The organism is Bradyrhizobium sp. CCBAU 53415, from assembly GCF_028128735.1.
Classification (GTDB): domain Bacteria; phylum Pseudomonadota; class Alphaproteobacteria; order Rhizobiales; family Xanthobacteraceae; genus Bradyrhizobium.
Genome location: NZ_LBJF01000024.1, coordinates 281,605 through 339,275, shown reverse-complemented (window position 1 = coordinate 339,275; position 57,671 = coordinate 281,605). Strand labels below are relative to the sequence as shown.

Here is a 57,671-nt window from a genome sequence, read left to right as displayed (position 1 = left end):
TGTTCAAGAGCCTGTTGTTCTTCGGCGCCGGCGCGGTGCTCGGAGCAACCGGCGAGCGTGACATGGAGAAGCTCGGCGGGTTGATCCATCGCATGCCGAAGACGGCGTTCGCGGTGCTGGTCGGCTGCGTCGCGATCTCGGCATTGCCGCCATTCAACGGCTTTGTTTCGGAATGGCTGACCTTCCAGGCGATCCTGCTCTCACCGCAGCTGCCCTCCTGGGGCCTCAAGCTGGTCATTCCGGCGGTCGGCGGTTTGCTGGCGCTCGCGGCCGCCTTTGCCGCGGCCTGCTTCGTCAAGCTCTATGGCATCAGCTTCCTCGGCCGGCCGCGTTCGGATGTCGCGGCGTCAGCACATGAGACCGACCGCTTCTCGCTGACCGCGATGTTCGTGCTTGCCGCCCTTTGCCTCGTTGCCGGCATCCTGCCCGGGTTGTTCATCGATGCGCTGGCGCCGGTGAGCAAGGATATGGTCGGCAACATTATGCCGCATCAGGTCGGATTGCAGTGGCTCACCATCGTGCCGATCGCCGAAAGCCGCAGCTCCTATAACGGCCTTCTGGTGTTCCTGTTTGCGGCACTCTGCGGCACGACGGCGGCGACAGCCATTCACCGTTTCGCCTCCGACCGCTTACGTCGCGCGCCGGCCTGGGATTGCGGCTATCCCGATCCGAATCCGGCGATCCAGTACTCCGCCTCCAGCTTCTCGCAGCCGATCCGCCGCGTGTTCGGCAGCGTCATCTTTGCCGCGCGCGAGATCGGCGAGATGCCGCCGCCGTCCTCGCCGGCTCCTGCGCGGCTCCAGGTCGAACTGCACGATCTGATCTGGGATGTGCTGTACGCACCGATTGCGAAGGTCATCGGCTTTGCGACCGACCGCATCAATATCCTGCAGTTCCTCACCATCCGCCGCTATCTGACGCTCGTCTTCGTGGCGCTCGTCGTGCTGCTGCTGGTGGTGGCGCTATGAACGCGCTGCGCGATATCCTCTCCCAGGGCGCCCAGATGTCGCTGGTGCTGGGGCTCGCGCCGCTGCTGACGGGTTTCGTGCGCAAGGTGAAGGCTCGGCTGCTGCGCCGGCGTGGACCGCCGCTGCTCCAACCCTATCGTGACCTTATTCGTCTGATGCGCAAGGACGTCGTGCTCGCCGACAACGCATCCTGGCTGTTCCGCGTCATTCCCTATCTGATCTTCGCGGGCACCTGGGTCGCCGCCTCGCTGGTGCCGACTTTCGGCAATGGCCTGTTGTTCTCCTGGACCGCCGATCTCATCGCCATCACTGCGCTGCTCGGCAGCGCCCGTTTCTTCCAGGCGCTCGCCGGCATGGACGTCGGCACCGCGTTCGGCGGCATCGGCTCCAGCCGCGAGGTCATGATCGCCTCCCTCGCCGAGCCCGCGATGCTGATCACAGTGTTCTCGGTTGCGATGATCGCCGGCTCGACGCAGCTCTCGAGCGTGGCCGAGTTCATGGGCTCGGACGCGGTCGGTCTGCGTGTGTCCCTGGGCATGGCGTTCGTGGCACTGACCATCGTAGCGCTGGCGGAGAATGCCCGCATCCCCGTCGATAACCCCGCCACCCATCTCGAGCTCACCATGGTGCACGAGGCCATGGTGCTGGAATATTCGGGGCGGCATCTCGCGCTGATCGAACTGTCGTCGCAGCTCAAGCTCCTGCTCTATGTCTCGCTGATCGCCTGCGTGTTCCTGCCATGGGGCACGGCGACGGCGGACGCGGGCGTTGCGAGGCTCGTCTTTGGCGCGCTGCTCTATTTCGGCAAGCTGGCGGTGCTTGGCTTCTTGCTCGCCGTGTTCGAGACGTCGATCGCCAAGATGCGCGTGTTCCGGATTCCGGAGTTCTTGGGCGCGGCGCTGATGCTGGCATTGCTTGCCACCCTGTTGCGCTTCGTGTCGGGGAGCCTCTAAGAGATGAGCAGCCTGCAATTCGACATCGCCCATCTGCTCGCCGGCTCCCTCGTGCTGGCGAGCTTCATGATGCTCTATCAGGACCGGCTCTATGCGCTGCTCAATGTCTATGCGCTGCATGCCGGCGTGCTGGCGCTGTCGGTGGCCTGGCAGGCCTATGTGCAGCAGGCGCCGCATCTCTATGTCACGGCGCTGATCGCGCTGGTCTTCAAGGCCATCATCATCCCGGTGGCGCTGCACCGGATCATCAAGCGGCTCGGTATCCACCGCGAGATCGAGAATGCGATCGGCATCGGGTTGACCATGATGGCTGGCATCGGCCTCGTCGCGCTGTCGATGGTGGTGATGCTGCGGGTGACGCCGAGCGCCGATGCGCTCGCGCGCGAGGATCTTGCCTTCGCGCTGTCGGTGGTGCTGCTGGGGCTCCTGATCATGGTTACGCGACGCAACGCCGTGAGCCAGGTCGTCGGATTCATGTCGCTGGAGAACGGGCTGGTGCTGGCGGCAACCGGTGCCAAGGGCATGCCGCTGGTGGTCGAGATCAGCGTCGCCTTCTCGGTGCTGATCGCCTTCATCGTGATCGGCATCTTCCTGTTCCGTATCCGCGAGCGTTTTGACAGCGTGGACGTGCAGGAGCTTGATCGCTTTCGCGGAGAGCGGCGATGAGCATCGACGCCCTCAGCGCCATCCTCCTGATTCCGGCCCTCTCGGCGGCGCTGCTGGCAATTTTGCCCGGCTACCGACTGACGGCGAAGCTGAACGTAGCGGCGGCGCTCGCGACCTTCCTTACTTCGCTCTCGCTGTTCGTGGTCGAACCGGTATCGGGGCAGTATCTGCTGATGGACGACCTCAACAAGGTCTTCATCGTGTTGACCACCTTCGTCAGCTTCACCACATCGGTGTTCAGCGCGAGCTACATCCAGCACGAGACCGAGACCGGGCGCCTCGCGCCGGCGTTCCTGCGCTTCTATCACGCGATGTATCAGACGCTGATGTTCGCGATGAACCTCGCGCTCCTCGCCAACAATATCGGCCTGATGTGGGTCGCGGTCGAGGTGGCGACGCTGACCACCGTCCTGATGGTCGGGATCTACCGCACCCATGAGGCGCTGGAGGCGGCCTGGAAATATTTCATCCTCGGTAGCGTCGGCATCGCGCTCGCGCTGTTCGGCACCATCCTGGTCTATATGGCGGCGCGCCCCGTGGTGGGCGAGGGGCTCGACGGCATGGTATGGACGGTGCTGGTGAAGCACGCCGCACAGTTCGACCCGGCGTTGCTCAACGTCGCCTTCGCCTTCCTCCTGCTCGGCTACGGCACCAAGGTCGGCCTCGCACCGTTGCATGCCTGGCTGCCGGATGCGCATGCCGAGGGCCCGACGCCGATCTCGGCGGTGCTGTCCGGCCTGTTGCTCAATGTCGCGCTCTATGCGCTCCTGCGCTTCAAGATGATGCTCGCGGTCAACTCCGAGGCGATCGCGCCGGGTCCGTTGATGGTGACCATGGGTCTGATCTCTGTGATCTTCGCCGCGCTGATGCTGTACCGGCGCCGCGACATCAAGCGGATGTTCGCCTATTCCTCGATCGAGCATATGGGCATCATCGTCTTCGCCTTCGGCATGGGCGGACCGCTCGCGAATTTCGCAGGGCTGTTGCATATGACCATGCATTCGCTGACCAAGTCGGCGATCTTCTTCGCGGTCGGCCATATCGCGCAGGTCAAGGGCACACAGAAGATCGCCGATATCGGCGGGCTCACGGTGACCAACCCCGCGCTCGGCTGGGGCCTGATGCTCGGCGTCGTCGCCATCGTCGGGCTGCCGCCGCTCGGCATCTTCATGAGCGAGTTTCTGGTGGTGAGTTCGACTTTCGCCCGCGCGCCCTGGCTGACGGTGATCCTGGTGCTCGGCATCATCATCGCGCTCGGCGGGCTTTTCCTGCGGATCGGCGCGGTGATGTTCGGCGAGCCCAAGGGCAAGACCGCGCCTGCGGAAGCCTCCTACGTGCCGATGTTCACGCACCTCGGACTGGTTCTGATGGCCGGCATCTACCTGCCGCCGGTGCTGGTCACCGGCTTCCAGAACGTCGCGAAGCTGATGGGGTAGGCCATGGGCATCCTCGACAGCATCCCCCATGTCCATGCGGTGCCGTCGCACCGACCCTGGCCGCGCGCGGTCGTGACGGAGGCGGGCTGGCAGGCGGCGATCGATCGACTGGTCGAGGGAGGCCTCACACTGCTTGGCTTCTGGGGCGAGCCGACCGCGGTGCATATGGCGATGATCGATGGAGGCTCGGCCGAGATCGCGGTCGTGACCTACGAGTGTACGGCCGGCACATTTCCAAGCGTCGCCGGCCATCATCCGCCGGCGCTTCGGCTCGAGCGGACCATTCATGATCTGTTCGGGCTTGTTCCGACCGTCGCCGACGATCTGCGGCCATGGCTCGATCACGACGTCTGGGGCAAATCCTATCCGCTGTCGGGCCGCGACACATCGCGCGACGTGCGGCCGTACCAGTTCCTGCCGTCCGAGGGCGAGGCGTTGCACCAGGTGGCGGTCGGCCCTGTCCATGCCGGGATCATTGAGCCCGGTCATTTCCGCTTCACCGCCAATGGCGAGCATGTGGTGCGGCTGGAGCAGCGGCTCGGCTACACCCACAAGGGCATCGAGTCGTTGATGCAGGGCGCGAGCCTTGCGGCTGCGGCAAAGCTCGCCAACCGCACCTCCGGCGACAGCGCGGTCGCCTATGCCTTCGCCTTTGCGCGCGCCGTGGAAGCGGCGCTCGACATCGAGGCGCCGTCGCGCGCGACGTATTTGCGGGGGCTGATGGCGGAGCTGGAACGGCTCGCCAATCATCTGGGCGACATCGGGGCCATCTGCAACGACGCGTCGTTCGCGCTGATGCATGCCCAGACCGGCATCCTGCGCGAGCGCTGCTTGCGAGCCGCGAACGTCGCGTTCGGCCATCGCCTGATGATGGACGTCATCGTGCCCGGTGGCGTGACGCGTGACATCGCGCCGGACGGCGTAGCGGCACTGCGCACGCTGCTCGCCGAAATCGACAAGGTGTTTCCGCGCCTGATCGAGCTCTACGACAACACGGCCTCGCTTCAGGACCGCACCGTCACCACGGGCATCGTGAAAACGGAGTACGCGCGGCAGTTCGGCGCGGGCGGCTATGTCGGCCGTGCGTCGGGGCGCAATTTCGATGCGCGGCGCATGCTTGCTTACGCACCCTACGACCGGCTGTCGTTCGAAGTGCCGGTGCTCGAGGCGGGCGACGTCAACGCGAGGGTCTGGATCCGCATCCGCGAGGTCGAGCAGAGCGTCGCGCTGATCGCGCAGGTTCTGGACATGATGGCACCGGGCGAGATCATGAGCGCGCTCCCGGCCGCGTGTGGTGAATGCGAAGGCCTGGCTGTGACGGAAGCGTTTCGCGGGGACGTGCTGATCTGGCTCAGGCTTGGCGGGGAGTTGCGCGTCGAACGCTGCCACCTGCGCGACGCCTCGTGGTTCCAGTGGCCGCTGCTGGAGGCCGCGATCGAGGGCAACATCATCGCCGACTTCCCGCTCTGCAACAAGTCGTTCAACTGTTCCTATTCGGGCGCGGACCTCTAGGCCATGCGCAAGACCCTGCTCGAAAGCCTCACCCATGGTTCGCTGGCGGAGCCCGCGCCGGTGCCGGACGAGTCGGCGCTGGCGGAGCTTGCAGCGAAGGTCGACCGCGCCGCCCAGGCCAGGCTGGGGCGTTCTCTCGCCATTCGCGAGGTCGATGCCGGGTCCTGCAACGGCTGCGAGCTGGAGATCCACGCGCTGTCCAACGCCTTCTACGACATCGAACGTTTCGGCCTGCGCTTCGTCGCCTCGCCGCGCCACGCCGACGTGCTGCTGATCACGGGTCCGGTGACGAAGAACATGCGACAGGCGCTGGAGCGGACCTACAACGCGACGCCGGATCCGAAATGGGTCGTCGCGGTCGGCGGCTGCGCGATCGATGGCGGCATTTTCAGAGGCAGCTACGCCTGCGTCGGCGGCGTCTCCGAGGTCGTGCCGGTGGATCTGCACATCAAGGGCTGCCCGCCGTCTCCGACGGACTTGTTGAAGGGTCTGCTCGCGCTGCTGGAGAACGTCAGCGGCAAGGGGTGAGCTGCGCCGACGAGTTTGCGGCACGCGGCTCGAGGCACGCCCGGCGACAACGCCGGACAGAGCGCTTCTCAATCCACCAGGATCACCCTGATGTCGTTCACGTTGGTCAGTGTCGGGCCCGGCTGCAGCAAATCGCCCGTCGCCTCGAAGAACGTGGTCGCGTCGTTGTTGTCGAGATAGGCCTGCGGCTCGAGCCCCTCTGTCTTCATCTTTGCGAACGTTGCCGCGTCGATCAGCGCGCCCGCGGGGTCGGTCGGGTGACCGGCGCCGCCATCGGCGCCGTCGGTGTCGCCGGCGAGCGCCGCAATACCCGGCATGTCCTTCAAGAGGCCGGCGAGTGCCAGCGCGTATTCCTGGTTGGGACCGCCGCGCCCATTGCCGCGCACGGTCACCGTGAGCTCGCCGCCGGAGAGGATCGCGAGGCGCTTGCCCTGGGTGCGTGCTTGCAGCGCCAGCCTGGCGTGATCGGCGGCGACCTCGCGTGCCTCGCCTTCGAGATCGGCGCCGAGGTCGACGGTCTCGTAACCGGAGGCGCGCGCGAGCTTCACCGCGGCCTCGAGCGACTGCCTGGGCCGCGCGATCAGCTCGAAATGCGCGCGCGCGAAGGCCGGGTCACCCGGCTTGCAGCTCTCGTTGGCGGGATCGTCGAGCGCGCGGCGCACGGCATCGTCGATGTCGAGCCTGTACTTGGCCACGATCGCACGCGCATCCTTAAGCGTGGTCGGATCCGGCACGGTGGGGCCGGAGGCGATCGCGGAAGGATCGTCATGTGGCACGTCGGAAATCGCGAGCGTGACGATCTCGGCTGCGTTCCTGCCGGCGCGGGCCAGCCGCCCGCCCTTGATGCGCGACAGATGTTTCCTGACGACGTTCATCTCGCCGATGGGCGCGCCCGAGCGCAGCAGCGCCTTGTTGACCGCCTGCTTCTGCGCGAAGCTGATGCCGTCCACCGGCGCAATCCAGTTGGCCGAGCCGCCGCCGGTGAGCAGCACCAGCAGCAGATCGTCCGGACCGGCTTCGCCGGCGAGCGCGAGCGTGTCGGCGGCGCCCTGCAGGCCGGCTTCGTCGGGCACGGGATGACCGGCTTCGACCACGCGGATGCGGCGCGTCGGCATGCCGTAGCCGTGGCGCGTGGTGGCGATGCCGACAAGGCGTTCCGGTGCGAGCTGGAGCGTGTCCAGATAGTGCCGCTCGGCCGCCGCGGCCATGGCGCCTGCGCCCTTGCCGGCGGCGAGGCAGATCACGCGTCCCTTCGGCGCGGGGCGCAGATGCGGCGCCAGAATTGTGTTCGGATGGGCGGCGGCAACGGCGGCGTCGTAGAGCGCGCGGAGCAGGGGGCGGCGGTCGGTCATGGACAATGGCCTTGAGCGGACAGAGGTAGCGGCGACAAGCTCGCCGGTTATCTGCCTACCGCATCGCGCGCCAAAGCGTAAGCAGCCTTCATCATCATTCGATTGTGCAATCGCGTGATCATGATCGCCGCGCAGGCAAAGACCCCCCGCGCGATCAGCGCAGGGGGTCTTCTCGTCGTGTCTCTCAGTTGCTAGCCGCCGGCCTCCGCGTTGATCACGTCGCCGAACAGCTCCCAGCGCTCGCCCTTGAAGCGCTGCAGCTGCAGCGAGCTGATCGGGGCGAAATCGGTCGCCGACGTGTTGATCTTGATGCCGGGCAGCAGCACTTCGGTGCGGAAGTCCTTGAGGCTCGCGGCCTGCTTCATGACGTTCGCCCGCGTGAGGTCGTCACCGCAGTTCTTCAGTACCTGGACCAGCGTCTGCGCGACGCCGTAGCCGACGATCGTGCCGCCGTCGGTCTTGTCGCCTTCGGGGAAGTATTTCGCCATGAAATCAAGGAACCCTTTCATGCCGGGATCATTGGCCCATTGCGCGTCGGTGGTGTCCTTCAGATAGGCCGCCGAGATGATGCCTTGCGCGTTCTCGAAGCCTGCCGGCTTGATCACGCTTCCGACCGAGGCCGAGACGTTGTTGAGGAAATGGGTCGGTTTCCAGCCGATTTCCGCATTCTTCTTGATCGCCTGCGCCGCGAATTTCGGCGTGGTGATGTTGACGAAGATGTCGGCACCGGTCGCCTTCAGCTTGACGATGTGGTTGTCGATCGTCGGCTCGGACGTCTCGTAGCTTTCCTCGGCCACGATCATGCTCGCGGCTTTCGATCCGAGACCGTCCTTCAGGCCCTTGAGATAGTCCTTGCCGTAATCGTCGTTCTGGAACAGGACGGCGATCTTAGCGTTCGGCATCTCCTTCAGGATGTACTTTGCGTAGATCTGCGTTTCGCTCTGGTAGTTGGGTTGCCAGCCCATGGTCCAGGGGAAGTCCTTCGGATCGTTCCACTTGGTGGCGCCGGTGGCGACGAACAGCTGCGGCACCTTCTTCGAGTTCATGTATTTCTGGATCGCCGAGTTCGGCGGCGTGCCGAGCGAGTTGAAGATGAACAGCACCTCGTCGCTCTCGACCAGCTTGCGTGCCTGCTCCACCGTCTTCGGCGGTGAATAGGCGTCGTCGTAGGAGATGAAATTGATCTTGCGGCCGTTGATGCCGCCCTCGTCGTTGATCTTCTTGAAATAGGCGGCCTCGGTCCGCCCGATGATGCCGTAGGCGGAAGCCGGTCCGCTGTAGGGCATGATGTTGCCGATCTTGATCTCGGTATCGGTGGCGCCGGTATCGTATTTCTTCTGCGCAAGAGCGGCACTCGTCGAGGCCGCGAAAAATGCGAGCGCAACGGATGCGGCCGCGAGTTTGCTGGTGACAGCAGGCATTCCTATCTCCCTATTTTTCTTGATGTGCGCGTCCTTGTTCTTGTGTCGCTTTTCTTGCCGACGCGAACGGGATTGAACCCGATTTGGCCGGAACCTTCAAGGAAAAGCCCCTGCAACCGTGTCGCAGGGGCTGCTTCTTTAGTAGTCATGCGCGATGGTGGACCCTCATCCGCCGACGTCGCCACTGATGACGTCGCCGAACAGCTCCCAGGTTTGGCCCTTGAAGCGTTCCAGCCGCAGTTGCGAGAGCGGCGCGAAGTCCGTGGGACTGGTGTTGACCTTGACTCCCGGAAGCAGTCCGTGGGGCTCGAAATCTCTCATGCTCGCGGCCTGCTTCATCACGTTCGCCCGAGTCAGATCGTCGCCGCAAGCCTTCAGCACATGGACCAGTCCTTGTGCGACGATGTAGCCGTACATGACCGAGGCGTCCGCGCGGTTCGCTTCGGGATAGTATTTGTCCAGGAATTCGTTCCAGGCCTTCATGCTCGGATCGTTCTTCCATTGCGGATCAGTCGGGTCCTTGAAATATTGCGAGGAGATGATGCCCTGCGCGTTCTCGAAACCTGCGGGCTTGATCACGCTGCCGATCGATGCCGACACGTTATTGAGGAAGTGCAGTGGCTTCCAGCCGATCTCGGCATTCTTCTTGATCGCCTGGGCCGCGAACTTCGGTGTCGTGATGTTGAAGAACACGTCGGCGTCCGTCGACTTCATCTTGACGATATGGGAGTCGATCGTCGGTTCGGAAACTTCGTAGCTTTCCTCGATCACGATCATCGAGGAGCCCTTGGCGCCAAGCCCGTCCTTGAAGCCCTTGAGATAGTCCTTGCCGTAGTCGTCGTTCTGATAGAGCACGGCGATCTTGGCGTCCGGGTGGTTCTTCAGCATGTACTTGGCGTAGATTTGCGCTTCGCTCTGGTAGTTGGGCTGCCAGCCCATGGTCCAGGGGAATTCCTTCGGGTCGTTCCACTTGGTCGCACCGGTGGCGACGAATAACTGCGGCACTTTCTTCGAATTCATGTATTTCTGAATTGCCGAGTTGGGCGGCGTGCCGAGCGAGTTGAAGATCAGCAGCACCTCGTCGCTTTCCACGAGCTTGCGCGCCTGCTCCACCGTCTTCGGCGGCGAGTAGGCATCGTCATAGCTGATGAAGTTGATCTTGCGGCCGTTGATGCCGCCCTCCGCGTTGATCTTGCGGAAATAGGCCTCTTCCGTCTTGCCGATCACGCCGTAAGCGGATGCGGGACCGCTGTAGGGCATGATGTTGCCGATCTTGATTTCGGTGTCTGAGGCGCCGGTGTCGTATTTCTTCTGCGCTGACGCTGCGGTGGACAGAGCAGCAGTCAGCGCGAGGGCAGCCGCAAGGGCTCCCAAACGCGCGTGCATTGCAGGCATCCTGATCTCCCTAGGTCGGGTTGAATGTGTCGCTTGTTCTTGATTGGGAGCGCTCGTTTGCGTCGCTCCGGTCCACATTCAATACCCTTCCTGCGCAGCCAGCAAGGACAACGCCCAAACTGAAACTATTGTAGGGGGCGCAAATTGATCGATGCGGCGCGGAATATTCCGTCGAGCAGGATTGCCGGGTCGAGCACCGGTGCGGACCTTGAGTTGCGCTGCTTGCCCGGCGTGACTTCAAATTGCCCGGGCGAAGGGGCTTCAGTGGCCGATGTCGCTGGATATGATGTCGCCGAACAGCTCCCATTTCCGGCCCTTGAACCGCATCATCTGGAGCTGCTCGATCGGGGCGAAATCGTCCGGCGCCGTATTGATCTTGATGCCGGGCAGCAGCGTATCGGGTTCGAAGTTCTTCAGACTGGCGGCCTGCTTCATCACGTTCTCGCGGGTGAGATCGTCGTCGCACATCTGCAGCACCTTCACCATGGTCTGCGCGGCGGCGTAGCCGAACACGACGCCGGCGTCGAGCTTGTTGGCCTTGGGATCGTATTGGGCGAGGAAGTTGTAGAACCTCTTCATGCCGACATCGGCATTCCACTGTGGATCGGAGCCGTCCTTGGTGTAGCTCGCCGACAGGACGCCTTGCGAGATCTCGAACCCCGCCGGTTCGATCACGCCGCCGACCGAGGCGGAGACGTTGGAGATGATGTGGACAGGATGCCAGTTGATCTCCGCCGCTTTCTTGATCGCCTGGGCTGTGAACTTCGGCGTGGTGATGCTGATCAAGACGTCGGCGCCGGAGGCTTTCAATTTGACGATGTGCTCGTCGATCGCCGGCTCCGAGGTATCGTAGGCCTCCTCCAGCACGATCATCGGCGCCTTGGCGCCGAGGCCCTCCTTCAGCCCCTTCAGATAGTCCTTGCCGAAATCGTCGTTCTGGTAGAGCACGCCGATCTTTCCGTCCGGCTTCTCCTTCATGACGTACTTGGCGTAGATCCGCGCCTCGCTCGTGTAGCTCGGCTGCCAGCCCATGGTCCAGGGGTATTGCCTGGGATCGTTCCATTTCGACGCGCCGCTTGCCACGAACAATTGCGGCACCTTCTTCTCGTTCATGTATTTGCGGATGGCGCTATTGGTGGAGGTGCCGAGCGAGCCGAAGATCAGCAGCACCCCGTCGCTCTCGACCAGCTTGCGCGCCTGCTCAACCGTTTTCGGCGGCGAATAGGCGTCGTCGTAGGAGATGAATTTGATCTTGCGGCCGTTGATGCCGCCCTCGGCATTGACCTTGTTGAAATAGGCTTCCTCGGCCTTGCCGATCGAGGCATAGGCGGAGGCCGGACCGCTATAGGGCATGATGTTACCGATCTTGATCTCGGTATCGGAAGCGCCGCTGTCGTATTTCTTCTGCGCCAGCACCTCGCTACTCATTGCAGTGCACAAGGCGAGCGCGGCCCAGAGGGACGCAACCTGGAATCGAGCGGCGGCCATTGTTCTCCTGCCCCGACGTGGATCGGTCGCATTGAACAAGTTTGACGCGTGCCGTCAACAAAAAGCCCCCGCGTCTACCCGCGGGGGCTTCGTGCCGGGTTATTGCGTCAGCGCTTCACTCTGAGGCGACGTCGCCGCTGATGATTTCCCCGAACAGTTCCCACTTCTCGCCCTTGAAGCGCTGCATCTGGAGTTGGGCGATCGGGGCGAAGTCGGTGGCGCTGGTGTTGATCTTGACGCCGGGCAGCAGGGTATCCGGCGCAAAGTCCTTCAGGCTCGCGGCCTGCTTCATGAGGTTGGCGCGGGTGAGATCGTCGCCGCACATTTCCAGCGCCTTGGCCAGGGTCGACGCGGCGCCGTAGCCGTAGACCATGGCGGTGTCGGTCTTGTCGGCGCCGGGCATGTACTTGTCGACGAATTCGTTCCACTTCTTCATGCCGGGATCGTTGGCCCACTGCGGATCGGTGGAGTCCTTGGCATAGGCTGCCGACAACACGCCCTGCGCGTTCTCGAAGCCGGCCGGCTTCATCACGCTGCCGACCGAGATCGACACGTTGGTGAGGATCTGGAGCGGCTTCCAACTGAGCTCGGCGGTCTTCTTGATGGTCTGGGCCGCGAACTTCGGCGTGGTGTAGATCAAGAGCACGTCGGGATTGGCGGCCTTGATCTTGACGATGTGGCCGTCGATCGACGGCTCGGACACCTCATAGCTCTCTTCCATGATGATCATGGACGAGGCCTTGGCGCCGAGCCCGTCCTTGGTGCCCTTGAGGTAGTCTTTGCCGAAATCGTCGTTCTGGTAGAGGATCGCGATCTTGGCGTCCGGCTTTTCCTTCATCAGCCATTTTGCGTAGATGTGCGCTTCGCTCTGATAGGAGGGCTGCCAGCCGATGGTCCAGGGGAAGTTCTTCGGGTCGTTCCACTTCGTGGCGCCGGTGGCGACGAACAGCTGCGGGATCTTCTTGGCGTTGAGGTACTTCTGGATCGCCGTGTTCGAGGGCGTTCCCAGCGGATTGAACACGGCCAGCACTTCGTCGCTCTCGACCAGCTTGCGGACCTGCTCGACCGCCTTCGGGGGCGAGTAGGCGTCGTCGTAGGAGACGAAGTTGATCTTGCGGCCGTTGATGCCGCCCTTGTCGTTGATCATCTTGAAATAGGCTTCCTCGGTCTTGCCGATGAGGCCATAGGCCGACGCCGGACCGCTGTACGGCATGATGTTGCCGATCTTGATCTCGGTATCGGACGCGCCGGTGTCGTATTTCTTTTGGGCGAGTGCTGCGCCGGAGGTGAGAGTGATGGCCGCCGTTGCCGTGACCAGCGCGGCGGCTCGCAGTGTTCTTCCAAAGTGCAATTCGGTCTCCTTCCTTGATTCAACGGGTCTTCAGTTCTTCTTGAGCTTCCCGGCCAGTTGCTGGCCCAGGATTGCGACCTGCCTTGCGCCATGCGGCACGAGGTAGATGACCAGGAACAACAGCACGCCGAACACCGCGCCGGACAGGCCCTTGGAGATGCTCTCCGCCATGTTCGGCACGAAGATGATGAACGCCGCGCCGACGAACGAGCCGGGCAGCCAGCCGACGCCGCCGACCACCATGCCGAGGAACAGCGAGATCGCCAGCGTGATGGTGTAGCTGTCGGGTGCGACGAACTGCACGGCGATGGCGCCGAGCGAGCCGGCAACACCGGTGATGCCGGCGGACACCCCGAAGGCCAGCGTCTTGTACAGCGCCACGTTGACGCCCATCGAGGAGGCCGCGATCTCGTTGTCGCGGATCGCCATGAAGGCGCGGCCCGAGCGGGAGCGCAGCAGGTTCACCGAGAAGATGTAGATCGCGATCGTCACGACGAGCGTGAAGTAGTACAGCCACATGTCCTGCGACATCGGCAGGCCGAATGGCGCGTCGGGCTTGGTGACGACGAGGCCCTGGACGCCGCCGGTCCAGTGCTCGAGGAAATTCAGCTTCAAGAGCTGCGGCATCGCTGTGGCCAGCGCGAAGGTCGCGAGTGCGAGATAGACGCCCGACAGCCGCAGCGCCGGCTTGCCGAACAGATAACCGAATCCGAAGCAGACCGTAGCGGAAATCGGAATTGTCAGCGCATAGTTGACGTTGAAGTACTCCATCAGCACTGCGGTCGTGTAGGCGCCGACGGCGTAGAATGCGCTCTGGCCGAGCGAGAACTGGCCCGAGCCGCCGGTCAGGATGTTCAGCGCCAGCACCGCGAGCCCGTAGATCAGGAGCATCGTCATCTGGAAGATGACGAAGTTCTTGACGAAGACCGGTGCGATGAGCAGCGCAGCCAGCACCACCAGCGAGGTACCGGTGCCCAGCGTCATGGCTCGCTTCGGAACGGCCTCGACCGCCTCGTGGCCTTCGGCGACGACTTCTTCTGCAGCGCTCATGATCAAACTCGCTTGACGATGTGCCGGCCGAACAGGCCAGCGGGTTTGACGACCAGGACGGAGATGATCAGCGCGAGCGCGATCGGGAGCTTCAGCTCGTTGCCGACGCCGGGGATGTAGGTCCCGGCGAGGTTCTCGAAGATACCCATGAGGAAGCCGCCGACGACGGCGCCGAACGGGCTGGTCAATCCGCCGAGCACGGCGGCTGCAAAACCGTAGATCAGAACGCCGCCCATCATGTTGGGCTCCAGGAACACGACCGGCGCGATCAGCATGCCGGCGATGGCGCCGATCGCCGAGGCCATGCCCCAGCCGAGCGCGATCATCCAGCTGGTGTTGATGCCGACGAGGCGCGCGGATTCAGGCACCGAGGCGGCGGCCCGCATCGCGAGGCCAATCCGCGTGTACTGGAAGAAGAAGTAGAGGCCGATCAGCAGCAGCACGGTGACGCCGATCATGCCGGCCTGGTGGGTCGAGATCAGTTGGCTGCCGAGGAACGGCGAGGAGCCGAACGGCGTCGGGTACTGCTTGATGGTGAAGTCCCAGATCAGGCCGGCCGAGGAGTTGATGATCGCGAACAGCGCGATGAAGCCGGCGACATTGGTCAGCACCGGCGCCTTGGCGAGCGGCTTGAACAGGATGCGCTCGATCGCGACGCCGCCGACGAAGGCGAAGACCAGCGTGATCACGAACGCAGCCCAATAGGGCACGCCCCACTGCATCAGCTGCCACGAGACGAAAGTCGCAAACATCGCCATCTCGCCCTGCGCGAAATTGAGATGGTCGATGGCCTGGTAGATCATGACCACGGCGAGCGCCATGCAGGCGTAAATGGCGCCGGTGGCAATCCCAGCCAGGACCTGGTTGGTGAAAAGCTCCATTGTCCCGGCTCCCTCAGTAACCCAGATAGGATTTGCGGATTTCTTCGTTGTTCGCGATGTCCTTGGCTTTGCCCGACATCACGATGCGGCCGGTCTCGATCACATAGGCCTGGTCGGCGAGCTCGAGCGCGAGCTGGGCGTTCTGCTCGACCACCAGGATCGACACCTTGTCCTCGCGGTTGATCTTGCCGAGAATGCCGAACAGATCGCGCACGACGAGAGGCGCGAGGCCGAAGGAGGGCTCGTCCAGCAGCATCAGCCGCGGCCGCAGCATCAGCGCACGCGCGACCGCGAGCATCTGCTGCTCGCCGCCGGAGAGCGTGCCGGCCTGCTGGGTGTGGCGCTGCTTCAAGACCGGGAAATGCGCGTACATGCGCTCGATGTCGGAGACGATGCCGGCGCTGTCCTTGCGGGTGATCGCGCCGAGCTGGAGATTTTCCTCCACGGTCATGGTGGTGAAGGTGCCGCGGCCCTGCGGCACATGGGCAATGCCGAACCGCACGATGCTCTCGGTGGAGCGGTTGTTCAGCGGCTTGCCGTCGAACTCGATCCCGCCGGTTGAGCGCACCATGTTGCAGATCGCGCGCAGCGTGGTGGTCTTGCCGGCGCCGTTGGCCCCGAGCAGCGTCGTCAGCGAGCCCTCATTGAGCGAGAAGGACAGGCCGTGGAGCGCCTGGACCTGGCCGTAATAGGCGCGCAGGTCCTTGACGTTGAGTAGCGTCGTCATTGGTCCTTGCTCCCGAGATAGGCCTTGATGACGTCGGGGTCCGCCTGCACCTGGGCGGGCGTGCCTTCCGCGAGCTTCTTGCCGAAGTTCAGTGCGACGACGTGGTCGGCGATCGACATCACGAGGCCCATATGATGCTCGACCAGCAGCACGGTCATGTGGCGGTCGTCGCGGATGCGGCGGATGAGGTCGCCGAGCACATGGACTTCCTCGTGGTTGAGGCCGCCGGCCGGCTCGTCGAGCAGCAGGATCTTCGGATCGGCCGCCAGCGCGCGCGCCAGCTCGACCCGCTTCTGCGTGCCGAAGGGCAGCCCGGATACGGTGGTGTGGGCGACATCCTCGAGGTCGAGATAGGCGAGGATCTCGTGCACCTTCTTGTTGACGTCGGTCTCGCTGCGGCGAATCCACGCAAGTCGCAGTGAGTCGCTGATGATGTCGCTGGAGGTCTTCGAATGCGCGCCGACGCGGACGTTGTCCATCACTGACAAGTTCGGGAACAGCGCCACGTTCTGGAAGGTGCGGCCGATGCCGATCTCGGCGATCCGGTGCGGCGGCCGCGACAGGATGCTCACGCCTTCCATCAGAATGTCGCCGGACGACGGCTGATAGAGCCGGCTGAGGCAGTTGAAGAGCGTGGTCTTGCCGGCGCCGTTGGGGCCGATCAATCCGAGGATCTGGCCCTTGTGCATGTCGAAGGACACGCCGTTGAGCGCAATGATGCCGCCGAACACGACGCTGACGTCGCGAACCGCGAGCAGGGGCGACGTCCCCCGCGCGAGCTGTGCCTGCGTCATCTCGTCTCGCCCACGACGTTCAGTGGGCGGCGGGGCGATGAGAACCGCTCCCGGTCACGACAAAGGCTATCTGATCCCCTCGGCCACACGCGCAACTTTCCCTCCTGATTTCAGCTTTTTGCTGATTTCTTTTTTGGAATGCGGCATCAGACCCCCGAGCGCCGCTTCGATGTTCCTTACCATCGCAAGCAGACGCGGTCCAATGTCGTTGATCAAACGCTCTTCCGTGAAGCGGAATGCGGGCGCGCCGCAATTGAACGCGTAAGGCCCGGTTCCGTCGTTGAGCTTGAGCGCGACCCCGGCCGCGCCAATATCGTCATGCCAGTCGCCGACCGAAATCGCAAACCCGTATTTCGCGACGGTTTCACCGGAACGTTCCAATCCGTCGCGCATCTTCGGCCAGCGGCTGCCGTAATGTTCGCGCAGAATGCGGGATACTTCAGCGCGATCCGCGTCATCGAGCGCCCAGAAATAAGCGCGGCCCATCGCGCTGGTTGCAATCGGCACGCGCGAGCCGACGTCAAGTTGAACGCCCACCGTCTCGCTGCCGCGGCTTTGCCCGAAATAGATCATGCTGTGACGGTCGCGGCCGCCGACGGCGACGGCACCGCCGGTCGCGCGCATCACTTCCTCGCGAAACGGCTCGGACAAATGCCGAACGCCCAGATTGGCCAACGCCGCGTAACCGAGCGACATCGCTGCGGGTGCGAGCTGGTACTTCTCGAAACGGGGAACAGGCGTCAGATAGCCGAGCTTGGTCAAGGTGTAGGTCAGCCTCGACACGGTCGGCTTGGGCAGATTGGTGCGGGCCGCAATCTCCTGATTGCCGAGCATGCCGTCATTGGGTTGGAACGCGCGCAATACATCCAGTCCGCGGGAAAGCGCGACGACGAAATTCCGATCGGTCGCAGTCTTCTTTCCTGTACGCTTCATCCCTGATCTGCTTCTTGCGCGGAGTCGTTGACAATGTCCGTGCTTCAAAATAACCCTGCCGTCAAGATGCGGAATTAAATTCCGCACCGCGAAATCGAACAAAAGTAAATCCCCACCAAGGAGGGACACCGTGAGCGAAGTGGTCAAGCTTGAGCGTCATGACGAAGTCGGGATCGTTACGGTCAACAGTCCTCCGGTCAATGCGCTGAGTGCCGCGGTCCGCGGCGGCATCTTCGAGTGCATCAAGGCTGCAATCGCCGATCCCGCCATCAAGGGCATCGTGCTGACCTGCGCCGGTCGCACCTTCATTGCAGGCGCCGACATCACCGAGTTCGGCAAGCCGCCGAAGCCGCCCGCTCTCAACGACGTGCTGTCCGAGATCGAGAATTCGCCGAAGCCGGTGGTTGCCGCGATCCACGGCACCGCGCTTGGCGGCGGACTCGAGGTCGCGCTCGCCTGTCATTTCCGTGTCGCGGTGAAAGAGGCCAAGCTCGGCCTGCCCGAGGTCAAGCTCGGCCTCCTGCCCGGCGCCGGCGGGACCCAGCGTCTGCCCCGTGCGGTCGGGCCGGAACTCGCAGTCAGGATGATCGTCGGCGGCGACCCGATCGGTGCGGCGGAAGCGCTGAAGAACGGCCTGATCGAGGAGATCGTCGAAGGGCCGGCCTCGGGCGGCGAGGCCTTCGTGCGCAAGCTGCTGGCCGAGAAGCGCCCGCTGCGGCGCCTGCGTGACGACGATTCCAAGATCGCGGCCGCCAGGGCCGACCGCTCGATCTTCACCAATGCCGTCGCCGCCATGACGAAAAAGGCGCGCGGCCTGGAGGCGCCGTTCGCAGCGGCCGACGCCGTCGGCTACGCCATCGACCTGCCATTCGACGAAGGTCTAAAGAAGGAGCGCGAGGGCTTCCTGAAGCTCGTCGCCAGCGACCAGTCCAAGGCGCAGCGCTACGCCTTTTTCGCCGAGCGCGAGGCCAATAAGATCGCGGGCGTGCCCGAAGGCACCAAGCCGCGTCCGGTCAACCGCGTCGCCATCCTTGGCGCCGGCACCATGGGCGGTGGCATCGCGATGTCCTTCGCCAATGCGGGCGTTCCCGTCACGCTGATCGAGACCGGCGAGGAGCAGCTCAAGCGCGGCATGGGCATCATGCAGAAGAACTGGGAAGCGACCGCGGCGCGCGGCGGCATCCCGGCGGACGCGCCCGCCAAGCGCATGGCGCTGATCGATGGCAAGGTCGGTATCGAGAATGTCGGCGATGCCGATCTCGTCATCGAGGCCGTGTTCGAGACCATGGCGGTGAAGAAGGAAGTGTTCGGCAAGCTCGATCAGTACGCCAAGCCGGGTGCCGTGCTCGCCTCGAACACCTCCTATCTCAACATCGACGAGATCGCGAAGTCGACCAAGCGTCCGCAGGACGTGCTCGGCATGCACTTCTTCTCGCCGGCCAACGTCATGAAGCTGTGCGAGATCGTCCGCGCCGAGAAGACCGCGCCCGATGCGCTCGTGACCGCCGTCACGGTCGCGCGCAAGATCGCAAAGGTGCCGGCCGTGGTCGGCGTCTGTGACGGTTTTGTCGGCAACCGCATGCTGGCGCAGCGCGGCAAGCAGTCCGAGAAACTGCTGTTCGAAGGCGCGCTCCCGCAGCAGGTCGATGCCGTCGTGACCAAGTTCGGCATGCCGATGGGGCCGTTTGCGATGGGCGACCTCGCAGGCCTCGACATCGGCTGGCGCTCGCGCAAGGACCGCGGCATCAAGTCCGAGATCGCGGACGCGCTGTGCGAAGCCGGCCGCTTCGGTCAGAAGACCGGCAAGGGCTACTACAAGTACGAGGCCGGCTCGCGCGCCCCGCTGCCCGATCCCGAGGTCGAGAAGCTGATCGACGAGACGCTTGCCCGCCTCGGCCGCAAGAAGCGCGTCGTCAGCGACGAGGAGATCCTCGAGCGCATGATGTATCCGATGATCAACGAGGGCGCGAAGATCCTCGAGGAAGGCATCGCGGCGCGTCCTAGCGACATCGACGTGGTCTGGCTCTACGGCTATGGCTGGCCGATCTACCGCGGCGGCCCGATGTTCTGGGCCGACGCCGTCGGCCTCAAGCACATCGCCGATCGCCTCTCGTTCTACGCCAAGGAGACCAATGACCCGAGCCTCGAGCCCGCGCCGCTGCTGAAGAAGCTCGCGGCGGAAGGCAAGACGTTCGCCTCGCTCGCGGCGGCGTCGAAAGCGGCGTGATCGGATTGGGGTCGGTGGCTGCGATGAGTCGTTCCGGGCGACGCTCTCTCCGTCCTCTCCCCCCTTGCGGGGGAGGGGCAGGGAGGGGGGTAGCCCCGGGCGAGGTCAGCGTTTGTGGCTACCCCCTTCCCCAACCCCTCCCCGCAAGGGGGAGGGGAGCCCGTCCGCCGATGCCCGCCTCACACGACCCGGCCATTATCGCTTTGCAGAGTATCGATCGCCTATGACCCATCCCGGCGAACAGTTTTACCCCGAGGGCGTGCGTTGGGACGACGCCATCATCCAGGGCACGCTCCCCGACCTGCTGTCGAAGGCTGCCGCCGATTACGGCCCGCGCACCGCGTTGGAATTCCGCGATCGTGCGATCACCTATACCGAGCTCGCAGCTCAGGCCGAGCGCGCCGCCGCGGCGTTCCTGCGGGCCGGCTGCGGCAGGGGCGCGTCGGTCGCGCTGTTTCTCGGCAACACGCCGGACCATCCCGTCAATTTCTTCGGCGCGCTGAAGGCGGGTAGCCGCGTTGCGCATCTGTCCCCGCTCGACGGCGAGATCGCGCTGACGCACAAGGTCTCCGACTCCGGCTCGCGCGTCCTCGTCACCTCCAACCTCCAGGCGCTGCTGCCGACCGCTCTGAAATTCCTGGAGAAGGGGCTGATCGACCGCCTGGTCGTCTGCGAGGACGATCATTGGGGCAAGGTCGGCACGCCGCAGGCGGCGATTCCCGATGATCCCCGCATCGTGACCTTCAAGGCCTTCGTCGAGGGCGCCACCGCGCCTGCGCAATGGCCGTCCGTGACCGTCGACGACGTCGCGCTGCTGCAATATACCGGCGGCACCACCGGCCTGCCCAAGGGCGCGATGCTCACGCACGGCAACCTCACATCGGCGGTGTCGATCTACGACGTCTGGGGCAAGCCGAACCGTGCGGCGCGCGGCGATGTGATCGAGCGCGTGATCTGTGTGCTGCCGCTGTTCCACATCTACGCACTCACCGTCGTGCTTTTGTCCTCGCTCAGCCGCGGCCATCTGATCTCGCTGCACCAGCGTTTCGATGTCGAAGCGGTGATGCGCGACATCGAAATCAAGCGCGCGACATACTTTCCGGGCGTGCCGACGATGTGGATCGCGATCGCGGCGCTGCCGGATCTCGACAAGCGCGATTTCTCCTCGCTCGCGACCATCGGCTCCGGCGGCGCGCCGCTGCCGGTCGAGATCGCGAGCTTCTTCGAGCGCAAGGTCGGCAAGAAGCTCAAGAGCGGCTGGGGCATGACCGAGACCTGCTCGCCGGGCACCGGCCATCCGCCTGCGGGTCCGGACAAGCCCGGCTCGATCGGCCTGATGCTGCCCGGTATCGAGCTCGACGTCGTTGCGCTCGACGATCCGACGAGGGTGCTGCCGCCGGGCGAAGTCGGTGAGATCCGCATCAAGGGCCCGAATGTCACCAGGGGATACTGGAACAAGCCGGAGGGATCCGCGGACGCCTTCGTCGACGGCCGCTTCCTCACCGGCGACATCGGCTATGTCGACACCGACGGCTATTTCTTCCTGGTCGACCGCAAGAAGGACATGATCATATCCGGCGGCTTCAACGTCTATCCGCAGATGATCGAGCAGGCGATCTACACCATGTCAGGCGTGCATGAGGTGATCGTGCTCGGCATTCCCGACCAGTACCGGGGCGAAGCCGCCAAAGCCTTCATCAAGCTCAAGCCGGGCGCAAAGCCGTTCTCGCTCGACGAGCTGCGCGCGCAGCTCACCGGGAAGCTCGGCAAGCACGAATTGCCGGCCGCGGTCGAGTTCGTCGACGATCTGCCGCGCACGCCGGTCGGGAAATTGTCGCGACACGAATTGCGCCAGCAGCAGAAACCGTCACAATCCACCAAAACCGCATCAGGAGCTCGTTCTTGACCGACGCCGTTATCGTTTCCACCGCCCGCACCCCGATCGGCAAGGCCTATCGCGGTGCGCTCAACGCCACCGAGGGCGCAACCCTGCTCGGCCACGCGATTCGCGAGGCCGTCGCGCGCGCCAAGGTCGAACCGAAGGAGATCGAGGACGTCGTGATGGGCGCAGCCCTGCAGCAGGGCGCGACCGGCGGCAACATCGCGCGCAAGGCGCTGCTGCGCGCCGGCCTTCCCGTCACCGTCGCCGGCACCACCATCGACCGGCAATGCGCCTCGGGCCTGCAGGCGATCGCGCTCGCCGCGCGCTCGGTGATCTTCGACGGCGTCGAGATCGCGGTCGGCGGCGGCGGTGAGTCAATTAGCCTCGTGCAGAACGACAAGATGAACGGCTTCCATGCCCAGGACCCGGCGCTGCTGAAGATCAAGGGCGAGGTCTACATGCCCATGATCGACACCGCCGAGGTCGTCGCCAAGCGCTACGGCATCTCGCGCGAACGCCAGGACGAATATTCGCTGGAGAGTCAGCGCCGCATGGCAGCCGCGCAACAGGGCGGCAAGTTCAAGGACGAGATCGCGCCGATCACGACGCAGATGTCGGTCACCGACAAGGCGACCGGCGCCGTCTCGATGAAGGAGGTCACGCTGTCGCAGGACGAAGGTCCGCGCCCCGAGACCACGGCTGAAGGCCTCGCCGGCCTGAAGCCCGTGCGTGGCGACGGCTTCACCGTCACCGCCGGCAACGCCAGCCAGCTCTCCGACGGCGCCAGCGCCTGCGTGATCATGACCGACAAGGAAGCCGCCAAGCGTGGCCTGAAGCCGCTCGGTATCTTCCGCGGCTTCGTCTCCGCCGGCTGCGAGCCGGACGAGATGGGCATCGGCCCGGTCTTCGCCGTGCCGCGGCTCCTCAAGCGCCACGGCCTCACCGTCGACGACATCGGGCTCTGGGAGCTGAACGAAGCCTTCGCCGTGCAGGTGCTGTATTGCCGCGACAAGCTCGGCATCGACCCCGACAAGATCAACGTCGACGGCGGCGCGATCGCGGTCGGCCATCCCTACGGCATGTCGGGCGCGCGCCTCACCGGCCACGCCCTGATCGAAGGCCGTCGCCGCAAGGCCAAGTACGCGGTCGTCACCATGTGCGTCGGCGGCGGGATGGGCGCGGCCGGGCTGTTCGAGGTGTTGCAGTAACGGGCTCCGTCGTTCCGGGGCATTCGCATCAAGCGAATGAACCCGGAACCTCGAGCCACAAGCTTCTGGATTCCGGGTTCGCGCTTCGCGCGCCCCGAAGTGACGAATAGAGAATAACGTTCACAGGAGGATCCGATGGATCTCGCATTCACTAGGGAAGAGCAGGCGTTTCGCGAGGAAGTGCGGCAGTTCTTCCGCGACAACGTGCCGCCGGATACGCGGCGCAAGCTGGTCGAGGGCCGTCACCTCAGCAAGGACGAGATGGTGAATTGGTGGCGCATCCTCAACAAGAAGGGCTGGGGCGTCAGCCACTGGCCCAAGCAATATGGCGGCACGGGTTGGACCGCCGTGCAGCATTACATCTTCAACGAGGAGCTTCAGGCGCATCCGGCGCCGCAGCCGCTCGCCTTCGGCGTCAGCATGGTCGGCCCGGTCATCTACACCTTCGGCAACGAGGAGCAGAAGAAGAAATATCTTCCGCGTATCGCCAATGTCGACGACTGGTGGTGCCAGGGCTTCTCCGAGCCCGGCTCCGGCTCCGACCTCGCCTCGCTCAAGACCAAGGCCGAGCGCCGGGGCGACAAGTGGATCATCAACGGCCAGAAGACCTGGACCACGCTGGCCCAGCACGCCGACATGATCTTCTGCCTCTGCCGCACCGACAACAACGCCAAGAAGCAGATGGGCATCTCCTTCATCGTGTTCTCGATGAAGTCGAAGGGCGTCACCGTGCGCCCGATCCAAACCATCGACGGCGGCCATGAGGTCAACGAGGTCTTCTTCGACGACGTCGAGGTTCCGATCGAGAACCTGATCGGCGAGGAGAACAAGGGCTGGGATTACGCAAAATTCCTGCTCGGCAACGAGCGCACCGGCATCGCCCGCGTCGGCGTCTCCAAGGAGCGGCTGCGCCGCATCCGCGATCTCGCCGGCAAGGTCGAATCATCAGGCAAGCCGATCATCCAGGATGCCGCGTTCCGCGAGAAGCTCGCCGCCTGCGAGATCGAGCTCAAGGCGCTCGAGCTGACGCAGCTGCGCGTCGTCGCCGACGAGGGCAAGCACGGCAAGGGCAAGCCCAATCCGGCCTCCTCGGTGCTGAAGATCAAGGGTTCCGAGATCCAGCAGACCACCACCGAGCTGCTCATGGAAGTGATCGGCCCGTTCGCCGCGCCCTACGACGTGCACGGCGACGACGGCTCGAACGAAGCCATGGACTGGACCGCCCAGATCGCGCCGAGCTACTTCAACAACCGCAAGGTCTCGATCTACGGCGGCTCCAACGAGATCCAGCGCAACATCATCGCCAAGGCGGTGCTGGGGCTGTGAGTCAACAATGACGGTGTCGTCCCCCGCGAAGGCGGGGGACCCAGTACGCCGCGGCGGTCGTGAGTACGGCAGGCGGCTGCGTTTACTGGATCCCCGCTTTCGCGGGGATGACGACTGAGGATGAGGCGACGGCAGGGCAATTCCCGCCGATTTGGAGAGAAACATGGATTTTGACCTGTCCGAGGAGCAGCGGCTTCTCAAGGAAAGCATCGACGGCCTGCTGACCGATTCCTACGATTTCGAGCAGCGCAAGAAATACATGAAGGAGAAGGGCGGCTGGAGCAAAGCCGTCTGGCTCAAGCTCGCCGAGCAGGGTCTGCTCGGCCTGCCCTTCGCAGAGGCCGACGGCGGCTTCGGCGGCGGCGGCGTCGAGACCATGATCGTGATGGAAGCGCTCGGCAAGGCGCTGGTGCTCGAGCCGTATCTGGCGACGGTCGTGATCGGCGGCGGCTTCCTGCGCCATGCCGGCACCGACGCGCAGAAGGCCGCGCACGTGCCAGGGATCATCGACGGCAGCAAGACGCTGGCGTTCGCCCAGCTCGAGAAGAACTCGCGCTACGATCTGTTCGACGTCACCACGACCGCGAAGAAGAAGGGCGACGGCTGGGTCATCGACGGCGAGAAGTTCGTCGTGCTCAACGGCGAGAATGCCGACACGCTCGTCGTCACCGCGCGCACCAAGGGCGACCGCCGCGACCGAAGCGGCATCGGCGTGTTCCTGGTCCCCGCAAATGCCAAGGGCGTCGCGAAGAAGTCCTACCCGACCCAGGACGGCCTCCACGCCGCCGACATCACCTTCACTGGTGTCGAAGTGGGCGCGGATGCCGTGATCGGCAATCCCGAGGATTCGCTCGCGCTGATCGAGCGCGTGGTGGATGAAGCCCGCGTCGCGCTCTGCGCCGAGGCGGTCGGCCTGATGGACGAATCGCTCAAGACCACGGTCGAGTACATCAAGACGCGCAAGCAGTTCGGCGTCGCGATCGGCTCGTTCCAGTCGCTGCAGCACCGCGCCTCCGACATGTTCGTCGCCGCCGAGCAGGCGCGCTCGATGTCGATGTTCGCGACCATGGCGAACGATTTCGAGGATGCCAGGGAGCGCTCCAACGCCATCGCAGCCGCCAAGGTGCAGATCGGCAAGTCGCTGAAATTCGTCGGCCAGCAGTCGATTCAGCTCCATGGCGGCATCGGCATGACCATGGAGGCGAAGATCGGCCACTACTTCAAGCGTCTCACCATGATCGAGAACACGTTCGGCGACACCGACTACCACCAGCGCCGCGTCGCCGACGCGGGCGGGCTGATCTAGGTCTCTCCTTCGTCATTGCGGGCGAAGCGAAGCAATCCAGAATCCGTCCGCGGAGACGGTCTGGATTGCTTCGTCGCTTCGCTCCTCGCAATGACGGAGGTCGTTGAAGCACCGAGGCAACACCCATGAAAAACACCCCGTTCGATCTCACCGGCAAGGTCGCCGTGGTCACCGGCTCCAGCCGCGGCATCGGCCGCTCCTCCGCCGAACTGCTGGCAAAGCTCGGCGCCAAGGTCGTGGTCTCCTCGCGCAAGGCCGAGGCCTGCAAGGAGGTCGCCGACGGCATCAATGCGGTCGGTGGCGAGGCAACCGTCATCCCCTGCAACATCGCGCGCAAGGCCGAGGTCGAGGCGCTGATCTCGGGTGCCACGAAGCATTACGGCAAGATCGACATTCTCGTCTGCAACGCCGCCGTCAATCCCTACTACGGTCCGCTGCTCGACATCACGGATGAAGCCTTCGACAAGATCATGGGCTCGAACGTCAAGAGCAACATCTGGCTCTCCGCGCTCGCGATTCCGCAGATGGCGGAGCGCGGCAAAGGCTCCGTCGTCATCATCTCCTCGATCGGCGGCTTGCGCGGCTCCACCGTGATCGGCGCCTACGGCATCTCGAAAGCCGCCGACTTCGCGCTGTGCCGCTCGCTCGCCGGCGAATGGGGCCCGAAGGGCGTCCGCGTCAACTGCATCGCGCCCGGCCTCGTCAAGACCGACTTCGCCCGCGCCCTCTGGGAAGACGAAGCCAACCTCAAGCGCCGCACCGCCACCACCCCGCTCCGCCGCATCGGTGAACCGGATGAGATCGCAGGTGCCGTGGCGTATCTCGCATCCGACGCCTCGAGCTTCATGACCGGCCAGACCATCGTCATCGACGGCGGCGTCACCACGGCGGCGGTGTAGGCCTCTCACGACTTGCAGTTGTGTCGCGAGCACGCTTCTCTTACTCTCCCCTGGAGGGGGAGGGTCGCTTCGTGTTGCGCAGAGCGCAACGCGAAGCGGGGTGGGGTGAAGCCACGCAAATGGTCTCAACATCGATCCGACGCGCCGCCGCAAAGAAGCTGAGAGCGAACACGACGCCCCACGAGCGCATCCTGTGGCGTGCCCTCAAGGAGCTCCCGCTCGAAGGCTCGCACTTCCACCGGCAAGCGCCGATCGGCCCCTATGTCGTCGACTTCTTCTTGCCAGCCAAGCGCCTCATCATCGAGCTCGATGGCGGGCATCACAATGAAGACGATGCGGCCGAGCATGATGCCAAACGCCAACGCTGGCTCGAGCGCGAAGGCTATCGCGTTGTCCGATTTTGGAATTCGGAGATTGCGACTGATCTGACTGCAGCACTCGAACAAATCTATGTAGAGCTTTACGGCTCGCGTGAAGCGGCAGTCGTGCACCTTGAGCACCAGCGCAAGCGGAAGACGTCAACCTGAATCGAGCCGCGCTCTTTCTTACCCTCCCCTGGAGGGGGAGGGTCGATCGCGCGCAGCGCGAGCGGGGTGGGGTGATCTCCCCCCACGGGCAGCATCCTTTGCGGAGAGACCGTCACCCCACCCCGGATCACATTCCGCTTCGCTGCATGTGATCCGACCCTCCCCCTCCAGGGGAGGGTAAGAGCAGAGCCGCCTTGACCTTCCGCCTCCAATCCGCTCCCTTTGGCGCGACACAATGACTCCCTCCAGGGAAACGCCAAGCTCAACGCCAAGGTAGCCGCCATGTCTTTCGTCCTTGCCATCGACCAGGGCACCACCTCTTCGCGCGCGATCGTGTTTCGCAGCGACATTTCCATCGCGGCGAAGGCGCAGCAGGAATTCCCGCAGCACTTTCCGGCTTCCGGCTGGGTCGAGCACGAGCCGGAGGACATCTGGACCTCGACCGTGATGGTCTGCCGCGAGGCGATCGAGCAGGCCGGCATCGGCGCAAAGGACATCGCCGCGATCGGCATCACCAACCAGCGCGAGACCACCGTGGTGTGGGACCGCGCCACCGGCCAGGCCGTGCACCGCGCCATCGTCTGGCAGGACCGCCGCACCGCCGACATCTGCGCGAAACTCAAGGCAGAAGGCCGCGAGCCCGTCATCTCGCAGAAGACCGGCCTGATCATCGATCCCTATTTCTCCGGCACCAAGGTCGCCTGGATCCTCGATCACGTCCCCGGCGCCCGCGCCCGCGCCGCGCGCGGCGAATTGATGTTCGGCACTGTCGATTGCTATCTGCTCTGGCGTCTCACCGGCGGCAAGGTGCACGCCACCGACGCCACCAATGCTTCGCGTACGCTGCTGTTCAACATCCACACCGGCCAGTGGGACGACGAGCTGCTGGAGATCATCGGCGTGCCGCGCTCGATGCTGCCCGAGGTGAAGGATTCCTCGGCCCGCTTCGGCGAGAGCACACCTGACCTGTTCGGTGGCGCGATTGCCATCTCAGGCATCGCCGGCGACCAGCAGGCCGCGACCATCGGCCAGGCCTGCTTCCGCCCGGGCATGATGAAGTCCACCTACGGCACCGGCTGTTTTGCGCTGCTCAACACCGGCACCACGCCGGTGGTGTCGAAGAACAAGCTGCTCACCACGGTCGCCTATCAGCTCGACGGCAAGCGCACCTACGCGCTGGAGGGCTCGATCTTCGTCGCGGGCTCGGCCGTGCAGTGGCTGCGCGACGGCGTCGGCATCATCAAGCACGCCGCCGAAACCGGCCCGCTCGCCGATCAATCCGACTCCATGCAGAGCGTCTATCTCGTGCCGGCCTTCGTCGGCATGGGCGCGCCCTACTGGAATCCGCGGGTGCGCGGCGCGCTGTTCGGCCTCACCCGCAACACCGGCCCCGCCGAGTTCGCCCATGCTGCGCTGGAAAGCGTCTGCTACCAGACCTTCGACCTCTGGGCCGCGATGCGCGCGGACTGGCCGAGCTCGGAAACCGCCAGCGTCGTGCTCCGCGTCGATGGCGGCATGACTGCCTCCGACTGGACCATGCAGCGCCTCGCCGATCTCCTCGATGCGCCGGTCGACCGCCCCGTGATCCAGGAGACCACGGCGCTGGGCGCCGCCTATCTCGCCGGCCTCAACGCCGGCGTCTATCCCGAGCCGACGAAATTCGCCGACAATTGGCGCCTCGAGCACCGCTTCAAGCCGAACATGAGCCAGGCGACGCGCGAGCGGAAGCTTGCGGGCTGGGCGCGCGCGGTGAAGGGCGTGCTCGCGAGCGACGAGGGGGAGGGGTAGGCGTTGGTACAGCCTCGCAGCTCGATGCCGCGAGGCGCGCTCAACTGCTTCCACGCCGTCATTGCGAGCGCAGCGAAGCAATCCAGACTGTCTCCGTGGAAAGATTCTGGATTGCTTCGCTGCGCTCGCAATGACGGAGTGTGGCGCTGCCGTGGTGCCTCAAACGGCGCCGCCCACTAGCCGCTAACAAAAGAAGCACCAAGCATGATCCTCCCCGACGGCTATTCCGACGTCCCCGCCGGCAAGATCGCCGCCGTCGTCACCCATCTGGAGATGACCGCGCCTCCCGCGCGTCGCGACGATCCACCCGGCGCCTGGACCCTGCGCAATGTCGATACGCCCGCGCTTCCTTGGTACCGAGAGCTCTTCCGCCGCGTCGGCGAGGACTGGCTCTGGTTCTCACGCGCCCGCATGACCGACGCCGAGCTCGCCGCAATCATCCACGCGCCTGGAATCGAGATCTACGCCCTGGTCGCCGACGGCCGCGACGAAGGCCTGCTTGAGCTCGACTTCCGCGAGCCCGGCCAGTGCGAGCTGGTCTATTTCGGCGTTACCGCCCCCTTGATCGGCACCGGCGCCGCCCGCTTCCTGATGAACCGCGCGCTGGAGATGGCGTGGTCACGCGACGTCCGCCGCGTCTGGGTGCACACCTGCACCTTCGATCATCCATCGGCCGTCGCATTCTATCAGCGTTCCGGCTTCCGCCCCTTCCGCCGCCAGATCGAGATTGCGGCTGATCCGCGTCTCGACGGTACGGCGCCGCGGACGGCGGCGAGGCACGTGCCGATCATCGAATAGCGTGCGACTGCCTCCTCACCGTCATTCCGGGGCGCGCCAATTGGCGCGAGCCCGGAATCCCCATTTGAGCATGGTGCGCGTGAGGCCGTCGCGGACGTCGTTGCAGCCGGCGCAATGCTCCATTTCCGAGATTTTTGTTGCGCCGCACCGAGCCGGTCGTGGAGACTAATCGGCCCTGCCTTGTCCAACCGAGAATAGCGAGAACCATGTTCCTGATCGGCCAATATGATTCCCCCTTCGTCCGCCGCGTCGCGATTGCGCTGCGGCTCTACGGGCTCGCCTTCGAGCACAGGCCGTGGTCGACCTTCGGCGATGCCGACAAGATCGCGCCGTACAATCCGCTGCGCCGGGTGCCGACCTTGGTGCTCGACGATGGCGAGGCGCTGATCGAGAGCATGATCATCCTGGATTATCTCGACGATCTCGTTGGTCCCGAGAAAGCAATGCTGCCGCGCAGCGGCGCTGAGCGGCGCAAGCATTTGCGCATCTGCGCGCTTGCCTCCGGCCTCGGCGACAAGGCGGTGAGCCTGCTCTACGAGCGCGTGCTGCGGAAGGAGCAGCTCGCGCTGTGGGTCGAGCGCTGCCAGGCGCAGATTGGCGACGTCCTGAAGGTGCTGGAAGCCGAGCGCGCCAGGGTGGCAACGCCGTACTGGCTGGGTGAGCGCATCGGCCATGCCGACGTCGCGGTCGCCTGCGTCGTCCGCTTCACCCGCGAGGCGCATCCGCAATTGTTCGAAGTGGCGCGTTATCCCGCGCTTGCGGCACATGCAGAGCGTTGCGAGGCACTGGCCCCGTTCAAGGAGATCGTGCAGCCGCTCGCCCCGCCGAAAGGGTGAGATCTCTTACCCTCCCCTGGAGGGGGAGGCTCGATCGCGCGAAGCGCGAGCGGGGTGGGGGGATCTCTCCGCATGGGCAGCGTTGGGTGTCGAGAGACCGTCACCCCACCTCGGTCCGCATTCCGCTTCGCTCCTTGCGAACCGATCCTCCCCCTTCAGGGGAGGATGGGCACCGTGCGCATTGCAAGGGTGAATGACGCATCCGCCGGCGGCGCTTCAGTGGGCACGCGAGCCGATGATGCAACAATACCCCTGTTTTGCCCGACGTCGCAAATCGGCCTTCGGCGAGACCGAAAATGCTCAACCCTTTCAACCCCATCGCTACTGTGCATGGGGTTGTTTTTCACTTTTCGTGTTCGGAGCTATCCCGCCCCCGCACGCTTCTTCTGCCAGACGAGGTGCATCGCGCAGGTGCAGCCAGGCGGATGCGAGGCGAGATCCTTCGAGGTCTCGTCGTTCGCCGCCGTTGCCGCAAAGGCCTTGTCGGTCTGTTGCGACGGGATGTAGTTCAAGATCGGCGCGAGCCAGCGTTCGGTTTCCGCCACGCTCATGCCCTTGCGCGCGGCGTAGTCCTCGACCTGGTCGCGCTCGATCTTGCCGACGCCGAAATAATAGCTCTCGGGGTTCGCGAAATAGAGCCCTGATACGGACGAGCCCGGCCACATCGCAAAGCTCTCGGTCAGCTTCACGCCAGCGGTTGCTTCCGCGTCGAGCAGCTCGAACAGCGTCGCCTTCTCGGTGTGGTCGGGCTGCGCGGGATAGCCGGGCGCGGGGCGGATCCCAGAGTACTTCTCCAGGATCAGCTCCTCGTTGGAGAGCGTCTCGTTCGGTGCATAGGCCCAGAACTCGCGGCGCACGCGGGCATGCATGCGCTCGGCGAAGGCCTCCGCAAGGCGGTCGGCCAGCGCCTTGCACAGGATCGAGGAGTAGTCGTCGTTCGCTTTTCTGAAGCGATCGGCGACCGCGTCCTCGCCGATCCCTGCGGTGACGACGAAGCCGCCGATATAGTCGGGCACGCCGGCGGGCGCGATGAAGTCGGCGAGCGCCGCGTTGAAGCGGCCCTCGCGCTTCTCCAGCTGCTGGCGCAGCGTGTGCAGCGTCGCGATGCTCTTGGTCCGGCTCTCGTCGGCATAGAGCACGATGTCGTCGCCTTGCGCATTCGCCGGCCAGAAGCCGATCGTGGCGCGCGCCCGGAACCATTTCTCCTTGACGATGGTGTCGAGCATCTTGCGGGCATCGTCATAGAGCGAGCGCGCGACCTCGCCGACCTTGGCGTCGTCGAGGATGGCGGGGAAGCGCCCGGCGAGCTCCCAGGTCTGGAAGAACGGTGTCCAGTCGATGCAGTCGACCAGCTCGGCGAGATCGTAGTCGTCGAAGCTCTTGATGCCGAGGAAGGTCGGCTTCACCGGCTTGCTTTTCGCGAAGTCGACGGGCACGCGGTTGGCGCGGGCGTCAGCCAGCTTCAGGCGCTTCTTGTCGGCCTGCGCGCGCAGATGCGCTTCCGAGATCTTGGCATATTCGGCGCGCACCTCGGCGGCGTAGGCCTCGCGCTTCTCGGGCGAGAGCAGTGCAGAGGCGACGCCGACGGCGCGGCTGGCGTCGTTGACGTGCACGACGGGACCGGCGCGATAGCTCGGGTCGATCTTGACGGCGGTATGCACGCGGCTGGTGGTGGCGCCGCCGATCAGGAGCGGCAGCTTGAGGCCTTCGCGCTGCAACTCGCCGGCGAAGAACGCCATCTCGTCGAGCGAGGGCGTGATCAGGCCGGACAGGCCGACGATGTCGGCCTTCTCCGCCTTTACGGTCTCGACGATCTTGGCCGCCGGCACCATCACGCCGAGGTCGATGACCTCGAAATTGTTGCACTGGAGCACGATGCCGACGATGTTCTTGCCGATGTCGTGGACGTCGCCCTTCACCGTCGCGAGCACGATCTTGCCGGCGGACGAGGAGCCCTCCGTGCCGATGCCGCTGGCGAGGTTGCGCGCCTTCTCTTCCTCCATGAACGGCATCAGGTAAGCCACGGCCTGCTTCATGACGCGGGCGGACTTCACCACCTGCGGCAAAAACATCTTGCCGTCGCCGAAGAGGTCGCCGACCACGTTCATGCCGGCCATCAGCGGGCCCTCGATGACGTCGAGCGGGCGCGAGGAGTTCTTGCGGGCCTCTTCGGTGTCCTGCTCGATGAATTCGGTGATGCCGTGCACCAGCGAATGCGACAGCCGCTTCTCCACCGGCCATTCGCGCCAGGCGAGATCGGCTTCCTTGCTTTCGGTCTTCTTGCCGCGGAATTTCTCGGCGAGCGCCAGCAGGCGCTCGGAGGCGCCCGCGTCGCGGTTGAGGACGACGTCCTCGCAGGTCTGGCGCAGCTCCGGATCGATGTCGTCATAGACGATCATCTGGCCGGCATTGACGATGCCCATGTCCATGCCGGCCTTGATGGCGTGATACAGGAACACCGAGTGCATGGCCTCGCGCACCGGCTCGTTGCCGCGGAACGAGAACGACAAATTGGAGACGCCGCCCGAGACATGCGCGCCCGGCAGGTTCTGGCGGATCCAGCGCGTCGCCTCGATGAAGTCGACGCCGTAATTGTTGTGCTCCTCGATGCCGGTCGCGATCGCGAAAATATTGGGATCGAAGATGATGTCCTCAGGCGGGAAGCCGACCTTGTTCACCAGGATGTCGTAGGCGCGCTTGCAGATCTCGGTCTTGCGCGCGAACGTATCGGCCTGGCCGACCTCGTCGAACGCCATCACGACCACGGCCGCGCCGTGGCGGCGTGCGATCCTGGCTTCAAAGATGAACTTCTCCTCGCCTTCCTTCATCGAGATCGAGTTGACGACCGGCTTGCCCTGCACGCATTTCAGGCCGGCCTCGATCACCGAGAATTTCGAGGAGTCCACCATCACGGGGACGCGGGCGATGTCGGGCTCGGCGGCGACGAGGTTGAGGAATGTCACCATCGCGGCTTCCGAGTCGAGCAGGCCCTCGTCCATGTTGACGTCGATGATCTGCGCGCCGTTCTCGACCTGGTCGCGGGCGACCTGGAGCGCTGCGGTGTAGTCGCCGGCGGTGATCAGCTTGCGGAAGCGGGCCGATCCCGTGACGTTGGTACGCTCGCCGACATTGACGAAGGGGATCGCGTCGGTCAGCACGAACGGCTCGAGGCCCGAGAGCCGCAGGCGCGGGGTGATCTCCGGCACGATGCGCGGCTTGTGCGGCGCCACTGCGGCTGCGATCGCCGCGATGTGATCCGGCGTGGTGCCGCAGCAGCCGCCGACGATGTTGACGAGGCCGTCGCGGGCGAACTCGCCGATCAGGCGCGCCATGTACTCGGGCGTCTCGTCATACTGGCCGAACTCGTTGGGCAGGCCTGCATTCGGATAGGCACAAACAAGAGTATCGGCGACGCGGCCGATATCGGCGATATGCGCGCGCAGATCCTCGGCGCCGAGCGCGCAGTTGAAGCCGATGGTGATCGGTTTTGCGTGCCGCACCGAATTCCAGAACGCTTCCGGCATCTGGCCCGAGAGCAGGCGGCCGGACTTGTCGGTGATGGTGCCCGACACCATCACCGGCATGTCGATGCCGCGCTCCTCGGTGATCTCGGCGATCGCATAGAGGGCTGCCTTGGCGTTCAGCGTGTCGAAGATGGTCTCGACCAGCAGCAGGTCGACGCCACCGTCGATCAGGCCGCGGATCTGCTCGCCATAGGATTTGCGCAAATCGTCGAAGGTGACGGCGCGATAACCGGGATTGGAAACGTCGGGCGAGATCGAGGCGGTGCGGTTGGTGGGGCCGATGGCGCCAGCGACGAAGCGCGGCTTGCTGTCTTCAGCGGCAACGCGCCGTGCGGCATTGCCGGCGAGGCGGGCGCCTTCGCGCGCCATCTCGTAGACGACGTCGGTGAGGTCGTAATCGGCCTGCGCGATCGAGGTCGTGGAGAAGGTGTTGGTGGCGACGATGTCGGCGCCAGCGCGCAAATAGGCGGCGTGGATGTCCTCGATCGCTTGCGGCTGGGTCAGGATCAACAAATCGTTGTTGCCGCGCAGGTCGCGATGGAAGTTCTTGAAGCGCTCGCCGCGGAAGGCGGCCTCGTCGAGCTGGAGGTTCTGGATCATCGTGCCCATGGCGCCGTCGAGCACGAGAATGCGTTCGCGCGCGGCGTCGAGGAGGGCGGTTCGCTTGGCGGAAGCGGGTACGGTCATCTGATCTTACGCAGCCTTCTTGGCGGTCTTGGCGCGAATGCCGAGCAAATGGCTGATCGCGAATACGAGATCGGCGCGGTTCATGGTGTAGAAGTGGAAGGTGTCGACGCCGTGCTTGGCGAGTTTCTGAACCTGCCCGGCCGCGACGGTCGCCGCCACCAGCTTGCGGGTCTCGGCGTCGTCGTCGAGGCCTTCAAATTTCGCGGCGAACCAGTCCGGCACGGTGGTGCCGGCGCGGGTGACGAAATTGCGCGCCTGCTTGAAATTGTGCATGGGCATGATGCCCGGCACAATCGGGATGTCGATGCCGCGGGCACGGACGCGATCCAGATAGCGGAAGTAGAGGTCGTTATCGAAGAACACCTGCGTGATCGCGCGCGTCGCACCCGCATCGACCTTGGCCTTGAGCGTGTCGATGTCGGCATCGAAGTCGCGCGCCTCGGGATGCTTCTCGGGATAGGCCGACACGCTCACTTCGATATCGCCGTGCCGCTTCTTGATCCCCGCGACGAGCGCGGCCGAGCTCTGGTAGCCGTCGGGATGGCTCGAATAGGGCGTGCCGATGCCGCCGGCGGGGTCACCGCGCAAGGCCACGATATGGCGGACGCCGACTTCGTGATAGCGGTCGACGATCTCGTCGATTTCGCCGCGCGAGGCGCCGACGCAGGTCAGATGCGCCGCCGGCAGCAGCGCGGTCTCCTTGAGGATGCGGGCGATGGTGGAATGGGTGCGCTCGCGGGTCGAGCCGCCGGCGCCATAGGTCACCGAGACGAATTTCGGCTCGAGCGGGGCGAGCCGGTTGATAGTGTCCCAGAGATTCCGCTCCATCTCCTCGGTCTTGGGCGGAAAGAACTCGAAGGAGATCGCAGGCTGCTTCAGGTGCCGTTCCTGCCCGTCGGCTCGGACAGGCGTCGTCAGGTCGGTCATGGCACCACTCGCTCCAAGGGTCTCGCTCAGCCACGGCGGCCGGCAGCCGCATCCAGGTCCGGCAGTTCAAGATAGGGCAAAGTCGGTTGGATCGACAGCCCATCAACGATGGGAAGTGGCCCACTTAGACCAGCAAATGCCCGATTTACTCAAGATCGACCGTTTTGAGTGGGAAGATGGTATTTTGACAGTTACCTCTATAATTTCATATGATTAATAACAATTTGGGTGGCATCGAGCGTCCTGATCCGACGTGGGCAGAATGGAAAGGGGTGTTGTCACGATTGTCCTTATCCCATCGCGGCAGGTCGACCCGGCGTGCGGCCGCACACGTCAGACCCGCGCGGCTAGCCCATTGCCGCCGCGCCGCCCTCCGCTACGTTAACGCGCCATGATTCCGCTCTCAGTCCTCGACCTCTCCGTGGTCACCACCGGCACCAAGCCGGCGGCGGCGCTGCGCAACAGCATCGATCTGGCGCGCCACGTCGATGGGCTCGGCTATGCCCGCTACTGGCTCGCCGAGCATCACAACCTCGCCTCCGTCGCGAGCCCCGCGCCCGACGTGATGATCGGGCAGATCGCGGCGGTGACGAAGCACCTCCGTGTCGGCTCCGGCGGGGTGATGCTGCCCAATCACGCGCCGTTGGTGGTGGCCGAGCGCTTCAAGATGCTGGAAGCGCTGTTTCCCGGCCGGATCGACCTTGGTCTCGGCCGCGCCCCCGGCACCGACGGTGCGACGGCTTACGCGCTCCGCAGTCGCCTCGACCGCCGCGAGGGTGACGATTTCCTGGAGCGGCTGCACGAGTTGATCCTGTGGGAGACCCGCGAATTTCCTGCGGGACACCCCTACAACAACGTCGTCGCCATGCCCGACGACACCAGGCTACCGCCGATCTGGCTGCTTGGTTCCAGCGATTATTCCTCGGAATTGGCCGCCCAAGTCGGCATGGGCTTCGCCTTCGCGCATCATTTCGCATCCCACGATGCAGTCGATGCCATGGTGCATTACCGCAACCGCTTCCAGCCCTCGGCGTGGCGCGCCGCCCCGCATGCGATCCTCGCGATTGCCGTCATCACCGCCGATACCGATCAGGAGGCCGAACGGCTCGCCAGCTCGTTCGATCTCAACCGGCTGCGCCGCGACCGCGGCCAATATCTCCCGCTGCCGAGCGTCGAGGAGGCGCTGGCCTATCCTTACTCCGACGCCGAGCGCACCTCGATCCTGCGCAACCGCTCGCGCCTGTTCGTCGGCAGCCCCGCGACGGTGCGGAGGAAACTGCAGCCGCTGATCGATGCGAGCAAGCCGGACGAGTTGATGGTGATCACCGCCGTGTACGACCACGAGGCGCGCAAGAAATCGTATTCACTGCTGGCGGAGGCGTTCGGGCTTGGAGCAGCGGGGTAGCTTACCCTCCCCTGGAGGGGGAGGGTCGATCGCGCGCCGCGCGAGCGGGGTGGGGTGATCTCTCCACTCGGGCAGTATTCGACGTGGAGAGACCGTCACCCCACCCCGTCTCACATTTCGCTGCGCTCAATGTGAGCCGACCCTCCCCCTCCAGGGGGAGGGTGAGGGATCAATCCTGCGTTTCGCTGAAGGTCGCGCGGAACGGATGTCCCGGATACACGCCGACGATGCGGAATTCGCGCGAGAAGAATTTCAGCTCCTCGATGGCGAAAGCGAGGCCCTTGTCGTCGGGGTGGCCATCGACATCCGCGTAAAACTGCGTGGCGAAGAAATTGCCGTCGACCATGTAGCTTTCGAGCTTGGTCATGTTGACGCCGTTGGTGGCAAAGCCGCCCAGCGCCTTGTAGAGCGCGGCCGGCAAATTGCGCACCCGGAAGACGAACGTCGTGACCAGCGGTCCGGAGCCTTGCGCAGCCCATTTCGGCTCACGCGCCAGCACCACGAATCGCGTGGTGTTATGCGCCTCGTCCTCGATGTCCTCGGCGAGGATGTCGAGGCCGTAGATCTTTGCGGCAAGGCGCGAGGCGATCGCGGCCACCGTCTTGTCCTTGCGCTCGGAGATGTCGCGGGCGCTGCCGGCGGTGTCGGCGTGCACGATCGGCTTGACGCCGAGCTTGCGGATGATGCGCCGGCACTGGCCGAGCGCGTGCACGTGGCTCTCGACGCTCTTGATGTCTTCGAGCTTGGTGCCCTTCACCGCCATCAGTTGATGCCGAACCGGCAAGAACCATTCGCCGATGATGAAGAGGCCGGAGGCCGGCAGGAGGTGGTGGATGTCGGCGACGCGGCCGGCGACCGAATTCTCGATCGGGATCATGCCGAGATCGGCCTCGCCCGACGAGATCGCCGACAGCGCGTCCTCGAAGGTGGCGCAGGGCATCGGTTCGGCGTCGGGATAGGCCTCGACGATGGCGATGTGGGAATTGGCCCCGGGCTCGCCCTGGAATGCGATCTTCATCTTGCTCATGTCTTAAAGTGCTCCTGGTCGGCCTTGTAACAGCGGCTCAGGATTTGGAAAGGATGCTGCGGGCGGTCTCAAGATCGGGCGGCGTGTCGACGCCGCGGGGCACGCTGTCGACGATCATGATGTCGATGCGCATGCCGGCTTCCACCGCCCGGAGCTGTTCCAGGCTTTCCTGGCGTTCCAGGGGCGAGGGCGGCAGCAACACGAAGCGCTCCAGAGCCGCGCGGCGGTAAGCATAGAGGCCGATGTGGTGGTAACGCGGTCCGTTGCCATAAGGGGCGGTGGCGCGGGTGAAATAAAGTGCGCGCAGCCGCTTCGGCCCGATCGGCGAACCGATGGCCTTCACGACGCTCGGGGCGAGGTCTTCCTCCTCGGTGTGGATTTCCGAGGCCAAAGTCACGATATCGACCGCGGGGTCGGCAAAGGGTGGCAGCACCTCGCGGATGGTCTGCGGCGTGATGGTCGGGAAATCACCCTGCAGGTTGATCACGATCTCGGCCTTGCCCTCGGGATCGAGCTTCTGCATGGCCTCGTGGATGCGGTCCGAGCCGGAGGGGTGGTCGGCGCGGGTCATCACGGCCTCGCCGCCATGGGCGGTGACGACGGATGCGATCTCCGGCGTGTCGGTTGCGACCGCGACCCGGCCGATGGCAGCGGCCTCGGCGCGACGCAGCACATGCACGATCATCGGAAGGCCGGCGATGTCGGCGAGCGGCTTGCCGGGCAGGCGGGTGGCGGCCATGCGGGCCGGGATCAGCACCAGGATGCGAGGATCGGTCATGAGGTCAAGGGCCTGAAAACGGAGCGTTTTCCGCGCCGGGAAATGGGGTGGGGACGAGCCTGAAGCCGGGTCGCTTATACGGGTTGCCAGACCCCGGGCAAACCGATATCTCAATGGCAAAACTCGGGGAAACAATAAGGAACGTTTGATTCTCCCGAGGCTCGTCCTGGCGGCCGCCCGGCCGCTCGATCCTTCTTGCGGTGTGGGGCCTGGCCGGAAATGGACTCTTTCGAACTCAATAAGATTCTCGGTGCCGTGCTCGGCACCTGTCTCATTCTGCTGGTGACGAGCTTCACCGCGAGCGCTTTGTTCTCGCCCAAGATGCCGGAAAAGCCGGGATTCGAGATCGCCGTCAAGGAAGATGCCGGCCATGGCAAGGAAGGCGGCGCCGCGCCTGCGGCCGCCGAGCCGATCGAAAAGCTGCTCCAGACCGCCTCGGTCGAGAAGGGCGCTGCTGCCGCCAAGAAGTGCGGCGCCTGCCACACGTTTGAGAAGGGTGGCCCGAATCGCGTCGGTCCGAACCTCTACGGCGTTGTCGGCGAGCCAAAGGGCCAGGGCCGCAACGGCTTCAACTTCTCGGCCGCCATGAAGTCCAAGGGCGGCGACTGGACGTTCGAGGATCTCAACAAGTTCATCGCCAATCCCAAGGGCTTCATTCCTGGCACCGCCATGGGCTTCGCCGGTATTCAGAAGGATTCCGAGCGCGCCGATGTCATTGCCTATTTGAACTCTCTGTCGGAGCATCCTCAGCCGCTGCCGACGGCGTCGAAGTAGAGCCTCAAGAACCCGTCTTAAAATATGCGGCCAGGCTGAGAAGCCTGGCCGTTTCCGTATCCGGGCCTCGCGGCGAGTTTATCGGGGCGTTTGGCCGCATCTGACGGGCCGTCCGGCGTTCCAAGATGAGGAAAAAGCAACATATTCGGTCGAAACCTCGCCTATATTGGGAATTTAAAGGAGTAGCCTCCTTCAAGACAGGGATGTTGATTTGGCCATTACCCGACGCGATCTCCTGCTCACCGGCACTGCGGCCGCAGCGCTTCCCGCCCTAGGTTCCGTAGCGGGGCTCCCCGTCGTCGGTGCGGCGCAGGCGGCGAGCGAGTTGCCCTGGCGCCATGCGTTGTCGCTGTTCGGAAAGGTCAAGTACCCCCCCGATTTCAAGCGCTTCGACTACGTCAATCCGGACGCGCCCAAGGGCGGCGTGGCCCGCCAGATCGCCGTCGGCACCTTCGACAATTTCAACATCGTCGTGTCGGGTGTGAAGGGACAGGTCGCCGGTGCCGTCGCCTTCATCTACGAATCCCTCACGACGCCCTCGCTCGACGAAGTCTCGACCGAGTACGGCGCGTTGGCCGAAGCCGTCAGCCATCCCGACGATTTCTCCTTCGTCACCTATCGCTTGCGTCCGCAGGCCAAATGGCACGACGGCAAGCCGGTCACCGCCGATGACGTGATCTTCTCGCTCGATTCCTTCAAGAAGCACCACCCGATGTATTCGGCCTATTACAGCCATGTGGTCCGGGCTGAGAAGGTCGGCGAGCGCGAGGTGAAATTCACATTCGATGCGCCGGGCAATCGAGAGTTGCCGCAGATCGTCGGGCAACTGACGGTGCTGCCGAAGCACTGGTGGGAAGGGACCGACGCGCAGGGCCGCAAGCGCGATGTCTCCGCCACGACGCTCGAGGTGCCGCTCGGTTCGGGCCCCTACAAGATCAAGGAGTTCGTGGCCGGACGTTCCATCGCGCTGGAGCGCGTCAAGGATTATTGGGGCCGCGACTTTGCTGCCAATGTGGGCCGCAACAATTTCGACGAGCTGCGCTACGAATATTTCCGCGACGCCACCGTGGCGATCGAGGCTTTCAAGGCCGACCAGGTCGATTGGCGCACCGAGAACAGCGCGAAAAACTGGGCGACGGCCTACGATTTTCCGGCCGTGACCGAAAAGCGCGTGATCCTCGAGGAGTTCGCAAATCGCAGCTCGGGCGTGATGCAGGCCTTCGTGCCGAATCTGCGCCGCGCCAAGTTCAGCGATCCCCGCGTGCGGCGTGCGCTCAACTACGCGTTCGACTTCGAGGAGATGAACAAGCAGATCTTCTACGGCCAGTACAAGCGCATCAGCAGCTATTTCGACGGCATCGACGAGCTCATGGCCACCGGTCTGCCGCAGGGCAAGGAGCTCGAGATCCTCGAAACCGTCCGCGCCCAGGTCCCGCCCGAAGTCTTCACGAAGCCCTACACCAACCCGGTCGGCGGCAGTCCGGAGGCGGTCCGCGACAATCTGCGCGAAGCGCTACGCCTGTTCAAGGAGGCCGGCTACGAGGTGCGCGACCGTAAGCTGACCGACGTCAAGACCGGCGCCCAGTTCACCCTCGAATTGCTGAACTCGGATCCGAGCTTCGAGCGGATCACGCTGTTCTACAAGCCGTCGCTGGAACGGCTCGGCATCGCCGTCAGCGTGCGGACGGTCGATCCGACCCAGTACGAGAACAGGACGCGCGAGTGGGACTTCGACATCGTCACCAATTCGTGGAGCGAGTCGCAGTCGCCGGGCAATGAGCAGCGCGAATTCTGGTCGTCCAAGACGGCCGACATCCCCGGCTCGCGCAACATCGCCGGCATCAAGAACCCCGCGGTCGACAAGCTGATCGAGCGGGTGATCTACGCCACCGATCGCGACGATCTCGTCGCGGCCACCAAGGCGCTCGACCGCGTGCTGCTGTGGAACCACTACGTCGTGCCGCAATGGACTTATAACAAGGTGCGTACCGCGCGCTGGGATCGCTTCGGCCGGCCGGCGGAGTTGCCGAAGTACGGTCTGTCCGGCTTTCCATTCATCTGGTGGTACGACGCAGACAAGGCCGCGCGGATCGCAAAGAAGTCGTGAAGGACATTCCCCGCATGACGCAGATGTCACGCCGTCACGTGCTGGCCCTGGGTGTCGGCGGCACTCTTGGGATGACGCTTGGCGCGCAGCCGTGGCGTGGTGCGCAGGCATCGGAAGTGGGGAGCGAAGCCCACGGCATCTCGGCGTTCGGGGATCTGAAATATCCCGCCGACTTCCATCATTTCGACTACGTCAATATCGACGCGCCCAAGGGCGGCACGTTCTCGCTGATCCCGTCGGTGCGCGCCTACAATCAGTCCTACCAGACCTTCAACTCGCTCAACGCCTTCATCCTGAAGGGTGACGGTGCGCAGGGCATGGACATGACGTTCGTGCCGCTGATGGTGCGCGCGAACGACGAGCCTGATGCGATGTACGGGCTTGCCGCCAAATCCGTGCAGATCTCGCCGGACAAGCTGGTCTATCGCTTCACGATGCGGCCCGAGGCGAAATTCCATGACGGCAGCAAGCTCACCGCCCACGATGCAGCGTTCTCGTTGACGGCGCTGAAGACCAAGGGCCATCCGCTGATCATCGTGCAGATGCGCGACATGGTCAGTGCGGAAGCGCTCGACGATGCGACGCTCGTCGTCACTTTTGCCAAGGGGCGCGCGCGTGACGTGCCGCTCTATGTCGCTGGCCTGCCGATCTTCTCGAAGGCGTACTACGCATCTCGCCCGTTCGATGAATCGTCTCTGGAGACCCCGCTGGGCTCGGGTCCTTACAAAGTCGGCCAGTTCGAGGTCAATCGCTACATCGAGTATGAGCGGGTGAAGGATTGGTGGGCCGCCGATCTGCCGCCCTGCCGCGGCACCTATAACTTCGACGTCGTGCGGTACGAGTTCTATCGCGACCGCGACGTCGCCTTCGAGGGCTTTACAGGCAGGAATTATCTGTATCGGGAAGAGTTCACCGCGCGCATCTGGGCGACGCGCTATGACTTTGCGGCGGTGAAAGATGGCCGCGTCAAAATGGAGGTCGTGCCCGACGATACGCCGTCCGGCGCGCAAGGCTGGTTCATCAACACGCGACGCGAGAAATTTAGAGATGCTCGTGTACGCGAGGCCCTGATCGATGCTTTCGACTTCGAATGGACCAACAAGACCATCATGTACGGCGCCTATGCCCGGACGGTGTCGCCGTTCCAGAACTCCGATCTCATGGCGAGCAACGGGCCTCCTTCGCAGGAAGAGCTGAGGCTGCTCGAGCCCTTCCGCGGTCAGGTTCCCGACGAAGTGTTCGCTGCGCCGTTTACGCCTCCGGTCTCGGACGGCTCCGGGCAAGACCGCAGCCTGTTGCGCAAGGCGCAGCAACTGCTGAACGAAGCCGGCGTACCGATCAAGGACGGCAAGCGGGTGCTGCCGAACGGCGAGGTGTTCAGGATCGAGTTCCTGCTGGACGAGCCTTCGTTCCAGCCGCACCACGCACCCTACATCAAGAATCTCGCGACGCTCGGCATCGAAGCGAGCATCCGCCTCGTCGATGCTGTGCAGCACAAGGCGCGCCAGGAAGATTTCGACTTCGACATGACGATCCAGCGCTTCAGCATGTCGGCAACGCCGGGCGATGCCATGCGCGCGTTCTTCTCGTCGCAGGTCGCGGCGACCAAGGGCTCGTACAATCTCGCGGGCGTCGCCAGCCCGGCCATCGACGCCATGATCGAGAAAATCATGGCGGCCGACAGCCGCGAAGAGCTGACCGTCGCCTGCCGCGCCTTCGATCGGCTGTTCCGCGCCGGCCGCTATTGGGTGCCGCAATGGTATAACAAGACGCACCGGCTGGCTTATTGGGATCAGTTCGGCCATCCACCGAGGCTGCCGCGTTATGCCAACGGCGTCGGCGCCCCCGACATCTGGTGGCATGAATCCGCCAAGGCGGCCAAACTCGAGCAGGCAAAATAGCGATGAGCGCCTATATCGCCCGCCGCATCCTCCTGATGATTCCGACCCTGCTCGGAATCCTGTTCGTCTCCTTCGTCGTCGTGCAGTTCGCGCCGGGTGGCCCGGTCGAGCGCGTGATCGCGCAGCTCTCGGGCGCCGATACCGGCGGCACGTCGCGCATTTCGGGCGGCGGCGACTTCGCGCAGCGTGCGCCGGGCCAGGTCGGTGCCGGCGGCGATGCCATCAACTCCAAATATCGCGGCGCGCAGGGGCTCGACCCTGATTTCATCAAGAAGCTGGAGGTGCAGTTCGGCTTCGACAAGCCGGCACCGGAGCGCTTCGCGCTGATGGTCTGGAATTTCGCCCGCTTCGATTTCGGCAAGAGCTATTTCCGCGACGTCAGCGTGATCCAGCTCATCAAGGAGAAGCTGCCGGTCTCGATCTCGCTCGGCCTCTGGCTGACGCTGATCACCTATCTGATCTCGATCCCGCTCGGCATCCGCAAGGCGGTGAAGGACGGCACGCGCTTCGACACCTGGACATCGACCATTCTCGTGCTGGGCTATGCCATTCCCGGCTTTCTGTTCGCAATCCTGCTGATCATCCTGTTTGCCGGCGGCTCCTTCTTCAACTGGTTCCCGTTGCGCGGACTGACCTCGGACGGCTGGTCGCAGTTTCCCTGGTACTGGAAGATCATCGATTATTTCTGGCATCTGACGCTGCCGCTGATCGCCATGGGACTAGGTGCCTTCACCACCATGACGTTCCTGACCAAGAACTCGTTCCTGGACGAGATCCGCAAGCAATACGTCATGACCGCGCGTGCCAAGGGCTGCAGCGAGAACCGGGTGCTCTACGGCCATGTCTTCCGCAATGCGATGCTGATCGTGATCGCCGGCTTCCCCGGGACCTTCATCCACGCCTTCTTCTCGGGCTCGCTTCTGATCGAGACCATCTTCTCGCTGGACGGGCTGGGGCTGCTCAGCTTCGAGAGCGTGCTCAACCGCGACTATCCCGTGGTGTTCGGCACGCTCTACATCTTCTCGCTGGTCGGCCTCGTGATCAACCTGGTCTCCGACCTGACCTATATGTGGATCGACCCCCGGATCGATTTCGAGGCGCGGGAGGTCTGATGACGATCACCGCTCCGACGCCGATCGAAACCACCGCGACGTCGCCGCTCGGCGATGCCGTTCCGATCGCGCGCAAGCCGTTCGCCCCATCACCGCTTAACAAGCGGCGATGGCAGAACTTCAAGGCCAACCGGCGCGGCTACTGGTCGTTCTGGATATTCATTGCCCTGTTCGTGATCTCGCTGTTCGCGGAGCTGATCGCCAACGATCGTCCCTTCCTGATCAAGGTCGACGGTCATCTGTATTGGCCGGCCTTCGTCACCTATTCGGAGACGACTTTCGGCGGCGACTTCGAGACGGCCGCCGACTATCGCGATCCCTATCTGCAGAAGCTGATCAAGGACAAGGGCGGCAGCATCGTCTGGCCGCTGATCCGTTATTCCTACGACACGCACAATCTCGACCTGCCGACGCCGGCGCCGTCGCCGCCCACCTGGATGTTGACGGAAGCGCAATGCAAGCCAGTGGTCGAGAAGAAGGGGCTGAAGAGCTGCCGCGACCTCGAATACAACTGGCTCGGCACTGACGATCAGGGGCGCGACGTGGTGGCGCGGCTGATCTACGGCTTCCGCATCTCCGTGCTGTTCGGCCTCTGCCTCACCATCGTCTCGTCCGTCATCGGCATCGCGGCGGGGGCGGTGCAAGGCTATTTCGGCGGGCGGGTCGATCTCATCTTCCAGCGCTTCATCGAGATCTGGACGGCGATTCCCTCGCTCTACCTTCTCCTGATTTTGTCCTCGGTGCTCGTGCCCGGCTTCTTCGTGCTGCTCGGCATCCTGCTGCTGTTCTCCTGGGTCTCGCTGGTCGGTCTCGTGCGGGCCGAATTCCTGCGCGGGCGCAATTTCGAATATATCCAGGCGGCGCGGGCGCTCGGTGTCTCCAACCCGGTCATCATGTTCCGCCACCTGCTGCCGAATGCGATGGTCGCGACCATGACCTTCCTGCCATTCATCGTGTCTTCGTCGGTGATGACGCTGACGGCGCTCGATTTCCTCGGCTTCGGCCTGCCGCCGGGATCGCCTTCGCTCGGCGAATTGCTATCCCAGGCGAAATCCAATGTGCAGGCCCCCTGGCTCGGCTTCTCCGGCTTCTTCTCGGTCGCGATCATGCTGTCCCTTCTGATCTTCATCGGCGAAGCCGTGCGCGACGCCTTCGATCCGCGCAAGACGTTCAGGTGAGGCCATGGACGCGATCAACCAGCCCCTGCTCAGCGTGCGCGATCTTTCGGTGGCCTTCCACCAGGGCGGCGCCACCACGCTCGCGGTCGACGAGGTCTCGTTCCAGATCAAGCGCGGCGAATGCGTGGCGCTGGTCGGCGAGTCCGGCTCCGGCAAATCGGTCAGCGCGCTCTCGATCCTGAAGCTGTTGCCTTATCCGAACGCCTCGCATCCCTCGGGCAGCATCCGCTTCAAGGGACAGGAGCTGATCGACCGCTCCGAGCGGGAGATGCGCGAGATTCGCGGCAGCGACATCTCGATCATCTTCCAGGAGCCGATGACCTCGCTCAATCCGCTGCACACGATCGAGGCGCAGATCGGCGAGATCATCCAGCTGCACAATCCGACCAGCAATGGCGAGGCGCGCAGGCGGACGCTGGAGCTGCTGACGCAGGTCGGCATTCCCGATCCGGAGACGCGGCTGAAGAGCTATCCGCACCAGCTCTCCGGCGGCCAGCGGCAGCGCGTGATGATCGCGATGGCGCTCGCCAACGAGCCGGACCTTCTGATCGCGGACGAGCCGACGACGGCGCTCGACGTTACCGTGCAGGCGCAGATCCTGGCGCTGCTCGCCGAGATCCGCGCGCGGCTCGGCATGAGCCTGCTGTTCATCACGCACGACCTCGGCATCGTGCGCCGCATCGCCGACACCGTCTGCGTCATGAAGGGCGGCAGGATCGTCGAGCAGGGACCGGTCGAGCAGGTGTTCAAGAGCCCGAAGCATCCCTACACGCGCGATCTGCTGGCGGCCGAGCCGAAGCCCGACCCGGCGCCGCCGCAGCCGGACGCGCCGGTCGTTATGTCGACCGATGATCTGAAAGTGTGGTTTCCGATCAAGCGCGGCCTGATGCGCAAGACGGTCGGCCACATCAAGGCGGTCGATGGTGTCAGCGTCGCCGTGCGCAAGGGCGAGACGCTCGGCGTCGTCGGCGAATCCGGCTCGGGCAAGACCACGCTGGGACTCGCTCTGCTGCGGCTGATCTCCTCGAACGGGCGCATCGTATTCTTGGGGAACGACATCCAGGGCCTGCGCTTCCAGGAGATGCGGCCGTTCCGTCGCGACATGCAGATCGTGTTCCAGGATCCGTTCGGTTCGCTCAGCCCGCGCATGTCTGTCGCCGACATCATTGCCGAAGGTCTCTCCGTGCACCAGCCGAAGCTGTCGCGCGAGGAGCGCGAGGCGCGCGTCGTCAAGGCGCTCGAGGATGTCGGGCTCAACCCGGAGACGCGCTTCCGCTATCCGCATGAATTCTCCGGCGGCCAGCGCCAGCGCATCAGCATCGCGCGCGCGGTGGTGCTGGAGCCGGATTTCGTCGTGCTGGACGAGCCGACCAGCGCGCTCGACATGCTGTTCCAGGCGCAGATGGTCGATCTCCTGCGCGAGCTCCAGCGCAAGCGCGATCTCACCTACATGTTCATCTCGCACGATCTGCGCGTCGTCGCCTCGCTCGCCAGCCATCTGATCGTGATGCGCGGCGGCAAGGTGGTCGAGGAGGGGCAGGCTACCGAGCTGTTCAAGAATCCGAAGACGGATTACACGCGCGCGCTGTTCGCGGCCGCGTTCCGGCTGGAAACTGCCGGGAATGGCTCGGTGGCGACGTAGGAACTGCCGTCATTCCGGGACGCGCGTAGCGCGAACCGGGAATCCAGAGGTGATGGTGCGAGATTCCGAGTTCACGCGCGATGCGCGTGCCCCGGAATGACGGCGGTCATTACAGTCGCTTGATCGCAACAACCTCGCTGCCAGCCGCCCTGATCCGCGCAAGCGCCGGCTCGATCGGCTCGATCACGGTCGCCATGTGATGGGCATTGGCGTGAACCATAGTGCTGGCATCCCGGATGATGGCGACGTGGCCCTTCCAGAAGATCAGATCGCCGCGCAGCAAGCTGCCTCGCTCATGCGGCTCCAGCGCGCGGCCGAGCCCGGCCTGCTGCATGTCGCTGTCGCGCGGGCAGCCGATGCCCGCCGATGTCAACGACACTTGGAGGAGGCCAGAGCAGTCGATGCCGAAACTACTCTTGCCGCCCCACAGATAGGGCGTGCCAACGAAGCGCTCGGCGACGGCGACGAAGTCCGGTTCGCGATGATCGAGCGGAACGAGGTGCGTCTTCGGCAAGAATGCTCCCTCGCGCGTCACCGCGAAGGCCCCATCCTCACGTGCTATTGTGAAGCTTGATCCAAATACCAGCGTGTCCGCCGGCGGCAGCTTGATCGACGGGCCGGGGAACGCAAAAGTCCGCAGCGCACCGACCTTGTGCGTCGGCGCGGCCGTCGGCTTCGAGAGCGCCGCATCCGGCAGCCAGCCGACATAGCCATCGTCATTGAGCTGGCCCCACGCCCAACCCTCGCCATTGCGGTCGTAGATGGTGACGCGCTCACCGCGCAGGGCCTCCGTCAACAGCATGGCGTTCGAGGATGGCTGCTCGCGCATCGGCGCGATCGCCTCGACCACCTCGAATTCCTCGCCGGTGACGAAGCGATCCGCCTCGACCTTGCCTTCGAGATATTTCGCGGCGATGTCGCCCCGCGCCGGCGTCAGCCTTGGGTCGTGTCCTGGATCACGCATAGCGCTCGCTCAGCAACGTGTAGAGGGCGCGAGCGGCCTGGCACTCGCCGCCTTCGGGCCGCGCCGGCTTCGCCGATGGCGTCCAACCATAGATGTCGACATGCAGCCAGCTCCTGGCGTGCTCGACGAAGCGTTGCAGAAACAGTGCGCAGGTGATCGAGCCGGCGAAGCCGCCGGACGGTGCGTTGGTGATCGTGGCAGTCTTGGAGTCCAGCCAGGCATCGTAAGGCGGCCACAGCGGCATGCGCCACAACGGATCGTTCTCCTTCACCGCGCAGCGCGCGACGTCGGCGGCCAGCGCCTCATCATTGGTGTAAAAGGGCGGTAAATCCGGCCCCAGCGCGACCCGCGCCGCGCCGGTCAGCGTACCCAGGTCGATCAGCAGGTCGGGCTTCTCCTCGTCGGCGAGCGCCAGCGCATCGGCGAGCACCAGACGGCCTTCGGCGTCGGTGTTGCCGATCTCGACCGTGATGCCCTTGCGCGAGGTGAAGATGTCGAGGGGGCGGAAGGCATTGCCTGCGACGGCATTCTCCACCGCCGGAATCAGCACCCGCAAGCGTACCTTCAGCTTCGCGTCCATCACCATACGAGCGAGCGCCAGCACGTTGGCGGCGCCGCCCATGTCCTTCTTCATGATCAGCATGCCGCTCGACGGCTTCAGGTCGAGACCGCCGGTGTCGAAACACACGCCCTTGCCGACCAACGTCACCTTGGGATGAGCAGGGTCGCCCCAGCCGATGTCGATCAGCCGCGGCGCGCGGCTAGAGGCCATGCCGACGGCGTGGATCAGCGGGAAGTTCGTCTTCAGCTCCTCGCCGATGGTGCAGGCGAAGCTGGCGCCGAACTCGGTGGCGAGCGCCTGCGCGGCCGCGGCGAGCTGTTCCGGGCCCATGTCGTTGGACGGCGTGTTGATGAGGTCGCGCGCGAGCATTGCAGCATCAGCGATCCGCTCGATCTCTGCCGCCTCGACACCGTCAGGCGGAACCAGCCGAACGTCGGGCCGATCAGCCTTGCGGTAGCGGGCGAAGCGGTAGCAGCCCAGTGCGAAAGCGAGCGCCGCCAGCCGCGGATCGTGCGGCGCATTGGCAAAGCGATAGGTCCCGGGCGGCAGCAGGCCGGGCAGGGCGCCGGGTCGGAACAGGTCGCGCGATCTTGCACCCTCGTCCTCGAGGCCGAACAGCACCTGCGCAATCGTGCCGTCGGGCGCGGGCAGTGCCAGACAGCTGCCCGGCTTGGCGGCAAAGGCGCTCGCGGTTGCGAACCGGCGTTGCGCCGGCGGCAGCGTCTCGGCGACCCGATCCCAGCTCGATCTGGTGACGAAGGTGATCGGGATGGCGGTGGGCAACGTCTCGAAGACAGAAGGCATTGGCGGGTCCGGATCGTCAGATCAAGCGGGTCATGCGAACGGACGAGACTTCGCAGAGTTTTGCCGCCGCTGCAATCGGCTTTGCCGTCACCGTCCGGCGAACTGCTACTCGCGGCGCGGCCATGCTAGGCTCGGGGGTGAGGCCGCCGGATGTCGAGATCGCCGGCGACCGACGAGGAAGCGCCGGGAGGAAAATGCGATGGAATTTGTGTGGAGCGTGGTCACATTCGTCGGCCAGGCCGTCGAGGCGCTTTTTGTCTATGTCGAGCACCACCATTGGATCTTCGCGTTCCTTGCCGGCGGTTACGTCTTCTATCTCCACGACCGCTCCGTTCACGCGCGGTTCGATGCACTCGACAAGCGCATCGACGAAATCCGCAGACGGCTCGCCATCGAATATTGACCGGACCGAAGAACCCAGGGCGGGATCCCCCGTTAACCGGCCGTTAGGGTTAACATTCTATTGCTGACGCGTTCGGCTCGATCAAGCGGCTCGAGAGTCAAAGCGTCATGCGTCAACGGATCAGTCTTGCCCGGCTTCTTGCCTCCACGTCGCTGATCGCGGCGGTGGCCATGGGCCTCGGCGGCTGCACGGCCATGTCGAAGCTCTCAGAAGTGACGGGCTCGGTCGGGCCCCGGGCGGAGGCGGCTCCTGCCGACCGCGCGCCCGTCGATCCAGCGCGTGCCGTCGAAGCCTATGGCGAGCGCTACCGCGCCAATCCCAGGGATGCCGATGCCGCGCTCGCCTACGGACAGGCCTTGCGCGCCAACGGCCAGCGGGCCCAGGCCGCGGCCGTGCTCGAGCAGGCGACCATCGCCAATCCCGGCAACAAGGCGCTGCTCGCCCAGTACGGCCGCGCACTCGCCGACAACGGCAATTTCCAACAGGCCTACGACGTCCTGTCGAAAGCGCATTCGCCCGACAATCCGGACTGGCGCCTGCTCTCGGTACAGGGTACGGCGCTGGACCAGATGGGCCGTCATGAGGAGGCGCGATCCTATTACGCGAGCGCGCTGAAGATCGCACCGGGTGATCCCGGCGTGCTCTCCAATCTCGGCCTCTCCTACATGTTGTCGAGAGAGCTGCCGAAGGCGGAAGAGGCGCTACGGCAGGCCTACGCCTCGCCGCGTGCGAGCGCCCGGGTGCGGCAGAACCTCGCCTTGGTCGTCGGTCTCCAGGGCCGCTTCGCGGAAGCGGAGACCATCGTGAAGGCGGACCTGCCACCGGACCAGGCCGCGGCCAATGTCGCCTATCTCAAGGACATGCTCAGCCGCAGTGAGGCTCCGCGCGGCGCGCCAAAGCGGACGCCGGTTGCTTCGCTCAGCCAGTCCGACTGATCGGATCTGGTCGCCTGATCCTCGCCCGAGTGGTGAACTCAGTGCATCTCCGTGATCTTGATGCCGGTCGGTCCGAGGATGACCACGAACAGCACCGGCAGGAAGAACAGAATCATGGGCACCGTCAGCTTCGGCGGCAGAGCGGCGGCCTTCTTCTCGGCCTCGTTCATGCGCATGTCGCGGTTCTCCTGCGCCATGACGCGCAAGGAATGGCCGAGGGGGGTGCCGTAGCGCTCGGCCTGCTGAAGCGCGAGACAGACCGACTTGACGCCCTCGAGCCCGGTGCGCCGCGCCAGGTTCTCATAGGCGACCTTGCGATCCTGCAAATAGGACAGTTCGGCCGTGGTCAGGGTGAACTCCTCCGACAGCGCGATCGACTGGCCGACGATCTCCGTTGCAACCTTCCGGAACGCCATTTCGACCGACATGCCGGATTCGATGCAGATCAGGAGCAGGTCGAGCGCGTCGGGAAACGCACGCTTGATCGAGAGCTGGCGCTTGGAGATCGCATTCCTGAGGAACAGCATCGGCGCCTGAAGGCCGAGATAGGCAGCGCCGATGCAGATGCCGATCTTGACCGGCAGCGCCTGTTCCATATGCGCGATCACGAAGACGTAGAGCGCCGAGCCGAGGAGGAGCACGATCGGGGCGACCATGCGGGCAAACAGGAATGTGATGTAGGGCGCATGGCCGCGATAGCCCGCCATGATGAGCTTGTCCCGCGCAGCTTCCTGCGCGAGCCATTTGGTGAGGTTGAAGTCCTCGACCACCTTGGAAACGAGTTGCTTCGGTGTCTGGCGCAGCGAGACCTTCTCGTTCTTGTGGAGACGCTCACGCTCGCGCTGCCGGATCCGCTCACGCTCGCTCGCCACCGCTTTCATGCGCTTGGAAAGACCTTCGCCGGCGAACAACGGCATCACCAGCGTATACACGGTGGCACCCGCAGCGATGGCCGCGAGCAGCATGGTCATGAAACGGGCGTCGTGCAGTTTTGAGACGAGAAATTCGACCATGCGGCACCGTCAGAAATCGAAGTTGATCATCTTCTTCATCACCATGATGCCGATCGACATCCAGACGACGCAGCCGACCAGCATCAGCTGTCCGGTAGGATGAGTCCAAAGCACCGAGATGTATTGCGGTGTCGTGAGATAGACGAGGAACATCACGATCGGCGGCAGCGAGCCGATGATACCGGCCGAGGCCTTGGCCTCCATCGACATCGCCTGGATCTTCTCCTTCATCTTCTTGCGGTCGCGTAGAACCTTGGAGAGGTTGCCGAGCGCTTCGGAGAGGTTGCCGCCCGACTTCTGCTGGATCGACACCACGATACCGAAGAAATTGGCCTCCGGCAGCGGCATGCGCTCGTAGAGCCGCGCGCAGGCCTCGCCCAGAGGCATGCCGATCGCCTGCGTCTCGATGATCGCCAGGAACTCGCTTCGCAGCGGCTCGGGCGAATCGGCGGCCACGACCTTGATCGATTCGAACAGCGGCAGGCCAGCCTTGATGCCGCGAACGATCACGTCGACCGCGTCGGGCAGGGCGGCCAGAAACTTGGTTTCGCGACGCTTCTTCAGGAAGCCGAGTGCCCAGCGCGGCAGGCCGAAGCCGCCGGCAAAGGCGAGACCGGAGGCGCCGATCAGGCCGCCGCCAGCGAACAGAGCGACGGCGAAGAAGACGCCCGCCACGACGGCGGACACGGTCCAGAATTTCTGCGGCGTCCAGTCGAGCCCCGCCTGCGACAGGCGGACGCTGAGGGGAGCGCTCCTCTCCTGCGCGCGACGCGCCTCGAGGTCCTTGAGCGTGGTCTCGACCTGCTCGCGGCGCGAGCGCTGGGTCTTCTCGGCCTGGCGGGCCGTGGGAGCCTCGGCGCGCGCGACCGAGGCGCGGCGGCTTTCCGCCTTTCGTTCCCCGGACAGCAGCGGATAGAGGAAGACCCAGGCGATGCCACCGACCGCTGCGGTGGCAAGGAAGGCGAGGGCGAGGATCTGCATCTTCATGGCGGCGCTGACCTGCTCACGTCGTCGGAGCGACTTCCGCTGCGTCGAGCGCAGCGGCAAGGCGCTTCTCTTCGCCATAATAGCGGGCGCGTTCCCAGAATTTCGGGCGGCCGATGCCGGTCGAGCGGTGCCGGCCGATGATCTTGCCGTTGGCGTCCTCGCCGACCATGTCGTAGAGGAAGATGTCCTGGGTGATGATGGTGTCGCCTTCCATGCCCATCACCTCGGTGATGTGGGTGATGCGGCGGGAGCCGTCGCGCAGGCGCGCGGCCTGAATGATGACGTCAATCGAAGCACAGATCATCTCGCGGATCGTTCGCGAGGGCAGCGAGAAGCCGCCCATCGTGATCATGGATTCGCAGCGCGACAGCGCCTCGCGGGGGTTGTTGGCGTGCAGCGTGCCCATCGAGCCGTCATGGCCGGTGTTCATGGCCTGGAGCAGGTCGAAGGCCTCGGGTCCGCGGACCTCGCCGACGATGATGCGTTCGGGCCGCATACGCAGACAGTTGCGCACCAATTCGCGCATGGTGATCTGGCCCTCGCCCTCGATATTGGGCGGGCGGGTTTCCAACCGGACCACGTGGGGCTGTTGAAGCTGGAGCTCGGCGGCGTCCTCGCAGGTGATGACGCGCTCGTCGTGCTCGATGTAATTGGTGAGGCAGTTGAGCAGTGTGGTCTTGCCCGAGCCGGTACCGCCGGAGATCAGCACGTTGCAGCGGACCCGCCCGATGATCTGGAGGATTTCGGCACCTTCCGGCGTGATCGCGCCGAACTTGACGAGCTGATCGAGCGTCAGCTTGTCCTTCCTGAATTTGCGGATGGTGAGCGCGGGACCGTCGATCGACAACGGGGGCACGATGGCGTTGACACGAGAGCCGTCGGCGAGGCGCGCGTCGCAGATCGGCGAGGATTCGTCGACGCGCCGGCCGACCTGGCTGACGATGCGCTGGCAGATGTTGAGAAGCTGCTGGTTGTCGCGGAAGCGGATGCCGGTGCGTTGGATCTTGCCGCCGACCTCGATGTAGACGGTGTTCGCGCCGTTGACCATGATGTCGGCGATGTCGTCGCGTGACAACAGAGGTTCGAGCGGGCCGTAGCCGAGCACGTCGTTGCAGATGTCGTCGAGCAGTTCCTCCTGCTCGGCGATCGACATCACGATATTCTTGATCGCGATGATCTCGTTGACGATGTCGCGGATTTCCTCGCGCGCGGACTCCGAATCGAGCTTGGCGAGCTGGGCGAGGTCGATGGCTTCGATCAGTGCGCCGAAGATCGTCGCCTTGACCTCGTAATAATTATCCGAACGCCGGCTTTCCATGGGCGGAGGTGGCGGGGCCTTGGCGGGAGCAAGCGGCGGCGATGCGACGGACGGCGGAGACAGAGCGCGCGACACCGTCGGCGCCTGAACCTGGACAGGCTCGGGCGACACGGCACCGGGCTTGGGCGCCCGAAGGTCGGTGTCTGTTCCGCTACGCTTACCGAACACTTAACAACTCCATGCGGTGGCTTATTTTCCCCGCAACTTCTCAATCAGAGGTGAAAGCAGGGACGACTTTTGTTTCTTGGTCTCGCTGCGGCCGGTCAGGCGCTGGGCGATCTGCAGGAACATCTCGATCGACTTGTGGCTGGCGGAGATCTCCGCGATCATCTGGCCGTTGTTGGCCGCCGAGCCGAAGATCTGCGGCTCGAACGGGATCGAGACGACCGGCTGGCTCTCGATGGCCTTGGCGAACTCCGTGGCGGCAATTTCGGGCCGTTTCGGCACGCCGACCTGGTTCAGGCAGTAGAGCGGCGGTCGATCGTTGGGGCGCGCGGCCTTCAAGAGATCGACCAGGTTCTTGGTATTGCGCAGGTTGGCCAGATCAGGCGCGGCCACGATCAGGATGTCGTCCGCCCCGATCAAGGCGCGCTTGGTCCAGCCCGACCATTGATGCGGAACGTCGAGCACGATGCAGGGCATGGTGGAGCGCAGCGTGTCGAACACGGCATCGAAGGCGTCGGTGCCGAAATCATAGACCCGGTCGAGCGTCGCAGGCGCCGCCAGCAGGCTGAGATGGTCGGTGCATTTCGACAGCAGGCGGTCGATGAAGGCGGTGTCGACGCGGTCGGGCGAGAACACGGCGTCGGCAATGCCCTGCGGCGGATCCTGGTTGTAGTCGAGCCCGGCGGTGCCGAAGGCGAGGTCGAGATCGGCGACGACGGCGTCCATCGCGAGGTCTCGCGCGATCGCCCAGGCGACATTGTGGGAGATGGTGGAGGCCCCGACGCCACCCTTGGCGCCGACCACGGCGATGATGCGGCCGACCGCCTTGGCTTCCGGCGCCGAGAACAGGTTGCAGATCGAGCGCACGACGTCGATCGCGCCGACCGGCGCAAGCACGTAGTCGCTGACGCCGCGGCGAACCAGCTCGCGATAGAGCATGACGTCGTTGATGCGGCCGATCACGACCACGCGGGTGCCGGCGTCGCAGACGGTGGCGAGCTGGTCGAGCCCGCTCAACAGATCGCTGCGGCCGTCGCTCTCGAGCACGATCACGTTCGGCGTGGGGGCCGAGCGGTACGCTTCGATCGCGGCCGGCATGCCGCCCATCTGAATCTTCAGATGGGCCTTGCCGAGACGGCGATCCTCGCCAGCCGCCTGTACCGCGGCGGCAGTTTCCACGGTCTCGCAGAAGGCCTGGACCGAGACGCGCGGCGCGGGCGCAATATGTTCCTCGACCGGCGGGGGCGCTGCTTCCGGCTGCGCTTCTTGTGTCTGGCGAGCGTAGCTGATCATCTGCCGGTGTCGCTGAGTTTGGCCTTGTCGGCTTCGGGATAGGTGGTCGCCGTAGAGGTTCCCTTGCGATACTTCTCGAGGGCGGTGATGCGCCGCGGCGTGTAGGATGGGGTTTCGGGCCGCGGCTGCTCGAGGTCCGATGGATTGTCGACCATGGCCGCGAGGTTGCGCTGATAGGCGCAGCCGTAATTGTAGTAGTCCTTGTTCTCGAACCAGCGCTTGTTCTTCATCGAAGGGCCGATGTCCTCCGGCCACAGGCCGCAGGGACCTGCGACCGCGGCGATCTTGGAATAAGTCAGCCGAATTGGCGGCAGGAAACGCTTGTCTTCGGGCTGATAGGGGTGGACGCTGACGCCGCGCGGCGGAACGCCTGCCGCCGCCAGGATCGCCTGGATCTCACGCATCGTGTCCGCGACCGGACGAGCATTGGGCGTATGGGACGGCACGTCGATGCGAACGGCGCCGGTGCCTTCGTGCAGCCATGCCGATGCGACACCCATCACGTCGGCGCGCTGGGCGGCGGTCAATCCACCGCGGGCATGTCCGACGAAGACGACGATCGAGCGATTCTGCTCCTCGATCGCAATCGGATGGCGCTGCCTGTAATCGTCGGGAATGGAGGCCGTGGCGACTTCGTCGTGCTGGCAGCCGCCCAGCACGAGCGCCATGCCGACGAGCGCGCCACCGAGGCGGATGGCGCGGCTGCGAAGCTGGGGTGGTCTCGTGATCATCATGAAGTCCCCGTTCCGCCTCAGTCGGTAATGAAGCCGTAGGTGCCGCGGTAGTTCCTGGCCGGTTCGGTCCGGCCCGGCACGCCATAGAGCCGGTTGATGTTGCCGATCAGCTGCGCCTGCGGATCCGCAGGCGGGGCGAAGCCGTCATCCGGCCGCGACAGGTCCTTCGGCGCCACTGCGCGGACGACATAAGGCGTCACGATCACGACCAGCTCGGTTGCGTTGTTGACGAAGTCGCGGCTGCGGAACAGCGTACCCAGGATCGGGAGCTGCATCAGTCCCGGCAAGCCGCTGACGGCCTGCTTGGTCTGCTGCTGGATCAGGCCGGCCATCGCCATCGCGCCGCCCGAGGGAATCTCCAGCGAGGTCTCGGCGCGGCGTGTCCTGATCGAGGGCACCGTCAGCGAGTTCACCGACGTCGAACTCACGGCCTGCGACAGCGTGATCGAATTCTCGTTCGAGAGCTCTGAGACCTCCGTCATCACGCGCAAGCTGATCTTGCCCTCGCTCAGCACCACCGGCGTGAAGTTGAGCGAGATGCCGAACTTCTTGAAGCTGATCTGGGTGGTACAGACATGCGTGACGGGGTCGCACGCATAGCCCGCCGGGACCGGGAATTCGCCGCCGGCGATGAACGTTGCCGATTCACCCGAGATCGCGGTCAGGTTCGGTTCGGCCAGGGTGCGGATGACGCCCGCGGTCTCCATCGCGCGCAGGGTGGCCTGCACCGACGGGGCGGCGCCGAACTTCGTGGTCAGGTTGTTGCCGTCCACGAGGTTCTTGCCGAGGGCCGTGAACGGATTGGAATTGGAGAAGCTGACCACCGACGTGCCGTAATTGAGGTTGGCGGTCAGGTCGATGCCGAGCTGCTTGATGATGCTGCGCTGGACTTCGGCGACCGTCACCTTGAGCATGACCTGGTCGCGGCCGCGCACCACGATCGAGTTCACCACCTTCTCGGGGCCGCCGGCCAGGCGCGCGGCGAGTTCGTTGGCCTGCTGCGCTTCCATCGGGTTGGCAGCCGTGCCGGTCAGGACGATGCCGTCGCCGAGGCCGTCGATCTGGATGTCTGAATTGGGCAGGATCTGCTTCAGCGCGGCCCGTACGCCGTTGAGGTCGCGCTTGACCGCGATATCATAGGCCGCAATCTGCTGACCGGCGGAATCGAAGAATACGATG

The 57,671-nt window shown here is 64.6% G+C and carries 47 protein-coding genes (2 of these 47 only partly in view); 25 read left to right on the top strand and 22 right to left on the bottom strand.

Translation table 11 applies throughout. From position 1 onward, the window contains the following. The 6 genes in view from hyfB to XH87_RS19830 are tightly spaced (at most 3 nt apart) and all read left to right on the top strand, a layout consistent with a single transcriptional unit that may run on beyond the window. On the top strand, positions 1 to 968 hold the final stretch of the coding sequence (hyfB, locus tag XH87_RS19855; protein ID WP_271588555.1) for a hydrogenase 4 subunit B. 1,033 nt of this gene lie to the left of the window's left edge; 968 of the gene's 2,001 nt are visible here — the last part of the coding sequence; its start codon lies off the left edge, out of view; its stop codon occupies positions 966 to 968. After that, on the top strand, positions 965 to 1,921 hold the full coding sequence (locus XH87_RS19850) for a respiratory chain complex I subunit 1 family protein (protein WP_035711263.1): 957 nt from the start codon (positions 965 to 967) through the stop codon (positions 1,919 to 1,921). Before hyfB ends, XH87_RS19850 begins: the two co-directional genes overlap by 4 nt. Before the next feature lie 3 nt (positions 1,922 to 1,924). Then, complete coding sequence (locus XH87_RS19845) at positions 1,925 to 2,587, top strand: hydrogenase-4 component E (protein WP_035711265.1); 663 nt, start codon at positions 1,925 to 1,927, stop codon at positions 2,585 to 2,587. Beyond that, the gene (locus tag XH87_RS19840) at positions 2,584 to 4,023 is read left to right on the top strand and encodes a hydrogenase 4 subunit F (RefSeq protein ID WP_271588554.1); all 1,440 of its coding nucleotides are present in this window, start codon (positions 2,584 to 2,586) and stop codon (positions 4,021 to 4,023) included. Before XH87_RS19845 ends, XH87_RS19840 begins: the two co-directional genes overlap by 4 nt. Positions 4,024 to 4,026: 3 nt before the next feature. Continuing rightward, positions 4,027 to 5,535 carry a hydrogenase large subunit gene (locus XH87_RS19835; protein ID WP_271588553.1) on the top strand — a complete coding sequence of 503 codons (1,509 nt, stop codon included), beginning with the start codon at positions 4,027 to 4,029 and terminating at the stop codon, positions 5,533 to 5,535. A gap of 3 nt (positions 5,536 to 5,538) precedes the next feature. After that, on the top strand, positions 5,539 to 6,063 hold the full coding sequence (locus XH87_RS19830) for an NADH-quinone oxidoreductase subunit B family protein (protein ID WP_271588552.1): 525 nt from the start codon (positions 5,539 to 5,541) through the stop codon (positions 6,061 to 6,063). Positions 6,064 to 6,131: 68 nt separating this feature from the next. Here the strand turns inward: XH87_RS19830 and XH87_RS19825 are convergent, their stop codons facing one another. The 10 genes from XH87_RS19825 to XH87_RS19780 form a co-directional block, all read right to left on the bottom strand. Further along, positions 6,132 to 7,415 (bottom strand): glycerate kinase type-2 family protein, encoded by a 1,284-nt coding sequence (locus XH87_RS19825; RefSeq protein ID WP_271588551.1) that lies wholly within the window; start codon positions 7,413 to 7,415, stop codon positions 6,132 to 6,134. A gap of 191 nt (positions 7,416 to 7,606) precedes the next feature. After that, positions 7,607 to 8,836: an ABC transporter substrate-binding protein gene (locus tag XH87_RS19820; RefSeq protein ID WP_271588550.1), complete on the bottom strand. Its 1,230-nt coding sequence runs from the start codon at positions 8,834 to 8,836 to the stop codon at positions 7,607 to 7,609. A gap of 165 nt (positions 8,837 to 9,001) precedes the next feature. Continuing rightward, positions 9,002 to 10,231, bottom strand: coding sequence for an ABC transporter substrate-binding protein (locus tag XH87_RS19815; protein ID WP_271588549.1), 1,230 nt, complete (start codon positions 10,229 to 10,231; stop codon positions 9,002 to 9,004). A gap of 261 nt (positions 10,232 to 10,492) precedes the next feature. After that, entirely contained in the window at positions 10,493 to 11,719 is a 1,227-nt protein-coding gene (locus XH87_RS19810) for an ABC transporter substrate-binding protein (RefSeq protein ID WP_271588548.1), read from the bottom strand. A 115-nt stretch (positions 11,720 to 11,834) separates the two neighbouring features. Beyond that, positions 11,835 to 13,070 (bottom strand): ABC transporter substrate-binding protein, encoded by a 1,236-nt coding sequence (locus tag XH87_RS19805; RefSeq protein ID WP_035711284.1) that lies wholly within the window; start codon positions 13,068 to 13,070, stop codon positions 11,835 to 11,837. Between the two features lie 30 nt (positions 13,071 to 13,100). After that, entirely contained in the window at positions 13,101 to 14,120 is a 1,020-nt protein-coding gene (locus tag XH87_RS19800) for a branched-chain amino acid ABC transporter permease (RefSeq protein WP_271588547.1), read from the bottom strand. Positions 14,121 to 14,122: 2 nt separating this feature from the next. Continuing rightward, positions 14,123 to 15,001, bottom strand: a complete 879-nt coding sequence (locus XH87_RS19795; RefSeq protein ID WP_035711289.1) for a branched-chain amino acid ABC transporter permease — start codon at positions 14,999 to 15,001, stop codon at positions 14,123 to 14,125. A 13-nt stretch (positions 15,002 to 15,014) separates the two neighbouring features. After that, on the bottom strand, positions 15,015 to 15,728 hold the full coding sequence (locus tag XH87_RS19790; RefSeq protein WP_035711291.1) for an ABC transporter ATP-binding protein: 714 nt from the start codon (positions 15,726 to 15,728) through the stop codon (positions 15,015 to 15,017). After that, the gene (locus XH87_RS19785) at positions 15,725 to 16,522 is read right to left on the bottom strand and encodes an ABC transporter ATP-binding protein (RefSeq protein WP_035711293.1); all 798 of its coding nucleotides are present in this window, start codon (positions 16,520 to 16,522) and stop codon (positions 15,725 to 15,727) included. Before XH87_RS19785 ends, XH87_RS19790 begins: the two co-directional genes overlap by 4 nt. Positions 16,523 to 16,588: 66 nt before the next feature. After that, the gene (locus XH87_RS19780; RefSeq protein ID WP_199763308.1) at positions 16,589 to 17,455 is read right to left on the bottom strand and encodes an IclR family transcriptional regulator; all 867 of its coding nucleotides are present in this window, start codon (positions 17,453 to 17,455) and stop codon (positions 16,589 to 16,591) included. 130 nt (positions 17,456 to 17,585) lie between these two features. Here XH87_RS19780 and XH87_RS19775 point away from each other — a divergent pair, with 130 nt between their 5' ends. The 10 genes from XH87_RS19775 (at position 17,586) to XH87_RS19730 (ending at position 30,252) form a co-directional block, all read left to right on the top strand. Next, positions 17,586 to 19,682: a 3-hydroxyacyl-CoA dehydrogenase NAD-binding domain-containing protein gene (locus XH87_RS19775; protein WP_271588546.1), complete on the top strand. Its 2,097-nt coding sequence runs from the start codon at positions 17,586 to 17,588 to the stop codon at positions 19,680 to 19,682. 223 nt (positions 19,683 to 19,905) lie between these two features. After that, positions 19,906 to 21,588 (top strand): dicarboxylate--CoA ligase PimA, encoded by a 1,683-nt coding sequence (gene pimA, locus XH87_RS19770; protein ID WP_271588545.1) that lies wholly within the window; start codon positions 19,906 to 19,908, stop codon positions 21,586 to 21,588. Then, entirely contained in the window at positions 21,585 to 22,772 is a 1,188-nt protein-coding gene (locus tag XH87_RS19765) for an acetyl-CoA C-acyltransferase (RefSeq protein ID WP_271588544.1), read from the top strand. Before pimA ends, XH87_RS19765 begins: the two co-directional genes overlap by 4 nt. Positions 22,773 to 22,907: 135 nt before the next feature. Further along, the gene (gene pimC / locus XH87_RS19760; RefSeq protein ID WP_158672175.1) at positions 22,908 to 24,098 is read left to right on the top strand and encodes a pimeloyl-CoA dehydrogenase large subunit; all 1,191 of its coding nucleotides are present in this window, start codon (positions 22,908 to 22,910) and stop codon (positions 24,096 to 24,098) included. A 163-nt stretch (positions 24,099 to 24,261) separates the two neighbouring features. Then, a complete protein-coding gene (gene pimD / locus XH87_RS19755) occupies positions 24,262 to 25,404 on the top strand; it encodes a pimeloyl-CoA dehydrogenase small subunit (protein ID WP_271588543.1) in 1,143 nt (380 codons plus the stop codon). 125 nt (positions 25,405 to 25,529) lie between these two features. Then, positions 25,530 to 26,303 carry an SDR family NAD(P)-dependent oxidoreductase gene (locus tag XH87_RS19750; RefSeq protein WP_271588542.1) on the top strand — a complete coding sequence of 258 codons (774 nt, stop codon included), beginning with the start codon at positions 25,530 to 25,532 and terminating at the stop codon, positions 26,301 to 26,303. Between the two features lie 71 nt (positions 26,304 to 26,374). Further along, positions 26,375 to 26,830 (top strand): endonuclease domain-containing protein, encoded by a 456-nt coding sequence (locus tag XH87_RS19745; RefSeq protein WP_271588541.1) that lies wholly within the window; start codon positions 26,375 to 26,377, stop codon positions 26,828 to 26,830. A gap of 282 nt (positions 26,831 to 27,112) precedes the next feature. Next, a complete protein-coding gene (gene glpK / locus XH87_RS19740; protein WP_271588540.1) occupies positions 27,113 to 28,618 on the top strand; it encodes a glycerol kinase GlpK in 1,506 nt (501 codons plus the stop codon). A 204-nt stretch (positions 28,619 to 28,822) separates the two neighbouring features. Further along, a complete protein-coding gene (locus XH87_RS19735) occupies positions 28,823 to 29,416 on the top strand; it encodes a GNAT family N-acetyltransferase (RefSeq protein WP_271588539.1) in 594 nt (197 codons plus the stop codon). 206 nt (positions 29,417 to 29,622) lie between these two features. Beyond that, positions 29,623 to 30,252, top strand: coding sequence for a glutathione S-transferase family protein (locus tag XH87_RS19730; RefSeq protein WP_271588538.1), 630 nt, complete (start codon positions 29,623 to 29,625; stop codon positions 30,250 to 30,252). Positions 30,253 to 30,614: 362 nt separating this feature from the next. Here the strand turns inward: XH87_RS19730 and metH are convergent, their stop codons facing one another. Together metH and metF are read right to left on the bottom strand one after the other, a co-directional pair. Next, the gene (gene metH, locus XH87_RS19725; RefSeq protein ID WP_271588537.1) at positions 30,615 to 34,463 is read right to left on the bottom strand and encodes a methionine synthase; all 3,849 of its coding nucleotides are present in this window, start codon (positions 34,461 to 34,463) and stop codon (positions 30,615 to 30,617) included. Positions 34,464 to 34,469: 6 nt separating this feature from the next. Then, positions 34,470 to 35,390: a methylenetetrahydrofolate reductase [NAD(P)H] gene (metF, locus tag XH87_RS19720; RefSeq protein ID WP_271588536.1), complete on the bottom strand. Its 921-nt coding sequence runs from the start codon at positions 35,388 to 35,390 to the stop codon at positions 34,470 to 34,472. Positions 35,391 to 35,781: 391 nt separating this feature from the next. On the opposite strand from metF, the gene XH87_RS19715 reads away from it, so the two are divergent. Beyond that, positions 35,782 to 36,795, top strand: coding sequence for an LLM class flavin-dependent oxidoreductase (locus XH87_RS19715; protein WP_271588535.1), 1,014 nt, complete (start codon positions 35,782 to 35,784; stop codon positions 36,793 to 36,795). A gap of 169 nt (positions 36,796 to 36,964) precedes the next feature. Here the strand turns inward: XH87_RS19715 and XH87_RS19710 are convergent, their stop codons facing one another. Further along, the gene (locus tag XH87_RS19710) at positions 36,965 to 37,822 is read right to left on the bottom strand and encodes a prephenate dehydratase (protein ID WP_035708772.1); all 858 of its coding nucleotides are present in this window, start codon (positions 37,820 to 37,822) and stop codon (positions 36,965 to 36,967) included. 37 nt (positions 37,823 to 37,859) lie between these two features. Continuing rightward, complete coding sequence (locus XH87_RS19705) at positions 37,860 to 38,600, bottom strand: 3-deoxy-manno-octulosonate cytidylyltransferase (protein WP_271588534.1); 741 nt, start codon at positions 38,598 to 38,600, stop codon at positions 37,860 to 37,862. Between the two features lie 219 nt (positions 38,601 to 38,819). Between XH87_RS19705 and XH87_RS19700 the strand changes: the two genes are divergently transcribed. From XH87_RS19700 to XH87_RS19675, 6 genes are all read left to right on the top strand, one after another. Then, positions 38,820 to 39,374, top strand: coding sequence for a c-type cytochrome (locus XH87_RS19700; protein ID WP_271588533.1), 555 nt, complete (start codon positions 38,820 to 38,822; stop codon positions 39,372 to 39,374). A 211-nt stretch (positions 39,375 to 39,585) separates the two neighbouring features. After that, complete coding sequence (locus XH87_RS19695) at positions 39,586 to 41,481, top strand: extracellular solute-binding protein (RefSeq protein ID WP_271588532.1); 1,896 nt, start codon at positions 39,586 to 39,588, stop codon at positions 41,479 to 41,481. Between the two features lie 14 nt (positions 41,482 to 41,495). Further along, entirely contained in the window at positions 41,496 to 43,382 is a 1,887-nt protein-coding gene (locus XH87_RS19690) for an extracellular solute-binding protein (protein ID WP_271588531.1), read from the top strand. Between the two features lie 2 nt (positions 43,383 to 43,384). Further along, positions 43,385 to 44,494, top strand: a complete 1,110-nt coding sequence (locus XH87_RS19685; protein ID WP_035708761.1) for a microcin C ABC transporter permease YejB — start codon at positions 43,385 to 43,387, stop codon at positions 44,492 to 44,494. Further along, complete coding sequence (locus XH87_RS19680) at positions 44,494 to 45,672, top strand: ABC transporter permease (protein WP_271588530.1); 1,179 nt, start codon at positions 44,494 to 44,496, stop codon at positions 45,670 to 45,672. Before XH87_RS19685 ends, XH87_RS19680 begins: the two co-directional genes overlap by 1 nt. 4 nt (positions 45,673 to 45,676) lie before the next feature. Then, entirely contained in the window at positions 45,677 to 47,314 is a 1,638-nt protein-coding gene (locus XH87_RS19675; protein ID WP_271588529.1) for an ABC transporter ATP-binding protein, read from the top strand. A gap of 109 nt (positions 47,315 to 47,423) precedes the next feature. Here the strand turns inward: XH87_RS19675 and XH87_RS19670 are convergent, their stop codons facing one another. Beyond that, entirely contained in the window at positions 47,424 to 48,278 is an 855-nt protein-coding gene (locus XH87_RS19670; protein WP_271588528.1) for a C40 family peptidase, read from the bottom strand. Continuing rightward, complete coding sequence (locus XH87_RS19665) at positions 48,271 to 49,644, bottom strand: leucyl aminopeptidase family protein (protein ID WP_271588527.1); 1,374 nt, start codon at positions 49,642 to 49,644, stop codon at positions 48,271 to 48,273. Before XH87_RS19665 ends, XH87_RS19670 begins: the two co-directional genes overlap by 8 nt. Positions 49,645 to 49,843: 199 nt before the next feature. On the opposite strand from XH87_RS19665, the gene XH87_RS19660 reads away from it, so the two are divergent. Beyond that, positions 49,844 to 50,047, top strand: coding sequence for a hypothetical protein (locus XH87_RS19660; protein WP_271588526.1), 204 nt, complete (start codon positions 49,844 to 49,846; stop codon positions 50,045 to 50,047). A gap of 107 nt (positions 50,048 to 50,154) precedes the next feature. Further along, the gene (locus tag XH87_RS19655; RefSeq protein WP_271588525.1) at positions 50,155 to 50,982 is read left to right on the top strand and encodes a tetratricopeptide repeat protein; all 828 of its coding nucleotides are present in this window, start codon (positions 50,155 to 50,157) and stop codon (positions 50,980 to 50,982) included. Positions 50,983 to 51,020: 38 nt separating this feature from the next. Here the strand turns inward: XH87_RS19655 and XH87_RS19650 are convergent, their stop codons facing one another. The 6 genes in view from XH87_RS19650 to XH87_RS19625 are tightly spaced (at most 21 nt apart) and all read right to left on the bottom strand, a layout consistent with a single transcriptional unit that may run on beyond the window. Continuing rightward, positions 51,021 to 51,995, bottom strand: coding sequence for a type II secretion system F family protein (locus XH87_RS19650; RefSeq protein ID WP_271588524.1), 975 nt, complete (start codon positions 51,993 to 51,995; stop codon positions 51,021 to 51,023). Between the two features lie 9 nt (positions 51,996 to 52,004). After that, the gene (locus XH87_RS19645) at positions 52,005 to 52,982 is read right to left on the bottom strand and encodes a type II secretion system F family protein (RefSeq protein ID WP_271524410.1); all 978 of its coding nucleotides are present in this window, start codon (positions 52,980 to 52,982) and stop codon (positions 52,005 to 52,007) included. Between the two features lie 16 nt (positions 52,983 to 52,998). Next, entirely contained in the window at positions 52,999 to 54,468 is a 1,470-nt protein-coding gene (locus XH87_RS19640) for a CpaF family protein (RefSeq protein WP_035708714.1), read from the bottom strand. Positions 54,469 to 54,489: 21 nt separating this feature from the next. Further along, the gene (locus XH87_RS19635) at positions 54,490 to 55,758 is read right to left on the bottom strand and encodes an AAA family ATPase (RefSeq protein WP_271588523.1); all 1,269 of its coding nucleotides are present in this window, start codon (positions 55,756 to 55,758) and stop codon (positions 54,490 to 54,492) included. Beyond that, the gene (locus tag XH87_RS19630) at positions 55,755 to 56,489 is read right to left on the bottom strand and encodes a CpaD family pilus assembly protein (protein ID WP_035708724.1); all 735 of its coding nucleotides are present in this window, start codon (positions 56,487 to 56,489) and stop codon (positions 55,755 to 55,757) included. The genes XH87_RS19635 and XH87_RS19630 overlap by 4 nt, the downstream gene beginning before the upstream one ends. Positions 56,490 to 56,509: 20 nt before the next feature. After that, positions 56,510 to 57,671, bottom strand: the 3' portion of a protein-coding gene (locus XH87_RS19625) for a type II and III secretion system protein family protein (protein WP_271588705.1). Its footprint extends 317 nt past the window's final position; only the last 1,162 of its 1,479 coding nucleotides appear in the window; its start codon lies off the right edge, out of view; it ends in the stop codon at positions 56,510 to 56,512.

What these genes read in the sequence shown, in the direction of transcription:
- XH87_RS19685 (WP_035708761.1), top strand. Translation starts at nt 43,385, where the DNA reads ATGAGCGCCTATATCGCCCGCCGCATCCTCCTGATGATTCCGACCCTG.
- XH87_RS19790 (WP_035711291.1), bottom strand. Translation starts at nt 15,728, where the DNA reads ATGACGACGCTACTCAACGTCAAGGACCTGCGCGCCTATTACGGCCAG.
- XH87_RS19810 (WP_271588548.1), bottom strand. Translation starts at nt 11,719, where the DNA reads ATGGCCGCCGCTCGATTCCAGGTTGCGTCCCTCTGGGCCGCGCTCGCC.
- XH87_RS19800 (WP_271588547.1), bottom strand. Translation starts at nt 14,120, where the DNA reads ATGAGCGCTGCAGAAGAAGTCGTCGCCGAAGGCCACGAGGCGGTCGAG.
- XH87_RS19665 (WP_271588527.1), bottom strand. Translation starts at nt 49,644, where the DNA reads ATGCCTTCTGTCTTCGAGACGTTGCCCACCGCCATCCCGATCACCTTC.
- XH87_RS19660 (WP_271588526.1), top strand. Translation starts at nt 49,844, where the DNA reads ATGGAATTTGTGTGGAGCGTGGTCACATTCGTCGGCCAGGCCGTCGAG.
- XH87_RS19705 (WP_271588534.1), bottom strand. Translation starts at nt 38,600, where the DNA reads ATGACCGATCCTCGCATCCTGGTGCTGATCCCGGCCCGCATGGCCGCC.
- XH87_RS19735 (WP_271588539.1), top strand. Translation starts at nt 28,823, where the DNA reads ATGATCCTCCCCGACGGCTATTCCGACGTCCCCGCCGGCAAGATCGCC.
- XH87_RS19820 (WP_271588550.1), bottom strand. Translation starts at nt 8,836, where the DNA reads ATGCCTGCTGTCACCAGCAAACTCGCGGCCGCATCCGTTGCGCTCGCA.
- XH87_RS19715 (WP_271588535.1), top strand. Translation starts at nt 35,782, where the DNA reads ATGATTCCGCTCTCAGTCCTCGACCTCTCCGTGGTCACCACCGGCACC.
- metF (WP_271588536.1), bottom strand. Translation starts at nt 35,390, where the DNA reads ATGACCGACCTGACGACGCCTGTCCGAGCCGACGGGCAGGAACGGCAC.
- XH87_RS19845 (WP_035711265.1), top strand. Translation starts at nt 1,925, where the DNA reads ATGAGCAGCCTGCAATTCGACATCGCCCATCTGCTCGCCGGCTCCCTC.
- XH87_RS19780 (WP_199763308.1), bottom strand. Translation starts at nt 17,455, where the DNA reads ATGAAGCGTACAGGAAAGAAGACTGCGACCGATCGGAATTTCGTCGTC.
- XH87_RS19850 (WP_035711263.1), top strand. Translation starts at nt 965, where the DNA reads ATGAACGCGCTGCGCGATATCCTCTCCCAGGGCGCCCAGATGTCGCTG.
- XH87_RS19835 (WP_271588553.1), top strand. Translation starts at nt 4,027, where the DNA reads ATGGGCATCCTCGACAGCATCCCCCATGTCCATGCGGTGCCGTCGCAC.
- XH87_RS19785 (WP_035711293.1), bottom strand. Translation starts at nt 16,522, where the DNA reads ATGACGCAGGCACAGCTCGCGCGGGGGACGTCGCCCCTGCTCGCGGTT.
- XH87_RS19650 (WP_271588524.1), bottom strand. Translation starts at nt 51,995, where the DNA reads ATGGTCGAATTTCTCGTCTCAAAACTGCACGACGCCCGTTTCATGACC.
- XH87_RS19795 (WP_035711289.1), bottom strand. Translation starts at nt 15,001, where the DNA reads ATGGAGCTTTTCACCAACCAGGTCCTGGCTGGGATTGCCACCGGCGCC.
- XH87_RS19645 (WP_271524410.1), bottom strand. Translation starts at nt 52,982, where the DNA reads ATGAAGATGCAGATCCTCGCCCTCGCCTTCCTTGCCACCGCAGCGGTC.
- XH87_RS19670 (WP_271588528.1), bottom strand. Translation starts at nt 48,278, where the DNA reads ATGCGTGATCCAGGACACGACCCAAGGCTGACGCCGGCGCGGGGCGAC.
- XH87_RS19655 (WP_271588525.1), top strand. Translation starts at nt 50,155, where the DNA reads ATGCGTCAACGGATCAGTCTTGCCCGGCTTCTTGCCTCCACGTCGCTG.
- XH87_RS19700 (WP_271588533.1), top strand. Translation starts at nt 38,820, where the DNA reads ATGGACTCTTTCGAACTCAATAAGATTCTCGGTGCCGTGCTCGGCACC.
- XH87_RS19635 (WP_271588523.1), bottom strand. Translation starts at nt 55,758, where the DNA reads ATGATCAGCTACGCTCGCCAGACACAAGAAGCGCAGCCGGAAGCAGCG.
- pimA (WP_271588545.1), top strand. Translation starts at nt 19,906, where the DNA reads ATGACCCATCCCGGCGAACAGTTTTACCCCGAGGGCGTGCGTTGGGAC.
- XH87_RS19825 (WP_271588551.1), bottom strand. Translation starts at nt 7,415, where the DNA reads ATGACCGACCGCCGCCCCCTGCTCCGCGCGCTCTACGACGCCGCCGTT.
- XH87_RS19815 (WP_271588549.1), bottom strand. Translation starts at nt 10,231, where the DNA reads ATGCCTGCAATGCACGCGCGTTTGGGAGCCCTTGCGGCTGCCCTCGCG.
- XH87_RS19690 (WP_271588531.1), top strand. Translation starts at nt 41,496, where the DNA reads ATGACGCAGATGTCACGCCGTCACGTGCTGGCCCTGGGTGTCGGCGGC.
- pimC (WP_158672175.1), top strand. Translation starts at nt 22,908, where the DNA reads ATGGATCTCGCATTCACTAGGGAAGAGCAGGCGTTTCGCGAGGAAGTG.
- XH87_RS19830 (WP_271588552.1), top strand. Translation starts at nt 5,539, where the DNA reads ATGCGCAAGACCCTGCTCGAAAGCCTCACCCATGGTTCGCTGGCGGAG.
- XH87_RS19710 (WP_035708772.1), bottom strand. Translation starts at nt 37,822, where the DNA reads ATGAGCAAGATGAAGATCGCATTCCAGGGCGAGCCCGGGGCCAATTCC.
- metH (WP_271588537.1), bottom strand. Translation starts at nt 34,463, where the DNA reads ATGACCGTACCCGCTTCCGCCAAGCGAACCGCCCTCCTCGACGCCGCG.
- glpK (WP_271588540.1), top strand. Translation starts at nt 27,113, where the DNA reads ATGTCTTTCGTCCTTGCCATCGACCAGGGCACCACCTCTTCGCGCGCG.
- XH87_RS19630 (WP_035708724.1), bottom strand. Translation starts at nt 56,489, where the DNA reads ATGATCACGAGACCACCCCAGCTTCGCAGCCGCGCCATCCGCCTCGGT.
- XH87_RS19675 (WP_271588529.1), top strand. Translation starts at nt 45,677, where the DNA reads ATGGACGCGATCAACCAGCCCCTGCTCAGCGTGCGCGATCTTTCGGTG.
- XH87_RS19730 (WP_271588538.1), top strand. Translation starts at nt 29,623, where the DNA reads ATGTTCCTGATCGGCCAATATGATTCCCCCTTCGTCCGCCGCGTCGCG.
- XH87_RS19680 (WP_271588530.1), top strand. Translation starts at nt 44,494, where the DNA reads ATGACGATCACCGCTCCGACGCCGATCGAAACCACCGCGACGTCGCCG.
- pimD (WP_271588543.1), top strand. Translation starts at nt 24,262, where the DNA reads ATGGATTTTGACCTGTCCGAGGAGCAGCGGCTTCTCAAGGAAAGCATC.
- XH87_RS19840 (WP_271588554.1), top strand. Translation starts at nt 2,584, where the DNA reads ATGAGCATCGACGCCCTCAGCGCCATCCTCCTGATTCCGGCCCTCTCG.
- XH87_RS19750 (WP_271588542.1), top strand. Translation starts at nt 25,530, where the DNA reads ATGAAAAACACCCCGTTCGATCTCACCGGCAAGGTCGCCGTGGTCACC.